This window comes from Paenarthrobacter sp. 10L412 (genome assembly GCF_056395565.1).
The window spans coordinates 344,605-396,378 of record NZ_JBFTJT010000001.1; the positions used below are offsets into that span (position 1 = coordinate 344,605).

The window sequence follows — 51,774 nt, forward strand, 5'->3', positions numbered from 1 at the left end:
CAATACGTCCGGTAGGTATCCTCTTCGATCCGAGCGACGACCCCATCCGTGAGGATCTGGCCCTTGTCATTGCAGAGGACGGCGTGCCGGATCTGGCCTACCTGGAACCCGCGGAATGCGTTGATACACACCGATCGCAAGAACTCGAGCGCATCCGGACCAGAGACGTCATAAATGGGAGACATGCCATTGAGGGCAGTGCCGATGTGCGCAGTCTCCTTCGACGAAAGCACCTCGCTTTCGTAGCCAAGAAACTCCAAGGGCAAATAGCCCATGCCCGGGGCGACGGTGTACGCCCCTTCGCTGATTGCTTGTTGTGCGGTCATGTTCTTCACTCTCTGTTTGATACGGGTGCGTCGTCGCACCACGGTGGTCGAGGGGGGCTAGTTGGATGAGTCGAGCAAGGCGAAGCCGGCACCGGCGACCGCGCCACCGTCTACTGGGAGGACACTTCCTGTCGTGTAGCTCGCGCGTGTGACGAGGTAGAGCATCATGTCGGCGACCTCCTCTGGTTTGCCATAGCGGGGAATTGGGAGGCCGCCGGCGATAGCGGATTCATCACCGCCCGCCATCATCGGAGTATCGGTGTAGCCCGGCTGCAGGGCGTTCACGCGGATGCCATACTTCCCCAGTTCGAGCGCCGCGATCTGGGTCAGTCCCACGATCGCCATCTTTGCTGCAACGTACGGGGCAAGGAGCGTGGGTGGCACTACCGCCGTGATAGAGCTGGTATTCACAATGGATCCGCTGCCCTGCCTTCGCATGGCTGCGACCACCGCCTGGATCCCGTTGAAGTGTCCCGTGAGGTTTACGTTGAGGACACGATCCCAAATTTCGGGGCGCATCTCTTCGAGCGCCGCCGGGACGTTGATGCCTGCGTTGTTGACCAGGATGTCGAGCGTTCCATGGCCGAATTCCAGGGCGGCCTGGACGCAAGCAGCCCATTGGTCCCTATCGGTCACATCGAGCGGTACAAACAGTGCCTGATCGCCGAGGGCGGCGGCAAGCGCTTCGCCGTCCTCGTGCAGGACGTCGGCGACGATCACGCGTGCCCCGTTTTCCACGAGCACTCGACAATGAGCTGCGCCAATCCCGCGGGCGCCTCCGGAGACAATCGCCGTCTTGCCATCGAGCCTAAAGGTATTCATCAGAATCGGACCCCTCTCGGTTCCAGCCTTGAGCACGACGGGCCGAACGAATTCGCCCCGGCGTGTGAGCGATTCGACAGTGAATCGCCAGATCTAGGCTCCAGCGCCCCCCGGCAAGTTCCTAGCGTAAGTTCACCTGATTCTGCGCCCGTTCCCGCCTGGCGGAAGTGACAGATCATCACTACTCCCCGGCCCTGCTCAGGCGCATGTCGATAACGCCCGTTATGAGATCGCGTTCGACTGCGGCACGCATAGCCGCCCCAGCATCCTCAAGGGGGAACACCCGCGAAATCATGACGTCCACGTCCAGCGTGCCCGATTCGATGGCGTCGGCAATTCGCTGGATGTCCCGGTCGAGGAATCCGCCACCGCTCTGTGATCCTTTGATGACCCGGCCGAAGAGCGACACCGTGTTCGCCGGAAGGGTCGTGGTCGCCGTGTCAAGCGGAGCGACCATGCTGGTAGCGACGACGGTCCCGCCATTGCGAGAGAGGGTAAAGGCCTGCTCGATTCCTCCCGGTTCTCCGGTAGCCTCCAACGCGAGGTCCGCGCCGCGTTCCGCAGTCAAAGCGTCGACCGTCGTACGGGCATCTTCCGGTGCCACCGCTGCGCTGGCGCCCACCTTCAATGCAAAATCACGACGGTCAGGGAGAGGATCGACTGCGATGATCGGACCCGCGCCGGCCGCTTTCGCGGCCTGGATCATCCACAGGCCCAGATGTCCGCAACCGACCACTACAACACTCTCACCCGGTTGTACACGGCCGACTTCCCATACGGCGCCGACGCCGGAAATGCCTCCGCAGCCTAGGACGGCCAGTTGAACCGCATCGAGCGAGCTGTCTACGACGGCGTAACAGTGCTCGCGATACTTCATGTACTCAGCGAATGTTCCTGCCCCGCCAAACCCCGCCACCACATGTCCAGCGGCAGTGCGGCCGACGGCCGGTGGTGTCGCGACTTCTACCCACAGCCGCTCGCATTGCGAGGGGCTGCCGTGGAGGCACGGATAACATTTGCCGCACTCCATGGTGCCGGCCACGACAATCCGGTCGCCCACTTTCGTCTTCATCACTCCGGGACCGACCTCAATGACCGTGCCACAGGCGCTGTGGCCGGGCACGAAGCGCCGGTCGGAGCTGACAGGGTTGTCTATGAAGAGCTGATCGGTACGGCAGACGGCACTGGCCTCTATTCGGACGGTCACTTCCCCCCATCCCGGCGGGTCCAGGGTGATCTCCTCGATCTCGATCGGTGCGCCTTCTCCGCGGGCGAGAGCAGCTCTCATGTTAGACCTCTTCGTCTTCGTGCAATGGGTGGCTTGTTGAGTGTGGGTTATTCCTCCTCCATCATCGAGATCCGTCCCGGGTTTTGCGACAGAAAATGCGTATTTGCGTAAGTGATCGCGTAAGTGCACGCTATGAGTGGTGAGCGTCACATGGCTATATGGCAAGTGGAGGAAAAGGCGCTTCGGCGGCGGCCTCGTCGCGTTCGTGTCCACGGTCTCCTCCCACCCCTGAGACCCCGTATCGGCAAATTGAGCTGAGTAAGGTATCAACAATGACAACGTCAAGTCGCGGGCTTCCTGTCCGGCACCTCACCGAGTTCGTGGGGAGAGACCGGGTTCTCAGTGAATTGAGCAGTCTCGTCGCCTCGCGTCGACTTGTCACCATCACCGGGCAAGCTGGCGTGGGAAAGTCCCGGACCGCAGCGCGCCTCGCGGAGATGTTAAGGCGTTCCTTTGGCGGCTCCATCGCCGTCGTCGAGATGGGCGGCCAAGCTTCGGACGGCGCCGGTGAGACCATCGCTGCCGCGGTCGGATCTCCTGGCGCATCACTGGAAGAGATCGCGCGGATACTGGGCGAAAAACCGCACCTGATCGTCCTCGACAACCTGGATCGTGCGGATCTCGCGGCGCCAGCCCTCGAACAGCTGCTTCGGCACGCAACCGAGACCCGCCTCGTAGTTACCTCCCGTCAGCGAACGGGTATCCGCGGGGAGACACTCTACGTCTTGTCCCCGCTTGAAAGCATTCTGCAGGGGCCTCCGGAAGCAGCACTCGAGTCGCCCGCGGGAAACCTGCTGCTGCGGCTTATCCGTGAAGAGGACCCTACGTTTCGAGCAACAGCAGCGGCGGCGGAAGAACTGCTTGCCGTGTGCAAGGCCACAGATGGCGTCCCGCGGTTCATCGAAGCAGCGGCACGCGCCGTCTGCGTGCTGGGCCCTCGTGCCACAGCGATCGCAGTCACGGAGGACGCGGCCGTCCTGGACTCGTTCCTCCCTACCGCCTTTCACGCCATGACCTCGAAGGCAGTCCTGGAGGGGGCGCTGGCAAGAGTATCCGAACCGGCGCGCAGGCTCCTGCAACGGCTCTCGTTGTTCGAGTCCGGATGCGACCTGCGCTTCGCTGCGGATCTCTTCTCCGATGGGAGTGTGGCGAAGATCGCCGGGCCCACCTCAGAACTCGTCGATCAGTCGCTGGTGCGATCCGAAACAGTGGGTGGAGAGCGCAGATTGCGAGTTCCTCTTCACTACCGCGGACACACTCTCGGATCCTGGGATGAGGAGAGCCGTTTGAGGGAACAGCAACGCGTGCGAAGCGCTCTAATCGACAGGATGCGTCATTGCGCCGGGTCATGGTTCTCCGATGACCAACTGCAGAGCATCCAGTTCCTCAACCGCCATGCCGGTGACATCACAGCAGTTCTCAGCGCCATGTCAGCCGACCCCAACGATGCACACGAAGCTCTCGATATCATCAGCGCCCTGCGCTATTACTGGCAGCTTCATCCTGTCGACCCTTGGCCCAGAGTGAGGGACTGGCTCGGCACGGCACTAACTATCGACCCGACTCACGACTCGATCACCGTCCGCGCCATGCAGACCGATGCCTACATCGCGTTCCACGAGGGAGACCTTGAGGGCGCAAGAGCACAGCTCATGGCCAGCAGGTCAGGGTCCGATCCATCGCTCATCGGTGACAATGAGGCCCTTTTCGGCATCTTCGTCGAAGCGTTGATCGATCTTGGCGAAGGCAATCCTGCCGCTGCAGAGCCCAAGCTGGGCCGAGTGCTGCGGGAGTCTCTGCAGGCAGACGTGGAACACCTTGGCGAAAAATACTGGTTCCTGGCGACATGTCAGATTGCCATGGGCCACGAGGAAACCGCGATGGCGTCTCTGGCTGAGGGCCTGGCGTTTTGCGAACAGGTCGGTGATATCTGGGGTCGAGCCTACATGTGGTGGCTGGTGGCTTTGATCGCGGGCCGACAGGGCCGCACCAACGAGGCCACCGCGCGCTTACGTGAGTCGGTAGATGTGATGTCCGACTACGGCGATCGCGCGGGTCTTGCCCTCTGTGTGCGACTCCTTGTGTCCATCTCCGGTAACAACGGAGAGGACGAGAGTGTCGCCCGCCTGGCCGCACTTTTTCCGCGACAGATGCATACGAGCCCTCCGGTCCCGCTGCCCGAGCTCGTCCCTGCGCCTCCAAGCACCTTTGGTCCGTCCACGCCATTGCAAGACAATCGATCGCTCGGTGAGATGCTTGCACGGATCATCGACGGGGACGCACCAGAGAACCCGACCCAGCGCGACGGGACGCTCGATGCGCTCAGCGGCCGCGAATGGGAAATTGCCACCCTCGTCGCGGAAGGACTAGGCAACCCCGCTATTGCGGCGAGACTCGTGCTGTCGCGGCGCACGGTGGAGGGACACGTCCAGCGGATCCTGGCGAAGCTCGGCTTTCGCTCCCGCAGCCAGATCGCAGTGTGGGTGGCACAATCAAGAACCGAAGTGGGGCGGCGCCGATAAGCGCCTCGGGCTGGAATTCCGGGCCGATGCGCAGGAGACACTCACGAGTGCCCCCATGCGAGTGGGCTTACCTGGCGGGCCGACGACGCTACCCGAAGACAATGGTGTGATTGCCGTGGCGGATGACTCGGTCTTCCGCATGCCATTGCACGGCTCGAGAGAGGACCGCGCGCTCGACATAGGCGCCGTGGGCTTGGAGATCGGCGGCCGTCATGGAATGGTCGACGCGGGCGACATCCTGTTCAATAATCGGGCCCTCGTCGAGGTCCTTCGTCACATAGTGTGAGGTGGCGCCGATGAGTTTCACGCCACGCTCCTGCGCTTTGCGGTAGGGAGCGGCGCCGATGAAGGCGGGCAGGAACGAGTGGTGGATGTTGATGACCGGTACGCCGATCTTGTCAAGGAAGTCTCCGGAGATGATCTGCATGTAGCGTGCCAGCACGACGAAGTCGACGTTGCCGCGCAAGAGTCCAAGGATCTTCGCCTCGGCCTCGCTCTTGTCGGGGCCCTGCGAATGTACGTGCATGAACGGGATACCGAACGAGCGCACGTCCTCTGCGGTGTTGGTGTGGTTGGAGATCACCATCGGGATCGAGACAGGCAGCTCGCCGCGGCGATGCCGCCACAATAACTCCAACAGGCAGTGATCCGATGTGGAGGCCAAGATCGCCATTCGCTTTGGCACGGACTGGTCGGTGAGCCGCCACTCCATGCCGTACGGCTTCAGGGTCTTGGCGAGGTCGGCCTGGATGTCGGGGATCGCCGCAGCGAGCCCCGGGCGGTGGAACACCACCCGCTGGAAAAATGCGCCGCCTTCGGGGTCGGACGAGTACTGGTCCAGCGTAACGATATTGCCCTTATTGCGAGTCACCAGCGCCGTGACGGCGGCAACGAGGCCGGGCTGGTCGGCACCATGCACGGTCAAGCAGGCGTGGTCGCGCAATGGGATGTTGAGTGGCATGTAGTTTGCTCCTGGGTTCGGGACGGCCGTGACAGTGGTCAGACGGCTCGCTGTGGTTCAGCTATGGGCGCAAGGGTGATGTCGAACTGTGCCGAGGTCCATTTCTCAGTCAGATTTCGACCGCGTGGGCCTGCTCCTGGTTCATGTTCGACAAACGGCACGACGAGTGACGGCTTGACACCGAATACGGCGTCCTTCTCCAGCCACTTGTCGCCCTCTACGAAGATGTGGGTGATGAGGGTCTCGTACCCGGGATGGCTCACCATGAAATGGATGTGCGCCGGGCGCATGGGAGACCTGCGAGCAGCGTCTAATAGATCACCGACCGGGCCGTCATGCGGGATCGGGTAGGCGGCGGGCTGGACTGTCCAATAGTCGAAGGTCCCGTCTTCGTTTGTGAAGAAGTGAGCGCGGCCCGACAGTTGCCGCGATTCGTGCTGAACGTCGTAGAAGCCGTCATCGTCGGCCGCCCAAACCTCCACGCGCACGCCTGCCAGCGCGTCTCCTGTGACTGACCGAACGGAGCCGTGGACGTAGCAGGGGTGCCCGGACATTCCGTCGCCAATGTCGTCGCCGTTCTCGATGAACGGGGCGTTCTCGACGAAGAAGGGGCCGAAGACCGTCGACTCGGTCGCTGTCGACCGTGCGGGCGCGTTGACAGCCACCGTCATCATCGAGGCACCCAGCACGTCCGAAAGCAGGATGAACTCCTGTCGGTGCTCGTCGGTGATATGCCCCGCGCGTGTGAGGAAGCCGATCGCCGCGTCCCACTCCGCCTGCGTCAGACGCACGTCCCGGATGAACCCGTGAAGATGACGCACCAGCGAGGACATTACTTCCCGGAAACGAGGGTCTGCGATGCCTCCAAAGCTTGCGACTACGTCGTCGGTCAGTGTGGATTCCCGGGTGACCTGTATGAGCGCTTCGGCCCTTGTGATGGTCATGAGTGGATCGTCCCTTCATCGAAGGCCGCCTGGAGCAGCCATTGAATATCCCCGCGAGTGACTTCTCGAGGGTTGGGGATTGGAAGCCTCTCGGCCACGACATCGACGGCGACGGGCACATCGTCGTCCTGCATGCCCAGTTCACGAAGATTCCTCGGTGCGCCTGTGGCAATTAAGAGTTCGCGAAGTCCCGCGACGGCATCGTCGACGCCCAGTGCCGCGCAGATCGACCTACTCGCGGCAGGGACGGCGTCGGCATTGAAACGAAGCACTTGCGGAAGGATCACGGTGTGTGTACCGGCGTGCGAGAGGTCGAACGCGCCCCCGAGAGCGTGGCATATCTTGTGGTGCAGTCCCGACCCAGCCTCCGCGAAAGCGGAACCAGCGAGGAAGCTGCCGTACACCAGGCTGTCCATTGCACCTGCCTGGGCGTTCTGCAGCGCGCGCAATCCCTGAGTGAGCTGACGAATGCCTTCGCCGGCCTTCAGCGATGTGAGCGGGTTTGCCCCGGGTCCCCAGAATGCCTCCACACAGTGTGCCAGCGCATTGAACGCAGAGGACACGGCGACGGCATGAGGGAGAGAGGTTAGCAGCGCCGGGTCGTATACGACGGCTCGCGGCTGCACCAAGGGGTTTTTCCCGGTCTGTTTGCGGCCGTCCACAGTAATGCCCCAGACATCCGTCATTTCCGAGCCAGCCAGAGTGGTGGGGACGGCGAGGATTGGAAGGCCTGTCCTTAATGCAATGGCCTTCGCAGTTCCAGTGGTAGACCCCCCTCCAATCGAGAGAATCAGGTCGGCATCGGAGTTCTCAGCTGCCTGCTGGGCAAGGGCTGCTGTCTCGGCTGGAACATGCTCTACGACGTCGCTGAAAAGGCCGACGACGCGGGCGTGGATCGCGGAGGTGATGAGTTCCGCGGCCACGGACTGGGAGGGAGACGTCACCAACAGAATACGTCGCGCGTGGTGCCGTTCGACCCAGTCCCGCACGTTGGCAGCGGCATTCCCGTGACCGAATCGGACCTCGGCCGTTTGCGAGCGATATGTGAATGCTTCCATACTCATGCCAGGAGTGAGTGGTCGTCGAGCCGGTGCCAGCGGCGATTGTGATAGACCAGCGGCGAGGAGTCCGGTCCAGGCTCAACGGCAGATGCCTCGATTGCCTGGGCAGCCACGATCACCGACCCGCCTACCTCCATCCGGTCGATGATTCTGCAGCGCAACCACGACTTGACTCCATGGAAGAGCGGTTCCCCTGTGGTCAGGGGTGACCACAGGGAATCGTCGGAGAAACGGTCAACTCCTGAGGTCGCGAACAGCCGAGCCATGGACACGTCCTGGTCCGTCATAAGGTGGACAACGATGGTCTCCGCGGCCGTTATACCCGGCGTTGCAGAGGAGAGTGCGGACAGTGAGAAGATCAAGATCGGTGGTTCGACGCTCACGGAGACAACGGACGTTGCGGTCAGTCCTACTGGCCCGGAGCCTGGATCGGCGGTGATTACAGCAACTCCGGCGGGGTGGTTTCGGAATGCCAGCTTGAACCCGTCAGAGGTGACTCCGGGGTGTAACAGGGGCAGCTCCGGGGCGGGAGCAGTCCGGTGCTGGGTGTGTTCACGTTCATCAAGTGCACTGGAATGTGCCATTGTTCAAATCCTTTCTTTGGGCGTTTCGGGCAGCTGAGAGGAGGGTGACCGTTCGTCGTCGAGCATGGTTCCGGACCTCCGTCCATGGTCGTTGACTGCTGGTCGCCAAGGGGCGTCGCGCACGAAAGCGGGCTTGCGTCGTTCGGTGCGCAAAGCAGCGAGGACGCCCTGCAGATTGCGATCCTCAAGAGCAGCGATGACTTCTTCGAACCCTGCGGTTGCCGGGATGTTGGCGAAAATTGTTCTCGTGATGGTTCGCTTGTCGATTCCGGGCAACCCGAGTGCTCGGTACGCGTGTAGAAGCGGTTCGGACCCCGCCAACGAGACGAAGTACTCGCAGAAATCGTTCAAGGCGACAACATAATCGTCAAGGCTTTCGGCAACGCCGCCGGTTGCAGCTTCCTGCATCCTTTCCATGCGGTTGCGCAGCGCCCGCAGCTGAGGCTCTGCTACTCGATCGATCATCTGCACGGCGACGCCAATCTCAATCGCGAGTTTTGCTTCGTAGGTCTTGTCGACGAGCTCGTCGGGGACGGGAGCGACGTAGTAGCCGCCGTCCTGGCGTTCTACGAGGGCCTCCGACCTGAGGGTGGACAGAGCGCGCAGGATAGAACCCGGCGACGATGCGAACGTCCGCGCAAGAACATCGGCATCCAGTGCCCGTGACTGATCGGTACGAAGTGACAGAACGTGTTCGCGGACCGCGTCCAGCAACGACCTGTCCGCCTCGGTATGAAGCTGAGCGAACGCTCCCCGGTAGTAGGCCAGTGGGCTGCCTCCATGGACCTCAACGCCGACGACGTGCGCGCGGAACTCCCTATGTGAGCCAGCTTCCAAAGCGTCTAAGACCCGGCAGCTCAGCCCCGCGACCCGACCGGGAAGGACGGGGTTACCCAGGTCGTCTTCGAGGACCTCGATACCCGCGAACTTGTTGGGTATGCGGGCGGCGAACCGGCCTGCCATGCTCGCCGAATCCCCGTCCAGGACGTTGATAGCGAATTTCCCGGACCGCAGGATCGCTTCCGCCGTCGACGAGGCCGTGGACATCGACACCATCACCGTGGGCGGTTCCGATGCTATCGGCGCGATGGCAGCGACCGTCGCCCCTACCGGTCGGCCCTCATCACGGGAGGTCACGATCGCCACTCCTGACGTGAAGTGGTTCATCGCCACCACAAACTCGTCCGGCGCGACCGGCATACCTGTCATCTTCATGATCGATCCTCCGAGGGAAGTGCAGACGTCACCGACGGGATTCAAGCTCTCCAAAATGAGCCTGTGTGTACATGGCCGCTACAGGGTCGGCGAGTTGAGTGTTGAGGTGCCCCCACCACTGACTGAGGTCACGCCAGATCCTTTCGGCCCGGCTCCCACTGACTACAGCACTCGACCCGATGGTCTTGAAGAGGAAGTCACTGACCGCGCTCCACAGCAGCTGCGCGGACTGCCCGGCAGCCAAGGCGACACGCATATCTGCAGCCCGCGAGTATGGAGCCGACACCGAATCAGCAAGACACTGGTCGAACATCGCTCCCGCATAATCCATCGTCGCGACCGCCGCGTCGAGTTTCGCCCTCGCGGTACCGTACCGCCACTGGAAGAACGTGTCCTCCGAACGGAGGGCGAAGGGCGGGTTAACGGTCTTGCGAACCGTCATTTGGGCGTCGTACTCCTCAAAGAGGCCGAGTGCCGCGCCAAGCGCCAAGGAGTTCAGCTCGAGAGAGAAGAACCCGATTCCAGGCGCACCATACATCGGATTCCCGTGCAGTGCTCTGCCGGGAGCCTGCGTTGCCGGGTCGATAGACAGCTGGCTGACGCCTTCCAGCACGAATTCCTCCGGAATGAAGGCGTCATCGAACTTCACCGAGTTGGAGCCGCTCCCCCGCAATCCAAGCGTGGTGCCCCAATCGTCAAGGACTTCGAACTTCTCTCTGGGCGCGATGAAATTCGAGATGACCCCGGTGCGATCATCGTGAAATGCGTGACCACAGAAGTGAGTTGCATAGGGGACGCCCGATGCGTACCGGTGCACGCCATTAACGAGGAAACCTCCGTTGACACGAGTGAGAGTCCCCGAAGGCGCGCTCGTCATTGGCGCTGCGAAGTATTCTCCGGCGAACAACTGCTGTTGTGCACGCTCTCCCCAGTACGAAGCAACCTGGAGGTTATGTCCTGATGCGAGGGTCAGACACCAGGCCGTTGCCATGTCCGCACGGGCAATTTCGCGCATAACTTTAAGGAAGTCCGGAAGGCTGAACTCATAGCCACCCCAGGTCTTGGGCCTCAGCAGGTGATAGAACCCTGCCTCGAAGAAGGCGTGATGCAGGTCAACGGAATGGCGTGCATTCCGTTCGGTCTCCGCCGCTTCCGCCAGTACTTGCTCGCTGATTCGCCGCGCACTTGCCAGCGCTTCATCAAGAGTCAGGGCCGCCGGCGGCTGGGCGCGCAGCGTAACAGATGTTTCCATATCCGTCCTTTGGTCGTCGTTGACAACTTTCCCTAACAGAATCGCTAACTACCCGAGCTCGTTCTAGCGTGAGGTCACCCGATTCATACGCAACCGTCACACCTGCACGTCGAATCGAGACAGTGTTGCGATGCCGGGATTAACTGCTGCACGCGCCAGGAGACACAGCCGTCATGGCGCCCGAGAACCTGGCGCCCGTTGAGGCTCGGCGAAAACCCTGGCCCTAGGAGAGGTCCTCCACCGACCGACCAAAGCGATCAACGACGTTATCGAAACCACCTGCGGCATTGCCCGGAAATGCTGCACCGTGGCCAAGAGCTCAGACCAACTGGGTACACCCCAGCCAAGCGTCAAGCAGGTGGCCAAGGGCCGTCAGAATAGGGTCCAAGTCCTCTTTCACGGCAGTTGCTCAAGGAACTCTTAGAACGCGACCTGACACGCCCGGCTCGCCCCTGACGCAGCGCGACATTTGGGCCCATATCGGCAAACTGTTCGGCTTCGACGTGCACGCCCCGACAAGCGTGTGAACTCCAAATGCTCGGCGACCTTGGAAGGGACCGCAATCCGCGCCGGACACTCCCCCATTTAGTCGTAGTTACGCGTCGACGACACCGACGAGACCTCCCCAAAGCACCCGGTCGTCAGTAGCGGCTGAACTCTCACGTCGCGGCGGGCCTGCAGATGGCGCGCTTGCGAACGGGCGTCATGCCGCTCGGGCCCTTACACGCGATGAGTAGATGTAGGCCGAACAAGTGGAAGGAAATGGCTGTGATCAGGCTCAATAAAGAAGATTTAAGTGTGGACAATGTCCACACCCCCTTTGGCCTGACAAAGCTCTCCTGAGTCAAGGTTCTTAACTCCAGCAACGAGCCAAAACCAAGAACTTTGACGCAGGATCTCGAAGTCATGTTGCGCTCAGTCCTCCTATCCATGAAGAGGTGTATGCCAACCACGACCTACCGGACGGACCAAGAGAGGAACATATAACCCCAGCTCACAGCAAGCGGAGGGCCCGCCAGCCATGACCCTGAACCCGCTCCCCCACAACCAAACAGGCGAGCCGCGGCGCCAGGCACACCCCGCGGCCAGTGTCAGAGGGACCGGACCACCTAATTTGTACACACGTTAAAGCAAAAACCCCCTCTGACGAGGGGGTATGCCGTGCCCGAGGTGGGACTCGAACGGGATTCCAGGCCTTGGGAACACTGGGAACTCTTGAAAACATGCGGAATCCGGGGCAGTCCGTCGGCTGTACGGGCCAATCCGGAGCGGAAAGTGTGGACATTGTTCACACTTCTTTTTTGCTCCATCGCCACCGAAGAAAAGGACCCGACGCTGCTATGCGCATTCGGACCGGCACCAGCAAAATGGGAGCCGGCACACACTAGAGACCGCCTGCTAAGTCTCAGCATTTTCGCCCGCTTGGAGCCTCCTGCCGGGATGAGGCGGCGGCCTGCAGGGCACGACTCACACCGATGTGTCGAACAAACCAAAATCCGGCAACACTCCGCCCGGCAGAACGATGAAACATCCAGCACGATGGCAGCACCTCCTTCATTGTTAACATGGTGGAGAAGACCACGAGCATCATGACAAAGCCGATCCACTGCCCTCTCAACACAGCGAGGGCGTGAACAGGGCCGCCAGCTCCGCCCCGCGGAGCCAGGGCACCCATCGCCCGCAGAGATCAGCGAAACCTCACTGAACAGATTCACCAAGGCAAAGGCCGCGTACGCCTGACACTGGTGGGACCCCTCGTGGTCGAGGCCGAAGCCGACGTCGACCGCGGGTAGGTCATTTCGGCATCCTTTGGGTAAAGGCGTGTACGTCCGAATTGCGTCCCCAAGACGCGATATCGCCCTTTGAAGGACACGAAATCCGCTAACTCGTGGATGTCCGTGAGTCGATCCGAAGTTCGTTGAGCTGTACGGTTTAGCAAGATATTCAGCTCAAACGCCACGAACAGCTGTAGCGGGCAGAATTCTCAGTCTTCGAAGTGCAGCGGGGCGTCAATACTCCGGTGACGTTGGCGATGATCTCGGCGGCGACCGCGTTGAGTTTCTGATTCCGGTGGCTGGACGCCTGGGTCAGCATTTTGAATGCTTCGTCTTGGGTGCAGCGGTTCTGGGCCATGATCACTCCGCAAGCAAGATCGATGACGGTCCTGTTGGCCATGGCGGCCTTCAGGTCAGCGTTAAGGCGTTCGGTGCTTTCGATCCGGATGGCCAGGCGCAGCGTGCTGCCAGCCACATCCGCTAACGCGGTGGCTTCGCTGATGAACTTCTGGGTGAAGAGCCCGGCGGTGGGTGCGAAGAAGTTCAGCACCGCCTCGGAAGTTTGTCCAAGGTCCATGGGGACGCCCAAGCCACTGTGGCAATCCGCAATGGCCAGCGCTTCGCTGTATTTGGGCCACTTGGTGTCTGTTTCCACATCGGCCAGCAGGACCGCGTGGCCCACATCAAGTGCTTCAAGGCACGGCCTTTGGCGCAGGTTCTGTTCTATTCGGTCCAGGAGTACTGCCTTCTCGCTGCTGCCCGCAACGGTAGCGGTCCGTTTGCGGCGCCGAAGCGTCAGGGCACAATCGAAGGGCTCACCGGCCACGAGGCTCATTGCGTTCGCGGCAAAGAGGGTCACTCCGTCAAGGATCCCCTTGATATCAGCAGTGCCGGCAACCAAATCGTGCAGCCCGCGGATGTGCTCGGGGTTTCCTGTAGAGTCCATGAGCCCAATGCTAGGAACGTTCATCGTTCGCGTCATCACGTGCGCCACAGACAGGAACACCTGCGGGCAGGCTGCGCGGAACATGGCGGGCGGGTTAAATGGGCGGCGAAGCCTTCGAAGTACATTTCAACAGGTGTACGTCCGGAACTGGATCCCCAGCGACCCTTGCTTCGGGCCCCTAGTAAGGGCGAGATCAACCGTGATTCACGGACATTGGCGCTGTCGTGGCATTTTCCTCATGCCCGAAAAGACACCCAGCCAGCACGGTTCCTCACCGTGGAGCAAACAGACCAGTACTTGAACGTGGGCCAGCCGCTCATCCGTGCGCTTCTATAGAACGCTGAACTGCGGGCCATTCAAGAGGTGCACGTGGTTATCTTGAACAACTCGTTGGCTTGAGGCGCGTAACGCCACACCACTCACTGGGACGAGCTCCCCCTCGTCAAAGCCGCCTGACCGGCAGCTCACCATCAGAAAGGAAAACCACCATGACTATTGCGCCTGAAACACCCACGACCGGCCACGAAGTCGCTGTCCGGTTCAGCCCCGACGGAACACCACTGGCGATCAGGTACGACGGCCGGATCTGGATGGTCGATCCGGACATCCACACAGCACACTGGTTCACCAGGGACGCTTGGTGGGAACACCGTACGCGGGTGGCCGTTGGAACCGGGGACGTCGTCAGCGTCGAGTACTGGCACGTGCAAGCACGACCATCTGGAGCCAATGCAGAGCTACATACGTTCATGCTTCGCCGTGAGCCCTTGGCTGAACACTGGCAACTCGAGTCCATCAGCTAGTACGAGGTGACATTTACCGCCAGCCCGTCCCGGAGCAGCTCTTACTTCACAGCGGCTCCCGCCGATCCCCTCCTGGCGCCGGTAAGGATGATCCCCTTCATCAAAGTTCGGCCGCCCGTACAGCTGCAGGCTGGCCTTTCGGAGCCCCGGTCTAGAGGGCCTGTTTGACTGCGAGGGAGGCGGACATCCATTCGACGACGATTTCCCGGGATATGGCGACGTCAAGCACGAACACGCCTCTGTCGTGTCCGGCGAGCCAATTCTGGAGGATCTTCAGGTCTGCGAGGGTCATCGCCTTGTGGCCGTCTGCGCCGAGAGCGCGGCCGATGGCGGAGAAGTCGACTTCATCGATTAGCATCGCGGTCGGGTCGAGGCCTTTGGAAGCGTACTGGTGGAGTTCGGCTCCGTAAGCGGCGTCGTTGAGGGCGATGACCACGCCTCTGCGGGTGGTCCGGATGAAGGTTTCGAAGTCTGCCAGTCCCATGAGACCTCCGCCGTCGCCGGTAATGAAGACGGTGGTCCGTTCGGGGTGGGCTATTGAGACTCCGGGCGCGGAGGAGAAGCCGAGGCCGATAGATTGGAAGGCGGTTCCCACCAGGACCATTGCTTGGGGGTCGGGGACGGAGAGGTACATGGGGGCCCATCCCATGAAGTGCCCGCCGTCCATGACGATTGACCTCTCGGCGGGGAGGATGCCCTCCAGGGCAGCGACCACGGTGCGGGGGTTGAGGCGTCCGTCGGGGCCGAACTCTTCCGGGTCCTCGTAGGGCCCGATCGAGCGGAACTCGTCCTCCGCGACCTCGGTCGCGGCATGTCGCCACGTCTGGTGCTCGTTGACCGTTGGTATGCGGCCCCTTAGTGCTTCGAGAAAGGGTGCAAGGTCGGCGCGGATGTACTTGTCGACGTGTGGGTGATCGCTGGAGGGCTCGTTGTCGATGCGGACGACGCGCGTGTCGGGTCCGAAGAGGGTCCCGTAGCGGTGCTGGAAGGAGTTCATTGAGGCTCCGGCGACGAGCACGACGTCGGCCTGTCGGGCGAGGTCGAGGCGGTGCTCGCGGGCGAAGCCTCCGGCGATGCCGAGGTTCCATGGGCTGTCGACGATGTTGACGGCCATTACGGAGGTCATGAACATGGCCCCCAGCCGGTCCCCAAGCTCTTGGAACGGGCCGACCGCGTCTCCGAGCAGCACCCCTCGGCCGGCCAGCAGGAGCGGACGCTTAGCGTTGCGCAGGATGGCGGCGACCCGGTCGAGCTCCTTCCCGGACGCATTCCAGACGGGCTTGGCTGGCAAAGGTTCGAGGTGGGTCTGCTCCTCCAAGGGTTCGGTGGCCAGGTCGTAGGGGATGGCGAGGACCACGGGTTGGACGGTGCGCAGCGCGAGGTCGAAAGCGCGGTGAGCAACTAGTACCGCGTTTTCGGGGTGCGCCACGAGCGTGACAACTCCTACCGCTTCTGCCGCTGTGACTTGGTCGATGTCGAACGACCGCGGCCCGGTGCTTGGCGCGTCCCCGACGATGAGCACCATTGGTACTCGGGCGAGCCTAGCCTCGGCCAGTGCCGTGTAGGCGTTGGTGAACCCGGCCCCGTAGGTCGTGGTCGCCGCCCCAATCTGGCCTCCGGCGCGGTAGTACGCGTCGGCCATCGCGACGGTGGCAGCCTCGTGGCGTCCAGAGGTGAAGGGGAATCCCCGGCTGGTGAGGTGGCTGATGAGGTGGGCGTTCCCGTTGCCCATTAGGCCGAACAGATGGCCGGCGCGCTCGGCCACGACGTCCGCGATTGCTGTGGACACCGTCGGGCTGGCGGTGGGTGGGGTGGGCGTTGTCATGCGATTTCCTATCGTGGGCCTTCGCCCGGTGTGAGAGGGATATGCGGTGGCTGCGCTGCGGATGCCGCAATGACCGCCTAAGGTGACTGGGGTTTTGGCCGTCCGCCGTGGTGTTGACGTGGAAATGGTGCCCCGACCAGATGATGCAGGGGTGTCCGTCCGGGGGTGAGTGCGTCGCCGCGCATCCCTGGCGCTTGCCTTTGAACGTGGGATGCCTTCCCTGTGGCCTTCCGGCGGAACCGTGTTCCCAAGAATAGGGCGGCGGCCGGGGCCAGAGAAGCGAAAAGCGCACCGCTCCTCACGGCGTGGCAGCTTCTACATGCCGTGCGGAGAGGAACGGCGCCGAACCTTATTCCGGGTAGACCACCCAGGGAGAATCCATGTCGGATCCTGCAGCGTCGAACTCATGGGTTTCCAAAGTGTAGAAACGGATAGCCAGCCCGTCGGGATCATGACAGACGAGCAGCCAGCCGAGGATGCCGCGGAGGACAGACGAATTTGCTACTCCATGTTGGTTCAGGTGCTGTTCCCACAGTTCAAGGTCCTTGAGGGTCCCAACGCTGAGGACTGTCGGGTCAAACCCTTTCATGCGCTCCGCGATTTTGGGGGCCAAGCGAAGTTCAAAGTATGTATCGATGCCCGGGATCGTAACGATGTAGGCAAAGAGATTCCCTTCCCGGTCGAAGTGATCAAATTCTGCGCGTCGTTTAGCTCCGAGGATCTCCTCGTACCATTTCAAGCTCGTCTGGAGATTGGTAACCGGAATCTTCAGGTGGTGGATGCCAGCGAGAGCTACTTCGGATGCTTTTATATCGTTTGTCATCACTTACCTGGTTCCTGAATTTGTCGCGGCGACGGGGCGATCACCTGGGGGTATTGGCACCATTGGCTGGAAGATCTGGCCGGGGTCGTAATGTGCTTTGACCTCGCGGAGCCGGGCATATTTCGCTGCCCCAAATATGCTTGACAGATCTACAACTTCATCAGCACCGAGGAAGTTGATGTAGGCGCCTTCGGCTGCCAAACGGTTGAGGGATTGGTGTGTCGAACGGCACCATCCGATATGTTCCTGGTCGAGTAGGTCACTTTCCCACCCGGCTGTGACGTTGTAGGCGAAGCGTGCTGACCGCTTGGGGTAGGCCGTTTCGCTTTCGGGTACATCGTCAATTGCCCCTCCGAGCAGGAGAACCTCAATTTGAGCGTCTTCACTCGGCATTGATTCGGCTGCTTTGAGCATGGCGTCCGCAACCTCGGCTGTCAGCGCGTTGAAGTGACCGGGTTTGAGGAAGTATCTGAAGCCATGGGGGTACCTGTGGTCTTGGTGGCTTTGAACTTCCGCGAACCGTTGGCGGGCCACCTGGGCTGACCCGAAGTGTTGCACTCCGAGCGTTTCCTGCGCTGAGAAAGCGTCAACTGGGTCCCCGGACCACATCCATTCAAACGTGACCACGGGTTCACCTCGCCGGTGATTTGGACCCGACTGGCTCAGCGCTTTTTGTACTTTGACCATGACTTGAAGTTCTCGGGGGAGCGTTTCGGCGCGGCTCCCAAATTCGATTAGCGCGGCTCTCGCCTGCTGCAGACCCACCGTCCGCGTTCCAAACGTCACCCACCCAATCGGCGCGGCTTCGTAGGTGAATTCTGTGACAACACCAAAGTTCCCACCGCCTCCCCGCATGGCCCAAAAGAGGTCGGGATTCTCGGTGCTGCTGGCCAACCTCTCCCGGCCCGTACCGTCAATGACGCGAGCAGAGAGGAGCCGGTCACAGGTGAGTCCCCTACTTCGCGAGAGCCATCCAATGCCCCCGCCCAGGGTCAGTCCCCCCACTCCCGTGTGGGAGACAACGCCTGCCGGGACGGCGAGACCGTACCTGGATGCAGCACGGTCGAGGTCGCCCAGCAGTGCACCTCCACCCACTGACACGTTGGAACATTGTCTGTCTACATTCACCGAACGCATGGCGCTAAGGTCAAGGACAACGCCATCCTCTACAACGGCGCCGCCGGCAATCTGATGTCCTCCGGCGAGAATTGAAATGGGCACTCCGGCTGCCACGGACTCGGTCAGCGCTATTGACACGTCTCGTCCGTCGGCACATTTGACCAGCCCAAGCGGTCGTTTATCGACCATGCCGTTCCACACTTTTCGCGCGGAGTCGTAGCGCCGGTCCTCTGGTGTAAGGAACCGTTCACCGAAATACTTCGAAAGGCTTGCTGCCAGGGTTCGTGTGGTCATGAATGTATTCCTTCTGCTTCGTGTTCCTGGGCTCGGTTGCCTTCTTCCTGGAGCCACCCCGCTACCAGCGGGTTGGTAAGTTCACCAATTTGTTCGACCGCGACTGTGACAGTGTCTCCGGGGGACATAAACTCAGGCGGGTTACGGAAGGCACCTGCTCCGCCAGGTGTTCCTGTTGTAACGACATCGCCGGGTTGAAGAGTGACCGTCCGGGACAGGAATTCCAGCAGCTCCGGGATTCTCGTGAGCATGGTGCCGGTTGTCGAGTCCTGTTTTAGGACGCCGTTGACCGTAGAGGTGATCCGAAGCCCATAAACGTCGGCGATCTCGTCGCGACTTACTATTTCCGGGCCCACCGGGCAAAAGGTATCGGGACTCTTGCAGAGCATGATTTGCATGGCCTCGCGCTGCATGACGTCTCGCGCGCTCACGTCATTTACGAGAGTGTAGCCGTACACGTAGTCCCATGCTTCGGAAGCTTTGACCTTACTGGCGGTCTTCGAGATCACAAACGCGAGTTCAACCTCGTAATCAACGGTGCTATCCGGTTCTGGGATGGCGATGGGATCGCCTGGGCCTATTACGGAGGACCATAGACCGGGGAAGAAGACCGGTTCTTTGGGCGTTACAAGGTGGGCGACTTCCGCAAGATGGCTTGCGTAGTTTCCCCCGGTGTAAATGATCTGGCAGCGTTCCGCCACTGGTGCGAGGAGTTTTTCCGGACGGACAGGGCCGCCATGACCTGAGGCCTCAGTTAGGATTTCGGACCTGCGCGCGGCAGGGGCCTCCAGAAATTGTCTGAGGTCGGCGAAGCCGCTATCAGCAACGAGTCCATCATCGACTCTGACGCCCAGACGTATTTTGTTGTTATGCAGGTATTTAACCAACCTCATTGGGAATTCACACTCTTTCATTAAACATTCGGCTCAAATTAGCTATGCGTGCCCCGGGATACACTTTCGACGTGTGCAGCATCTAGCCTCCGATGAGCCTGTGTACATGGGCCCTGAGTTCAGCGAACTCGGGGCGGGCCTTGGTTTGGAGCTGGGTGCGGGAGGAGCCAAGTGGAATCGAAAGATTGGCGCGAACATTGGCAGGCCGGCCCCCCAAGACGATCACCCGATCAGCGAGGTAGATTGCTTCGTCGATGTCATGCGTTATCAGGACAACTGCCTGCCCCTGGTCTTCCCTGATCCGAAGTACCAGGTCTTCGAGAGTTTCTCGTGTTTGTGCGTCAACCGAGGCAAAGGGCTCATCCATGAGCATTACTCTCGGTTCGAATACGAGGGCACGGGCGATCGCTACTCGCTGTTGCATCCCCCCCGAAAGCTGCCAGGGGTAGCGATTGGAGGCCTCCCGAAGCCCCACTTCCCGCAGGGCTTTTTCCGCCCTTGCCCGCCGTTCACCCTTGGAGACCCTGCCCTTCAGCGGAAGCGTCACGTTGTCGATGACACTCAGCCAGGGCAGCAGGGAGCGACTGTAGTCCTGGAAGACGAGACTGATTGCTGTCGATGGACCAGCGAGTGGGATGCCGTCAACCGCAACGTGGCCGGCCGTCGGTTGCTGCAGACCCGACAGGCAACGCAAAAGAGTTGTTTTGCCCACGCCCGATGGACCGACGATGCAAACAAATTCCCCTGGCAGCACTGAAAATTCAACAGAGCCAAGGATTTCGGCGCTTCCCACGGAAGTATTGTAGGAATGCCCAAGGTTCACAGCTTCGATGACGGCGTTGACGCTATCCCTACTCTCAGTTTTCGCCGCTTTGACAATAGCGGCCTCATTGGTGCTGTTCGATGTACTCACGGCTTCAATTCCGATCGGTCTGGTAGCTTTTGTCTGATTCACAAGGTGACAGCTCCTGTCGTGGCCTGCTGGCTAAGTGCAGTCTTTGGCGACACAACCTTTCCCCGCGACTGGTTTTGCGTTCGATAGCTGGGGTGCCAGTGCAACAGGCGGCCTTCAAGAATTCTGAAGGCAAGATTCAGCAAGTAGCCGAGGATCCCGAGGACCAGCATCCCGGTCCACATGTCCGTGATGGCGTAGTTCCTTTGGGCCGCCAAAATGAAGTATCCGACGCCGCGGTGGGCCCCTGTCATTTCGCTGACGACTATCAGAACCACTGCTATCGAGAGCGCTGTTCGCGCACCAGCGAAGATTTGCGGAGCAGCAGACGGAAGGCGCACGACGAACAGTCTCGTTGCAGCTGAAAGCGAGAACGCTGTGCTCATATCTTTCACTACGGGATCGAGCGCGCGGATGCCCGCGATGGTATTGAGCAGGACTGGCCACACCGCCCCGAAGGCGATGACAGCAATTCTCATGTCGTCCCCGAGACCCATAGATATGATCGCGATCGGCAGTATTGCAACGGCAGGAACCGCGCGCAGAAATTCCAGCTCGGGTTCTATCGCCTCAAGAACCATGGGCATCAGCCCTAAAGCTGTGCCGATCAGGACTCCTGTAAGGACAGCGATCCCATAGCCCATCAGGAGATTCAGGAGGCTGGGGACCAGGTCACTTGTGAGGCGTGAATCTGTGATCCACACTTTTACTGCCTTCGTTAGGATCGTCTGCAAAGGCGGAAAGAAGGGCGACTTGCTGGATGCACTAATCGCCAGCCAGAGAGCCACCGCGATCACAGGTAGCCAAAGCTCGAGCAATAGGCCCTTCATTGCCCTAAGAAAACCTCGCTCCGTCCTATTTGTCATGATGGTTCTCTCACCTTCCACGTACAGACGGATGCCAAAAGAGAGCCTTGCGCTGACCGAGGCCCGTCCCAAGGTTGACCGCGACACCGAGAAGCGCGGCGATCACGACGTAGGCGTAAGCCGTAGGTACTTGCGCGCCCATTTGTGCCAAGGTGATCTCACGCCCGATTCCAGGTGCATTCCCGATGAGTTCAGCGGCGACCGCCAGCAGCAGCGCGATCGTGCTGGCAATTCGAAACCCTGTCAACAGAAACGGCGCCGAACTGGGCAGCAGAACATTCAGCCACAGGAACCGTGTCCGTAAGCGGAAAGCACGCGCGAAATCACGAAGAACAGGGTCCACTTCGCGTATGGCGTACGTAGCTTGCACAAAGAGCGGCCATATGCAGCCAAAAACAATGAGGACAATCTTCATCCAAGTGCTTGGGCCATATAGGAGAACGATCAGGGGAATGAGTGTGACTGGTGGGATTGTCCGGAGAAAATCTACGGAAAGGCGTGTGCTGGCCCCCAAGAAGGGACTCGCGCCTACCAACATCCCGAGAGGAACTGCCAGAACTGCAGCAATAGCTAGTCCAATAATGGAGCCACTGATTGTCGCCCACACGGCGGCCCAGAAATCCTGCTCGGGCAGGAGCCGGACCAGAGCCGTACCGACCTCCGCCGGTGAAGGAACAATCCCGGGCCCGAACCTCAGGGCTTGCACCTCCCAAAGACCCATAAAGAGGGCGAATGCAAGAGCTCTCAGGACGGGCCTTCTCCTCTCGACGCCCTGACCGCGCCCTATGGACAAGGACGTCCTTGTTCTACTCGAATTCTTCAGAACCATGCCTGGCCTCCAGCCCTATTTCCCGCCGAGCAGGAGAGTGTTGAGGTCTGGCTGATTGTCCAGAAGCTTGTACTTATTCATGAGCCCTGCCAGTGTCCGCATTCCCGAAGTGTCGGCTGCATCTTCGGCATAGATGGGCAGCGTGATGACATTCAGGACTTCCGGGGCAATTTTGGTGTAAGTGGCCGTGATCCGGCGTGTGTCAGCTGCGTCAGCATTCGCTCGAGTCGATGCCTTGCTCATGGCAGCCTGAAATTTCTTAACAACTTCGGGGTTGGTCGAGGCAAACTGCGACGACGAGACGAAGATGGTCGACGGCAGGTCGGCGACTGCGTATGCTTGCGGCGCTATGACTACGTGGAGACCTTTGGCCTTAGCTCCGGACAAGAAGGGCTCAACCAAGAGCGCAGCGCTGACCTTGCCTGTAGCTACGGCCTCGGTCATCTGCGGAAAAGGCAATTCTACGAATTGGACAGCTGCCGAGTTTCCACCTTGGTTGTCTATGGCAGCACGAGCCGTGAGTTCGGAAATGCCTTTCAACTGGTTTACCGCAACCGTTTTCCCCTCAAGGGCCTTTACGTTGGTGATCGCAGGGTCGTCAGCGACGATGCCTGAATAGTCCTTGCCAGGATCTGAGGGCGAAGTCGTGGCAACACCGGAAGCCACTATGCCTACTCCGTTTGCTGCTGCTGTCATGGTGCCGGCGGCGTCACCCAGGGCGAAGGCCAACTCTCCATTCAGCAGACGGGGAATCGCCTCAGCCCCAGACTGGATAGTGGCCGTCTTGACGTCGAGGCCCTGCTCCTTGAATTCCTGCTCAGCGGCAAGATATACGGCTGCCGAAGCTGTGGATGGGCTCACCCCTACGGTTATGGAGGTTGGACCTCCCGCCTGGGTCGCGGTCGGCGCCGGATCTGCCCCGCAAGCCGAGACTGCAAAAAGGGCCAACGCGGCCAGGGACGTCGAAAGAACCATTTTTTTCATCGAATGCACACTCCATCGTGTTTTTCAAGTTGGCCTCAAGTATCCTCATGGACAATCAAGGTGTCAAGGTCACTGGGTGACTTTGACACCTACCGTACTTGATCATGTTGCTTAAGTCACTGGGTGACTGGGTGCGCTATTCTTGCACCATGCCTACCTCGAGAGCGGCCTCGCGTCCACCAGCTGTCAACCTGTCAGGTGCCAGCACCCTAAGAAGCACCAACACCGCGGAACGAATTGTCGAAGAACTGCGCGGGCTTATCGCAACTGGGAAGATCAGTAAGGGAGCGCGCTTGCCGACTGAGCGGGACCTGGCCGGCACCTATGGCGTAAGCCCGTCCACTATTCGGGAGGCCATCCGCGCGCTGGCAGTAATGGGCCTCGTGGAGGTTCGCCATGGAAGCGGCACCTATGTGGTCGAAGACACCGGCGCCCTTGTTAGGTCGTCGCTGATCACCGCCATGCAAATGGAGGGTGTGCAAATCAGTGAAGTGCTTCGGCTTCTATCGCTCATCAACGAGCAAGCCGCCTCCAGGGCTGCGGAACGAGCAACTCCCGAGAACCTCCATGCGCTCAGCGAAGCAAACAATGCAGTGGCCCGCGGTTCCACTTCCCGTGAGATATTGGACGGAGTCGTGTCCTTCCTCACTGCACTGCTGGAATGCGCCCACGAGCCACTCCTGAGAGTCTTCGGAGGGTTTCTCATCCAGCTTCTCGATCGCATAGAGAGCGACCTGTTTCCGGACGACGCGCAGTTCTGGCGGACCCTAACCGGAAACGCCTACGAAGACAGAAAGGCCATAATACAGGCCATTTCCCAGAAGAATCACGATGCTGTCGTTCAAGCTGTACGCAAGTACCACGCGGGCGCCATTGATCTCTTGGAGACAAGTTCCCTCGAAACAGGGTCTGGATCAAAGCTTTCGGATGAAAGGTTTGCTTCCCTTATTTCCTCCCTCATCACAAAAAGGTAGGACCACTCAAAGGGGCCTCCTCTCGAGTGGCCCTATCCGGAGCGGTGTAATCCGAAGGGCAGCCGGTGGCCACTGAACTCGCCAAACTTGGATGCATCCTTGATGGCACGTCGCCGCGTTTCTTTCCATATCCTGCGACGAATCTTTGGCCCAGGACGTCGCCGACAAATTGTTCACCTTGCAACGCAACGATGTCCTTCATTACGAGACTGGCCGAACTGCCCCATAGGGCTGCTCTTCGGGCTGCGCGTCTGACGGTAGCTCTACCAAGCCATTCGACGCTACTGGCAGCGCAGCCGCCTGTTCAACGCCCATCTTCTATAGCTCCGCGACCGATGACTACACTTTTCTGTCACTTCAGGAAATAGCCGTTCTGCAAGCATCCCAACACCATTGGATTGGGTGCTCATAGGCTCTGACCATTTCCACCATCGCTTGCCTACGCCCGGGACAGGTTCTGGGAATGTAAGGGGTGGCTCTAGACAAGGGGGTTCATGACGTTCCAGCCCTGCCCTACTTGGACGCGTGGCATCCAGCCGTAGTCACCGGCTTCCGGATAGAGCCACAGCAAGCCGTCGTTATCTCTTGCGAGCACATCCGGCCTACCGTCGCCTGTGAAGTCACCGGGGACCGTGATGGCGCTCATGGAGTTCCACCCCTGCCCTGACTGGAATCGTGGAAGCCAACCGCCGGCACCGTCGCCCGGGTATACCCACAGCAAGCCCTCCGCGTCACGGGCCAGGACATCAGGTTCCTCGTCCGCGTTCAGGTCACCGGCGCCAAGGACCGTCGTCATGCCGTTCCACCCCTGACCGACCTTGATCCTGGGGAACCAGCCGCCGGTCCCGTCGCCTGGATATAGCCACAGCACACCGCCGGGGTCCCGGGCCAGGACGTCGGGGAAGCCGTCGCCGTCGAAGTCCCCTGCACCGAAAAGGGCCGTCATCGACTGCCAGCCTTGCCCGACCTGGATGCGCGGAAGCCAGCCGCCATCCCCGTCCCCCGGATACAACCACAACAACCCAGCCGTGTCGCGGGCCAGCAGGTCCGCGCGGCCGTCGGTGTTGAAGTCACCACCGGCGATGATGGCTGTCATGGCGTTCCAGCCCTGGCCCACGCGTTCAGGGGCAAGCCAGCCGCTTGAACCGTTGGTGGGGTACAGCCAAAGGGCCCCGTCACCATCACGGGCCACCACGTCCGTTCGACCGTCCGAGGTGAAGTCCCGGTTTGAAGGGTCCCGGATGACGGCCACTGCTCCGACTGGCGAGGGGACATAGACAGAGTGTGATACCGGATCCACGACAGGTCGACCGGGTTTGTGGAACGAAACAGTAGAGGACACCGCGCTGCCATGAACTACGGACACCAGGTGGGGACCCGGGCTTGTCACGTACGCGGTGTGGGTTGAAGAATCCACCGCAACATCCCGGGGATACAACGGAACATCAATCGTGCGCACCACCGCGCCGTCGTTGATCACCACGACTTTCCTGAGGAACTCACTCGGCACATAGACGTCATGGGTTACCGAATCGACAGCAATTGACCAACCGCTGGCCGCCGGGATGGTTTTCGTGACGATGCCATCGACAATGACCGAAACCGCGCCCTTGGAATAGTTCCCTGCGTACACTGCGTGCGTGGAGGTGTCCACGGCGATCGACCACACGTATCCTTCATCCTTCAAGGCGATCGTGCCAGTGACTTTATCCGCTTCGATGACTGTCACACCCGCCATTCCGTTGGCGATGTAGACCTTTCCGGTACCGGGGTCCAGTGCCAGGTCCTGAGACCCCTCAGGAACCCCAATGGTGGCCGTCACGGTTGTTCCGTTGATGACCGTGACAGTGTGGCTTGTTGAGTCGAGGGCGTACAGCGTGTGCGTCAGAGGGTTTGCCGACATAGTCTTTGCAGCCACGGCGATCTTGCCCACCGTGACGCCGTCCTTCATAACGGAGATGGCTCCGTCGGCTCCCACAAAGAGAGTCCGTGTCGTCGGGTCGTAGGCAACCGCGGACGCGGAGTTGCCAACCTCGAGCCAGTCGCTCACCTCCGGAGCGGCCACGGCGACGTTACTGCCCCAGACAGCAGCGGCAGAGAAAGAGAGGGTGATAACCAGAGCAATGCTGATACGAGCCAGACGCCTAGCCAACATCATGCGACATCATTCCCCCAAGGATTTCGCACCGATTCATCCTGCTCAGACAATATGTCCAGCACCGCTTTCCGGCAAGTCGTCTGGACATTCATCGGGGAAATATCGGCGTCTTCGCTGCCCGTTTTATATCGGGCTCTGTCCGCATTCCGATGCCTGTCATGACCAGCGAAGTATTCTCTCAGTCGTGGGCCACTTCCTGGAACTTTGACGATTCTCCGGCCACCCTCAACGGCTGAGCAGGCCGCGATCCACGCACCCGGCATCTCCTACTGACCGCTGTGGCTAATCGAGCCACCGATCGCACTGAGCAGCATCATGCCCACATAGATCATCGTCCACGCGCTGGAGGTCGAGCTCATCAACTAAGCCGAAAACGCCCCTCGAGCTCTTACCCGGGAACGGGATCATGAGAACCCTGTAGGGATACATGAACTCTGTTTCGAGGTACTGGCAGAGGGCCGTAACTCGGGCGTCGACGCGTTACCCTGTTCCTCATGACCGTCTGGATCGTCGCCTCGAAGCACGCCACCTATAGGAGCGAGGATGCGTTCCGAGAACTCGAGGAGGTGAACTGGAGTGAGACGCAGTCGGCGCACATCGCCCTCGGCGACGTCGTATACCTGTACATCACGAGGCCGATTTCGGCGATCGGCATCAAGTGCTCCGTGACGGCGGTCGGCCTTCCACAGCCGGACATCGACGACCGGGACTATTGGGTAAACGAGAAGGAGATGATCGAGCGCAGGCAGCGCCGCAGCTGGATGCGACTCAAGCGAATGACGGTGTTCAGCGACGAACAGCGTGCTCAGCTGAAGGGCACCGTGCTTGAACGGTACGGATTGCGTGGCCGGCGCGTGCAAGGCCGACAGCGCGCAACAGATGAGATCCTCGCCTATATCGAGTCGATCGAGCAGGGAGGAACGATCACAGGCGATGACGCAATCGCCGAGGCGGGCGAGTTCGAGCCAAACGAGGTCGCACGCTTTGCCGACCAGATCGCGCGAGGCGATTATGCTGTGTACGACCAGATCGTCCCCGCCAAGACTCGCGGCAGTGCGCAAAGAGCATTCGCCGAAGCGGTCAAGGGCAATTACAACGGGCACTGCGCTATCACAGGCATCTCGACGCGAGAGTTCCTGGTCGCATCGCACATCGTGCCGTGGAGTAAGGCACCAGGGATCAGGCTCGACCCGAGTAACGGAATCTGCCTGTCAACCTTCGTGGACCGTGCGTTCGACGCGGGATTTCTCCACATCGGAACGGATTACGTTGTTCGGATCGACTGGGTGAAGGTTGGCGATGACCAAGCGCTAAAGAATGCACTGGAGCCCTTCGATGGCCGGCGTCTGGCGATGCCAACGCGCGACGAGCCACAGGCAGACTACCTTCTGCGACGCCTTGCGAGCGAGGTCACCACTGCCCGATAGCCGGTCCCTCATCTGAACACCCAAAGCTAAGTGCGCACCGACTACGGAAGCGAGTCGAACGAGGCTCACTCGTTCGACGAAAGATCCGCCCGCAAAACTGCCCGGTGGGGTGCCCTGGATGTGCAAGGTTTCCAGCGCCGACTTCCTTGAAGTGGAATACCCAAATTGACGTAGTCCGGGTGGCCTCCCTGCGGAATTGCGGCTTGCCCGGTCAGCACCCGGGTGAAAAGCGCCCAAGATAGGACATCTTGACTGAGAAGCCGCTCGGAAAAGTAATCACTTGCCCAAAGGGTGCTGTCAAAGATGTGGGATTGGTCGGCGCATTGGCGGATGGGGAGTCAGCGGTCCTCGCGGTTTCCGTAGCCGATGGCGGCGCCGGCGTGGCGCTCGGTGTTGCAACTGCAGCTGCAGTTGCAGAGGGTGAAACCGTGGGAGTGGCGGTTGCAGTCGCCGAAGGAGAAACGGCAGCGCTGTCAGTGGTCGGTGCCGCTGCTGAAGTTGACGCTGGCTGCGGCGTAAACGCCTGCCTGTTCGGTATCGTGGCGCCGAACGCCGCCCACGACGCCACCCAGGCGATCGTTCCTGCTGCGAGCAGTATTCCGCCTCCTCCGCGACCGGGCAGGTGAATCCAAGACCGCCTACCGGTGACGAGCGTATACAAACCGGACAGCATCAGAATGAAGAAGATGATACCCAGCCACAAGAGGAACGAGTTGGAAACGACACCAATGACGATGAGAAGAGCCATTGCTCCCGCTCCGATGAGCGTTGACGGACCGAGTTCCTTGATTGGAATACGCTGCATGCTTCTGCGATTCTCACGAGCGGCCTTGGGCCTGGCCAATGGCGGTCTCAAATCTGGAGAAGGGCCATTTCCAAACACCCATCGATATATAGTCAACTTTATCCGTGGGGTGCGCCGCGCGTCAGGAGAAACTTCTCAATACCTGGAATCTACGCACGCTGGGTCTGTCTGAGGACCGGTGAAGTCGGGTGCCATGACTCCTCTAACGCGGCTTCACCTCTGGAGGGGCTCTTCACAGCTTTTGCATGGTCGGCGACCGCCAACATTGGATTCTGCTATGACAAGGAGCCCAGCGGGTTTGCTATCCCAAGCAGTGCCAACCGCCAGGCACCATGCCGGATGGAAGACTTCTCCCGTGCGGGTCACATACACCTGGCCCGGTCCGATCTGTGGTGAACCGTCAGTGCGGAGGGACGCTGGATCCACAGGGACCAGGGGGCCGAGGCCTTTGGCGTTTTCGTAAGCTTTGGCTGCTGAGCGCCAAGTGCGCTTCTTTGATGCTGGGGACATGAGGAGATGATACTGGCACGTTGCAGGTGGTTCGAATGCTGCGCCTGTCGCCCTCTTAGGGGTCCTCCGAGGCCTGCGGTATTTTCGTGCTGGAACGCCGGCCTCATGTCTGACCTGAACCGGGAAAACGGTCAATGGGCCAAAGAGGTCCTCATACCAGTGCAGGACGTCCACCAATTCCTCGTGATGACCGCAGATCTCGATCCAAAACTTGGCTTGTGTCTGCAAAGCGAGCCATCTTGCCACGGGTATGCCTCGGTTCTCGTCCAGCCAGCCCTTCTCAAGCTCTTCGAGGAACCATCCAATCACTCGGGCACGCAGTTCTTCAGCCCAATGCACTTGCTTAGGACTGCCTTGCAGTTCCGGCCAGCTTGTAGGCCACTTTTCTTCAAGTCCGTCTGGAGTTTGCTGAAGCTGATTCAAGAGCTGAGCCCGGGCGTTCCGCTGACGCGTTGCCTCCTGCAGTCGTGCCGCGGCTTCCTTTTCAGCCTTGATAGCGGCCCGCCGCGCCGCCGCGGAGGCCGCCTGATTAATCTTCTGGCGCAATGCTTCCCGCCCGCCTGTCACGGTTGCTCGTGCTGTGCGCAAGTGTTCAGAGTCCAAGCCCCGCGACGTTATTTCCCAATCCGCAAGCGGACCACAGATTTCTTTGTACTCAAGTTCGGGGTCGATGTTGCTCTCGTAGCGGACGCCAATGCGGCATTCACGCTTCGCCCAGCCGTACCAGATCCGAAGACTCCATCCACGGTTGGCCAGTTCAGCTTTGTGGGCGTCAATGTCTCTGTCTGCATAAAGCCAGTCCACGGCATCGGCCCCCTGGGCGTAGACAAGAGTGCGTTCCGTTGCCCTACGCTCATGCAACCGGGAACGTTGGACTTCCAGTGCCACAGCAAATGAGGGCCCCGTTGCCAGGACATCCGTGCGCCCACTTTCGATGGTCGCCTCCAAGCGACAGGTGAAGCCCGGCATGCTTTCAATCCGAGACCTTAACGCCTCCTGCATCGCCAAATGCTCGTACCTGTCAGCAACTGATTGCGACGCTGTCAATGAGCAGACGCTACCCCTTTGATGCCGGAAATGGGGAACGTTGACATCTCCGATGGCGAAAATCAGCTCTCCGCCACAGCCACCCAACAGCGTGGAACAGCAAAAAGTGTTCACTGCCCTCATGCGTAGAGCCTGGACAGGGTCAGCCGGAGCACGAACCGGCACACGGGATTCCGGCGAGCCGAGGACTGCATACATGTCCCGGTCTTCCGGGGCCGATGGGCTACTCATGCGCGGAACAATAACGCAGAGCACCGACAATGAAAACGAAATGAGCTGCTGCTGCGAAGTATTCACTCTCGTGGAGCTGCAAATTGGCCCATCCGTTTTCCCAGGACCGGATGAATTTTGATGGCCGCATGGGGTTACATCAAGATTTGCTCAGGGTGTGCCAAGGATTGCATCAGGAGCCGTAAATCCTAGGGTATTTCGGGGACCATCGTCCTATTATCGCGTTCAAGTGGGACGGCACGTCTGCATAGCTGGCGAAAAATATCCACGATGAGAAATGGGGAAATCATGAACCGGATCGCAACCGGAGTGCTCTTGGCGGGCGTGGCCGTAATGATGGGCGGCTGCGCAGCAGCGGAGCCAGCTCCCCCCGTAACCAACACTGTCACGGCCACCGCGACGGTTACAGCTAGTCCTCCGCCGACTAAGTTCGTGGGGGTGACACCGTCGGCCTGCATCGACGCGCTTGACAAGTATGAGCAGCTGGTCACGCTGTTGAAGAACGAGCAGATTCCCCTGATTAAGGAGAGCATCCAGGGCGCATTCGACCGGGATGCAGTTGCCCTGCAGGCTACCGGGGAAAAGATCGAAGCCCTTTCGACGAAGATTAACGCTTTCGCTATTCCAATAGGTGCCGACTCGAAGACGTGCCGCTCCGCAGCGAAGAAACAATAACGAGCCGGCTGACTTGAGCCAGCAATGTTGATTGAGCTGCGCCGCCCCCTTCGCGGCGCAGGTGTTCGCCGTGGCTCCGCCGACCATAATCATGTAGGGACGTTAGCCCATCTTTAGACCACCGGACTTAGGGTCGCGAACGAGGGCGGCGTCCTTGTTCAGGGCTAGCGGGTTCACCGGCCGGCGTTGCACGTGACGATCGAGTATTGGCCGGTTGATGTTTGCTTTGAGATCTCTCTACCATCGTGCATGATCCGACAGGTGATTATGCTGGTACCTGCTCCGGCTTGGGCACTGACGCCGAGAGACCAGAATCCGTAGCTTGACTCAAAGTTTGAGGCATCAAACTCGTAGGACTTTTCCACGGGCCCCAAGACTTCGTCCGAGGCTTGTTCCTGCCCCATCTTGTTCCCGACGAAATTGGTATAGGTGATAAGGCCAATCGGACCGTCGGATTCGACGATGTAGGTCACCAGGGACTGCTTCGGCTTCTTCGGCGTAGGCGCAGCTGCAGGCGTAGTAGGCGCAGGAACTGCAATTGTCGTTTGCGTCGGCAGCGGTGCCGGCGATGGTATGGGAGACGGTTTGGGTTTTGGAGGGTTGTCGGGGTTCGGGATCAAATTCAACATGATGTGATCACTTTTGGAGACCTCACTACCGGCCGAAGGATACGAGGATGTCACCAGAAAGCTAGCCAGATCGTCGTTCGAACTCACAGCATGCGGATCAAATTTGCCGTCCACCCAGTAGGTGTAATTGGAGTAACCCGCGCTACTCAAGGCGAAGGACGCCTCGGCCAAAGTCTTGCCAGCGACGTCCGGGAAGCCCGTCTGCCGGGTGGAAGTGCTGGACACCGCCGACGCAGCCGAATCGGGTGAAGCCGAGCCGCATCCCACAAGTCCGAGCATCATGACCACGACCAAACCCACGCGTGGTTTCACCGCATACCCCCAATGTTGAGTTCTCTATACAAGTTTCACCGAGCCTAGATTGACTAGGTTGCCCAAGTCCACGCTTCCCCTCAGGATGAGCAGCTATTTGGAGTAATTCTTGCTGCGTCATAATTCTCACCACCCTGACAACTGGAATTGCTGAAGACCGTTAAGCCCCTTACATTCGGGCTAATAGGAACTGATCCGAGCGAATGAAGGCTACGCCTCTGTCGTGCTTAAGCCGAAACAAACCCCGCATGCCATCTATGCTCATACAGTGTCGATCCTGAGAGGGCAGTCTGTGTTGCCGGCAATCCATAGTGGCTGTCTCGTATTTGCAGCTCTGGCTACAGCTACTCTGTTGTCTGGCTGCAGCGGGCCGGCTATCAACACTGACCCGTCATCTGCGACGTCAACGAGCACAGCCAGTGCCGCGTCAAATGGCCTCATCAAGGCGATCCACACCGAATGCGACGTCGGTGACCAGATCCTCAAATACTTGGCCACAGGAGACAACCAGAGCAATCCGCAGCTGGACACCTCCTCTCTGATTACGTGGGCGTTTCTCTGCCCAAGGCGCGAAGCATTGCCGATGAGCAAATTCGGGATTGCGATGCAAAGCACTCGAAGAGAGAACAAGCGCAGGCTTCGATCACCGCCCAGAACCAGGCACAGACAGCCTCTGCCTCCGCAGCGGCTGCAACTTCAGCACAGGCCGCCCAGGACAGAAGTGCGCTTCTTGTGACGGAAGCGGCTGCCTGCTCATCGGCTCTGGGTGGGAAGGTACTTCAAGGCGGCGGCGGGGGCCGTGATTTGTGCAGTTCCACGAACGTCGGCACCGCCACCGATGGCAGCAATACCAGCTGTGCCTTCGGACTGATCGCATTCCAGCCAGACGGTACACTGCTGGATGCGGACGTCACCGCCGTCCAGCGCGCATATCCCGGCTGTTTCTAAAGGACCACTGCCAACGGGCAGGCACGGGCCCGTTGAAGCGCCAGCGGGATGGATCTGTATTCCGCATCAAAGGACCATCATCTTTGAGCGTGGTCCCGAAAAATTACCCCGGAGCATTCGATGCCCCAGGGTAATCAGCGTTGATGGCTCAGCTTCGAGCGCTACTTGTCAGTGAGATCCACGACAGCGGATTGTGCATTCGCCTTGACCGAGTCGATGCCCTTTTGGGCGGCGGCTTTGCTTGTATACGACTCGCTGGTGGCGATGACCTCGCCATTGCCAGCCTTCAGTCGAAAACGAAAGCCCTGAGACTTGTCTGAATAGATTTCGTACTTGCCTGCCATGCGTGATCCTCCTGCAACAATGCCACCCCAAAGGTGAACGTACCGGCGAAATGCTTGAACACCGTCATCCTAACTGCTTGGAATTGCGTTTGGGCTGCAACATGAGCCGGGCTTTTGGCATCGCTACTTCGTCAGCAGCGAATGTCTAGCCCTCGCACTCAACGCAGTACACGTGGCCGTCCTTTTCGCGGGCGATCTGGGACCTGCGCCGGACCAGGAAACACGAGTAGCACGTGAACTCGTCAGCTGCCGGCGGAATCACTTGGACGATCAGTTCTTCGGCGATGATCTCGCCGCCGGGGCCTTCCTGGTCAAGGCCATCAGCCTGGTGTTCTGGTCGCAGTGACTGTTGTCGATCCGATGATGGGCCTGGTTGCTTTCGGCAGGGCGGACGGTTCCATGCCCCACAGCGTGGCGACCAGCCGACGGAAAGCCAATACGGCGGCCTCCTCCCGGAGACCCAGCGGATGGATGCAGGGAGACTTCGCACTTACACTTCCAATGGGAACTGACAACCTCCTCAAAAACATCCGCGGGGGATTCCCCTTGGTCCTGGACGGAAAGCACTTGGGAGGTCTTGGCATTGCCGGAGGAACGCCCGACCAAGACGCCGAAATCGGACTGGAAGTTCTAGCTTCCTTGGGCAACACATAGCCAAAACCTGACCTCATCGAGAGCTGCCAGCAGCCTGGAGGAACAAGTAAGGGGAACTACTATGCCGTTGGGTGAAAATACAGACACCTAAAAGACAGGCCTCTGGAGACCAGGCCTTGGACTTTGCGCACCCCGCCTGGGAGCATACCGGCGGGCGACCCACAAGGTTGCCTTGGGACGATGCCTCGTAGATGGTGCCTGTCGTTGGGCCCGCCTAACCCCAGCCTGACGAAAGGGCCCATATCGGCAAAGAGTACGGCTTGCGCATGCTCAGCCGACAATCGCGTGGGCAGTGTTCCGAAGGCCGAGCTACGGCCTGTAAATATGTGAGGAGACCACTCGCCTTGTCATTCGTATAGTCGCGTCGACGGCGCGCACGAAACCAACCCGAAGCACTCGGTCGGCCGTAGCTAATAACTCTCGCCCCGAAATAGCCCTGGCCATAGAGAGCTTGCGCGTCACTGTCATGTCGCAATGGCCACTCCCATGCAATGAAGGGGCAGATGCAGGCCAAGGTGGGACAAGCCAATGATTGACAATAGCCGCAATAAAGCAGACTTAAGTGTGCACACTGTACACACCCCTTCAGGCCTGACAAAGCAGCGCCTAACCCGGCTTCCTCACGTCAAGAACGCGCCGACGTCCGGTGGTTTCGGCGCCATGCTCCGAAGTCATGTTGCGCCCAGCCCTCCTATCCATGAAGAGGTGTAGGCCAACCACGACCTACCGGACGAACGGCGCAAGGAACGCATGAACCCAAGTCAGAGCAAGCGGCGGGCCCACCGGCCACAACCCTGAACCCGCTCCCCCATAACTGAACAGGCCAACCGGCGGCCAGGCACCAGCTGGCACACATCAGAGACTCGTGTCAACCATTGTCAACACGTTAAAGCAAAAACCCCCTCTGACGAGGGGGTATGCCGTGCCCGAGGTGGGACTCGAACGGGATTCCAGGCCTTGCGAACACTGGGAAGTGGCGGAAACATGCGGAATCCGGGCCAGTCCGGCAGCTGTACGGGCCAGTCCGGGGTGAAAAGTGTGGACGTTGTCCACGCTCCTTGTTTGGCTTATACCGACGATTCTCCGAGGCGATTGGCGAACAACACGACCGCCTTCGGGACGCCCGACAAGCAACAGTCGAATCGCCCCGCCGAAACCACTCCGTGCAGTGCAAGACTCTGTCATCAGTTTCCCTCCTTTCAGACATCCATGGCAGAGCTACGCGCAAACAACATGACCCATCCAGTCCGCCGAGGGAGGCAGCCACTGCCACCAGTAACAGGAAGCGTGGCGTGGCAAACCGAACGTCAGCGTGGCCCGCGCGAAGATAATCAAAAGACTGTTGGGAGGTTCGTGATGGGCTTGAATATCTTGCATCTAGCGAGCTCACGAGCAGCTCCGGCAGGCTGTGGAGATACTTCTCCGGTTGCGCGATCCTTAAGACCTTAGTTTGGCGAGGTGCTACGCGCAGCGGCGATCAGGGAGGCATCTAGAGTGCCAGCGTTCCCAACCAACCAACGTCGGCTGTTTCGGACAATAACGGTATTGATGTGCATTTCGTAAGGGAGCTCGTCACCAATGACGAGTATCAGCGTCGGGGAGAGAGGGAACGTTACGGTGCCAATCTCACTATCTTCGTCGGTTTTCCAAAGGAGCACGGCACCGTCTCCCGTCAGAAGGTTTTCACCGTCGCGCCACTCGTAAACCCTCCAAGGCCATTCTTCCAAGCCCAGTGCGCCCAAACGTACGGGCCCGTCCATGGACCTCGACAACAGAAGCCTATCTGCCAACCCGAGTTTTCGTTCTTGGGGCTCGCCATCCGTCATCATGATCAATGCAGAAGTTTGGACTTTTGACTGGTCCGCAAATCGACCTCTTTCAAGATGCATGTCTAGAAAGTCAATGACGCAGAGCTGGCCGGCCCTCGATAGCGCTTCCTTCTGACGTAGTGTCAGCAGTGAAGGTGCAGCGGCGGATTCAATGTCGCCGAAATCTCTCTCTAAATCATTCGACAGCACATTAGGGTCATATGCAAAGCTAACAACTGTGGCACTCCCAGTGGCTGTCTTGAAACCCCGCATACCTTCCAGGTCGAAGACATCGACGCAGCCGCTATCGTCGCTCCAAGCATGCAGATAGAACTTAGAGACCATGTGCGCTCGCCTCACAACCATAGCCTGATCCTAGCAAGATGAACCGGACGGCTCCCTAGGTCCTGATGGGGCAAACTTTGTCCTTCCGATTGAAGCAGCAACCCATCTCGTCTTCCTAAGAGTGGCCTCTCCGAATCGCGCCCATAACGCCGACATCAGGTGAGCCGCACTAAGCTGCAGTGTTGATTATCGGTGCAAGCATGGAATGTCCTTTTGGTCGTCAGGTTCCCTGCCTCATTTCACCATGGCGGCCGGGAGCGCGCATTAGTCGACACCCACTCGACTTTTTCGATTCGTCCAGATCGGCCCAGCAGGGTGGTTTCTCCGCGCTACTGACGCAGTCACCCGTTTGGTCGGGGCCGGTGCGAAACACCGACAAGTCGGGTTGGTCTGACGGGGTATGGGACCAGCAAGTAGTCGCCTCTCCGGGTTGACGAAAGGGTTCTTATTGGCAAACTGGTCCGGTTTCGATATGCCCAGCCGACCAGCGCGTAAACTCCCAATGCTCCGGCGGCCCTGGCAGGGACCGCAACCTGCTCGAGGATACTCCCCCGTTCATTCTTAGTCACGCGTCGACGTTGCCGACGAGACCTCCCCCAAAGCACTGGGTCGGCTGTGGCAGCTGAACTCTCTCGTCGCCATGGCTCGCAGATAGTGTCGCCTGCGAATGTGCGTCATGTCGCCCGTCCCACTTCCATGCGACAAGTAAATGTAGGCCGAACGAGGGGCAGTGAAGGCTTCTGGGTATCTGTCAACGATCTCAATAGAAGCGATGCCGTCCGCTTTCATTGCAGATGCGACCAACCCGGAGGTCTTGACAAACACGTCGAGTACAACGCTTTAGGACTTCGGTATGAAAGACCTAAACGCGGTATCTTCGAGATAAGGTCAGAACAACGAGAACTCTGCGAGTCAGCGCCTAGAGCTGCGAAATTCCACGTCAGAGACTTCTCGGCTTCCCGGAGCGTTCATGATGCTACCTATGACCGGACTTTAGCTTCGGCCTTGGCTTGGCTCGCATGCCTCAGCGGCGGTCGTGTATCGTAAGTTCCGGCAGCACACGTGGCTTCCCACGACGTTCTTCGCCCCGTCAAACTGTGATTGGTATTACCCGCGGGGCCTGTTCGGCTCCTGGCCCATGCCTCAGATCTCGCCTCCAGTCCACCAATCGCACTCCTGGCATCGCGCTTCTATGTATTCATCATCACGGCTGTAGTCGGTTTGGGTTCTAATGACTATAGATTCCAACCCAGCACCGCATCCACCACAACCGGCAAGCGGACCGATCCCGGGGTAGGCATCAATGCGGATTTCCCACGACTCAAGGGTGTTCTGAATCGCCTTAAGCAGGCGAGCCGGACCTGTCAGTCCTAAGATCTCCGGAGCTACCGCACCAACGTCGCCGCGAGCGTCAATCCACTTTTTCGAAGCTAGCAGCACGGGGAGCTCAGTGTCATCCAGCCGAACGACTATAAACTTATGCGGCTCACTGATGAACTTCCAGTGCGCGGCCGTCCACTCAGCTTTGACCCATGGCGCATTGGCGGCAGCAGCAGACCAGAAGAGCGTGAAGAGCGTGGTCGCGTCTAGAGCCCTGTCTATCCACTCATTTATGATGTCGCCGTTGAGCACACCGAGCTCATCGAAATGAGTTTCCGCTCCTAAAAGTGCTAGCTCAGCATTAACTTGGCGGACGATTGGTTTGTCTACACCGGTATGTGAGAGAAATATGGTTTCCACGGCAATAACCCTTCAAAGCTTTAGATTTCGTCGCACAGCAATCCGCTACCGCGATCTGTAATGCGTCCAGAGGTAAACACAGCATCCGCAGCACCGGATGATGCTCAGCGGATACTTTATAGGACAGTCTCAACTAGATGAGGCAAGACCACGGCTGCAATACTCACCATTACCTCTAGTTGGCCCTCGACACCGCCTAGACATGCTCACCAAGGGGGAGGGCCAGGTTCCGCCGGGACGCGGTTCCGCTGCAAGACGCCCGCATGGTCTCTTCGGAGCGCAGCTGCACCCTGTTAGCCAGCATGGGCCACCTCGGCTCGGTGGTTGAGCAGTTCGCGCATGCCGATATCGAGGCTATGCAGAAGCTTCAAACATCGTAGGTCGAACCAAGCAACACATCTGCCGACGCTTGTAATCTACAAGCGCTGAAAGGGCCCCAAAAGGTTTGTGCTCCTTCCCGTCGTCCGGTTTCCGGGAGAGCCTGATCTCCAATACTTACGCATAGTGGCGCCCTGCATGACTCGCTGTGAACAATCAAGGAGAGCCATGTCCCTGGCCGCGGCCGGTGCTCTCGGCCAAGCCCTGTGCGGGCACTACGCTTTGCGCTGACCGATACAGGGTCAGAGTCTCCAATTCAGGAGTGCTGACTGAGTTCTTCCGAATTGGGTTGATTTGTGAATTCGAATAGTTCCCGTGGTGTTCTTTGAGTGCTCCGCGGACGTCGTGCCTATGACACGGGAGACCTCACGGCGAAGGCTGACCTTGTTGACTCGTTGCTCGGGAAAGGTCCTGCGAAGCATTGCTTCGTCGTGACTGCGTCGTATGAGTAGCAGAGGGCAGGACGTCGAAGCGAAACGGCACGGGTATGTGCGCGAGATGCCGAGTTGCTGTGACCGGATTTCCCTATTCCCGGAGCCTAACAACGTATTTCTTCCCGGAACTCGAACAGGCAGTCGCATGCGACTAGGCGGGGCCTATCGCACCGTCTGCTATTAGCTGATGGGCAATCCCTGGCCGAATGCTGACCAGCAGTGACCAACTCTCCATCACTGTGCCCGACGCTACCCACGATCGCGTGAGTGAGTCCAAGGCACCGATCACTTCGCCCTTGCTAATCAAGGCCTCCGCAATTAGCGCCAATGCCCTGGCCCGACCCTGATAGTGGGTAATGCCGCTGGCTACCTCATACGCTTCAGCGATGCTACCGGTTGTTGCTAGGGCATAGGCGACCTGCTGATGGACCGACGACCGGCGATTACTCCTCTTAATTGCGGCTGCCTCCCGCCGAGCTGCTGCCGCTGCTGCCCTCGACTCTTCCCGAAGGCCCACTGCAATCAGTGTCAAAGCGACTCGTGCATAGGCTTTGGCCCGGCCGAACCGACTAGGAAGATCTTTCGTCATCTCGAAGACTTCACGGGCGGTAGTGCGAGCAAGCTCAGCAGATCCTGCGGCAAGCAAAGCATCCGCTACTACCACCAGCGCCAATGCTCTTCCTGTCGTCTTTGGCGTCGAGACTAACCCCGAACGAGCGTCCGCCGCCATTTGCTGCGCTTGGCCCGTCAAGCCCATCGCGGACAGCGCAAGCGATGTGGAGGCGACCGCATGAGCCCTGGCGTCCGGGTGAACAATTGTAGATGCGTACTTACTTGCCTCCGTGATGGCACCATGTGCGGCTTCCGATAGGCCAATCGCGATCAAGGCTTCAGCCGCCAAAATTGCGCCTCTTGTCCTCGTTCCCGGGTCTTGGATGCACTCCAACGAGGTCTTCGTTTCCTCGAATGACCCCGCCGCTCCATAAGCCCCGGCTACCGTAGCAAGGGCATGGTCTCGATTTCTACTTGATGAGATGTACTTCGCTTGATTACTGGCTTCGGTGGCTGCTTGAAAGGCAACGCGCGGATGCTGATTTTCGGCGAGTATCTTCGCGAGCTGGCCGAGGATATTCACCCGATCTTCGACACTTTTCACTGTTCTTGCGTGTTTCAATGCGTCGGAAGGATCGCTGCCATGGCTAGCGATATCAAAAGCTTGGGCGGCCAAGGTTTGTGCCCGTGCCCGCGATGTGGCATTCGCCGATTCCACCGCGGCCGCCTCAGCTTCCCTCGTGGCCGCGAGGGCCTCGTCAGGTCTTCCTATTCCATGAAGGGCGAGAGCCGCCTTTACACATACCCGCGAGCGGGCATCCGGTTTTTGGATGGTAGCGGCGTCCTTGCGGGCCAGCTGAGCGACGTCAAAAGCCCGTTTGGCTCGTCCGCTGGCCGCGAGGGCATGTGCCACAACCGCTAAGGCCCAGGCACGTCCTGCTCTGTCAGAAATACTGCTAGCAATATGAATTGCTTGCTCCACTAGGCCTATCTCAACGAAGCTCTGAGCCACTGCCGCACGTAGACGACCCCGAGTGTTAGTGTTCCCAACACGAGACACCGTTTCCAATGCTTGTTGGGCTACTTCCTCGGCCTTCAGTTGGTGCCCCGCTTTGGCATAGGCGACGGCCGTGACCCTAAGTACGTGTGCTCGGGGTGCCGCCTTGGTTAGGAGCTCGGCCCGAGTTAGTGCATTCAGCGCCATAGCAGCTGCTTCCTCGCCCATTCCCGCTTCGGCAAGGGCCAAAGCGGTTGAAGCGATGCTGTCCAGAGATTGGAATGGCGACAGTTGCTCGACGACAAGCTTTGATCTCATCGCCGTGTTCTGACCTTCGTCCATCTTTCCCACGGCTGTTAGAGCGCGAGCCATTTCCGCGAAAATAAGCCCTCGAGTGGCTGGGGACTGCACAGACTCCACCATGGATAGCGCCTCAGCGATATAACCCATTTGTGCCATAGCGACGGCAACCTGGTGCCGTCCCCGGCTCTGTTCTCTGGGGTCTACAATGACTTGAAGGATGGTCTTGGCCAGTTCGAGCGCTTCGAGCGCCTTGTCGGACTGATCACTTTTCAAAAGGGCAGGCACTAGCTCGGTGAAGGCCTCAAGCCTATCCGAAGCTTTAGGAATGCTCAGCGCTATACTGCTAGCGATCGTGTACTTTCCCAGGCAGCCAAACGCTGCAGGAAGCTGCGCTGGAACCTTTCCTTTGTGTGTGGCCAAATTACTCTGGAAAGCAACCAGCTTGGCGATTAAGTGTAGATCAGGATCGGAGAGCCCGCCGGGGGCCCCTTCGATGATTCTCGTCGTTGCTCTGCGTATCTGCGAAATGGTTGTGTAGTGCGTTTCTTCATGACTGTCGTAAAGCGATCTCATCCGCGAGTCACTGGCTAGAGTGCTGTACAAATCCGAATGAAACTCCCTGTCGTCTGCGAGCAGGGCGACGTATGCATCATCTAGAAGGTATTGCGGGGTATCGTCCGGCCAGAAACGAGAGGCATACTTTTTGCCCCAGGTATTAATGCGAGTTCGCCACGGCCGTAACACACGTGCGTTTATTTCATTCCACGCTGCGTTGTCATTCGGATCAGGCGCCCCCGAATCGAGCAACTTAGGCTCCAAAATGGACAGAACCATCTGAGTGATCAGTGCGTGACCTAGGCTGTAGCTCACGGCCCTCCCGGACCGATCTGGTAGGAGCAACCTGCCAGGGCTGGTCGTGATGACCCTGTCCACTGCTGACACGTCTGAACCACTTAGCTCGGCCAGGTCCGACATAGTCAGCTGGCCGCCGCTAGCCGCAAGAAAGGCTGCAATATCCTTACCTGGCTGCAGGAGCATGAACTCGTGTACGTCACCCATGGAAAAGGCAGCCCGCGCGTGGGGAGAAGGGTCGAGTGAACGCCACATCTTTCGATCTTCCAGTGGATGACGAGCTCCGCCGCGGATGGTCCCTGCGATGTCACTAGGAAGCGGTGGGTTTGGTCGCGCCGTCAACACAATCCGGACACCTGGGGGCAACTCTGCCGGAAGCACCGCAGCGATGGAGGGCTTCATCTTTGATCGATCAATGATGTAGGCATCCTCGTCAAGGGCGTCTATGAGGAGAACCAACGTGATGCCCCTGTCAAGGCATCTCCTCGCGGCACTTTCCAGATACTTCCGGAAGCTGTCCTCGGCCCGGGCAGCATTCGCGTCGACTGTTACGCTGTCCAGTCCTGACAAATGCGCAAGATGCGGAAGTACCCGCGCTAGGAATGAATCTCTGTCGTTAGCAGTCGCTTGGCTACCGCGTACGAAAAAGGGGACGATTGCGACGTTTGGCGGTGGCGTAACACAGAATGTACTGACTAGTGCTGTCTTGCCTGTCTGCGCCGCCCCTTCAATGCCGAACCACTGGCCGGGTCCGAACAGTGCGAACTTTTCCAAATCTGCCAGTTCCCTTGTCCGCCCAAGCAGTACGGAAGGCGCCAAGCCCGAAACAACCTGCGCATACCGCTCGATCTCGTCATTAGCGAGCGGATTCAAACGCGACCTAGCCGTGAGCAACTCCACGGACCGGTTAACCTTGAGGACTTCCTCTTTTGTCTTTGAGGTAGACGTGGCGATGCCGTCGGTTTGCTGGAGGAGCCGAACTGTGGCCGCCCTGTTGAAAACCTCGGATTTGGGAGCGTGCTTAGCAATCCAATCAACAGTCCAGTCTAGGAGGATGACGAATATCCCCCCCGCCTCGCCACCGAGGCTTTCCTTACGAACAGCCGCACCACTCTGGTCAAGATACTTCCGCAGGCGCAGCGGGTCTATAACGGCATCGATGAGATGCCGGTCGTCCCGCAGAGCTGATTCAAGCAAATCAGTGGCCTCACGGATAGCCGCCGCTCTGTCGTTTTCCTCGGCCTGCCTAAACTCGGCGCTAATGAACCCATCAAGTTGATCAGCGATTTTCCTTGTCACTGCATCGATCCCGGCTGGTCGACGCAGGAGCGTCAGCAAGCTAGTCGCCGCTTCTTTCCCATCGCCGAGAGAGGTCGCTAGATCCCCTGCTCCTCCCGCACGAAGCACTATTTTCGTTAGAGCAACACCTAGGGCCAGTGACACGCTCACGGGCGACCACTAGTGCGAGCGGTGGTATTAGCCTTCGTACCGAATCTGAGCATAGGAGTAATACAACCATACGGATTTCGGCGTCGAGACGGGATCGTCCAATCTCCAAGGCACTTGCACCGTCCACGCGGCCTGGGAACGGCTGCGTCGCCACAAGAGCATGCTAGTGCTGGGGGACTACGGTGAGAACTATGCGGAAGCTGTCATCATCGTCGGACTAGCCGAGCAGCACATCTGCCGACCCTCGTTATGCACACGCAGAAGGGGCACCAAAACGTTTTGGTGCGCCTTTTCTAAATGGTGTTCCCCGGCCGCGCTCGACTTCTAAATACTGGCACGTAAGTGAGTGTGCAGCATGAGTTGTTTTGAGCAATCGAGGATGCATTTGGCTCTGCTCGAGACTCCGTTGGCCTCGAGGAGGCATTGCGGCGGGCACTAGGCTTCGCGCGGAACGCTACACAGGCAAGGTTCACCTTAGGGGTGCTGAGACGGAACTCCTCGACCGAGTGTTGTTCCGGTGAATTCGTAGAGTTCGACGGGGTGTTCGTTGAGCACTTCAAAAGCATCCGCCCTCCACCAATCACAACGCGGACCCGTGCAGTGGCTGGCCGTATCCGGTCTTCCGGTTCGATAAGCTAGTCGGTATGACGGGAATGACAAGCCCCGCCGATTCGCCGGCCGGGCAGGCCGCGGCGGCGGCCAGGGAACTGTACAAGCAGGAGGACTTCCTCCGGGCTCTGCAGGATCTTAGCCACGATGAGCTCCGGGAACGGATGCGGGCAACCGTAGCCTTGGAGACGGCGGCCATGCAGGAGTGGCTGGTCGCTGGCGACTGCTACATTATCTCCCTTGCGGGCAAGGTACATCTGCCCATGTGCCTGAGCATGCACCGGTTCGTAGACCGGGCAGAGGCGTGGGGTTTGAACTTGCGCTACCCGCAACGGCTCCGTGAGGACTCGCGTGGTGATGACCCCATCCCTGTCTGGCCGAACCTGCGGACACGGGCACAGATCGAAGGCCTGTCCTCCTACACTCCCTGCCCGCTCTGCACCCCGTTGCCGGTCCCTCCCGAAAAGCGGTTCGGCACCAACAACTGGACTTACCTGCGCGCACGCAACCTGAAGTCCAAGCACTTCGGCACCGATTTCCGCCTGGCCGACGGCTCGGTCGTCGGTGCACTTACCAAGATCACCACTGTCGAAACCATCGACGGGCTAGACTTCACGGCCGAATTTGGACCTGCAAAAGCTCCCATCACCGATCCGGACACCGAACTGATGTACCGGACCGGGATGAGAGCCTTGGCAGAGCAACGGCCTTAGACCCCGACGGGTGCTTTGATCTCGTCGTGCGGCTCATACCCGACGATATCGAAGTCCTAACACGGTGATCGAAGATAGAGTCCGGCTTCCAGGCAATTTTTAGCTGCGGGTATGGCCGCGGCTTGCGGGGGAGCTGCAGCTTCACCTAGTCGATGTGGTTGGAGTAGATGTCCACGTCGCCGAAGGTGTGGTTCAACTCGCCGACCTCAAGTCCCATCTGCTGGGCGAGCATGTAAGTGAGGTTCGCGTAAGAGGCGATGTTGAAAGGCCCGCCCATGATCAGGTCGCCCTCGCGCTGGTAGAGCTGCAGTTCAGCTTCCAGAGCTTGCCGTCGGCGTCGGGGGTGAAGTGGAACTGGAACATGGTGTGGCTTGGGGGGGCAGGGCCACGTCGGGGACCTTGGCGACCCTCCAGGTGGAGACCATGTGCCGGCGGCTGAACGCGTCGGTCCTAACGCCTTCGACGAGGGCGTCAATCTGGTCAACGTAGCCTCCCCCGACCTCGGCGGGGATGTCCCTGTGCCGGGCGTGTGTCTTTTGTGGACCTATGTGCGCCCGAGAAACCAAAAGCATGTCAGGTGCACATCGAGTCGGAGCTGGGAGAGGATTTCCTCGCCCTGCCCGGATCCAGGAAATCCATCACCCCACAGCTTGGACATTTTTGGTTGGCAACGCCCACGGTAGCCTTCGCCTCACGCTCGGTCTCAATGATCGCGTAAGCCAAGTCATCCATGCCCGAGAGATTAGCCACCTCGGCGCTTGATGCCACTGGCTATCAACTCACACAAAAGGCTTTGCGCGCTACGAGGTCTCCCGCGCAAACAAAATCCCCTTCGGCGAGCCAAACCACAACGGCTTCGCTGGTGGGGCTTTTTGCATTTCGCGCGGAGATCCTAGCGCTCGATCATAACCATCCGTAGCGTGTCCGGATCTTCCTTGCTGAGCATCCGCAAGGAACCGAACTCTTTACGTTGCCACCGCTGCCCCGCCCCGTCGATGAACTGCACTTCGCCCTCGCGCATTTTCAAGGTGTCGTATACCTGCGTCACTTTGGTGCGCTCGCCGCGAGCTTCGATACTGGGCCATGTGTGGCTCACCTCCACGCCGGGTTTTTCCAGGCTCGCGTTGACCGGTTGCGGACGCCGGACGACGGACACCATCGAGACAGGTTCGTCCCCGCCATTGTGGACAGTCCACCTGATAAAACTCTCTGCCCCGTCGTGAAACGGCTTGACCACCAGTGTGACCTTCGCCGCAAGGCGCCTCTTGCGCTCCTCGGCTTCCGCTGCCTGTTGTTCCCGGAATAGGGCCCGTTCCTTAGCGGCCTCAAGGCGGTCTCCCTTGGCCTCCTTGCGCTCCTCCGCCAAACGCTCCGCATCCCGGTGAGCCAAGCTGAGCGCCACGACCACCGCGGAAATCGTGCCTATTGCCGCCAGCCAGTCCGGAATAGTGCCCCAGTCCGGCGACGTGAAAAGGTTGCCAATGTCCATGCCGACAACTCTAGTTGTCGAACTTCCGGGGCAACCAACAGCTTCTCAATAATCCTCATTGCCGCACCCTACGTAGCCCTCAATCCTCGTCCGCAGCATCGAACACTTCGGGATAGGAACCAAATCGACCATTGCTATCCGCATAAACGTCCATGCCGACGATCTGCTGCTTGAACTGGTTAAACTTCCAGTCGTCTCCGAATGCCTTTATTAGCTTCATGTTCGGTTCCATCAGCCTCAGCGCTAGCAGCCGCACAACAAGAAGCGCGATCTTTCCAGCAACATATGTGTGCTCCGCGGGAGGCATCGGGCCACGTTCGGGGTGCTTGACGTCGTTGTAGTTGTTGGCAATTGCCCTTGCCAGCGCCAAACGAGAAGCAGCTACCTCGGACCAGTCAAGTTCGACGGCGGCGAGGGCGCGGAAGACGTAAGTTGCAGTGGTCGGATTGGGACGCTTGGCTTTCGACCACGATTCCCGCTCCCCCTCAACCTCTCCAATAATGTGCCCGGCGGCCTCCAGACTTACGGAAGCATTGACGATGTGATCCTCTACGTAGGACTCCGGTCGTCTCAGTGTTCCGGCGCTGGGCTGGATAACGCGCTCCCAATTTTCGAAGCTTTCCATCCAGCGTTGCAGGCCCTCGACTCCAACCTCGGACGCAGTTGCCAGCGGGTGCTTCATCTCACCCGGAAGGGCACGCCAGTAGTCAGAGACAGTATTCTCGGAAACCATTTCAAAAAAGGGCACGTCGTATACCTTGCCGGTCAAAACCTTCGCGTTGAAACGGTCGTCTCGTATGTCATGGTGGCGAAATACGGCTGCTTGTCCGTACATGAGGGTGAGTAGTGCCACTACCTTGCGCTGCTCGGCGAAATGGTCAGCACACGGTCTCGACGTTTCAAACTTCGTGGTTAGACACACCCACTCACGCACACGAAAGCCTGGCCTCTCCTCATCCACTATCCAGTTAGTGCTCAGTTCGAACGTCACGTCTGCGTGCTCCCAGACCAACGGAGGCGGTGACTCTACCTCGACATTGATCTTCCTCACCCGGTTTTTTTCGTCCCCCACGAAGGAGTAATACGTTGCTCCCATATCCGTCCACTCCGTCAGACCGTCAATCCGCGACCGGAGTTCGGTGACCTCAAGGGCGTCGTCAAAGTCGCCGTCCCGGTCCTTGTAGACGACCTCTTGCGGCGTGATCTTCACAGTTGAAAACCCGTTCCCGCCGAAATTGAGAGTTGATCCGGAGGTCCGGCAGCCATAGAGAGTGAATCGGCCACGATCGGTAAGTAGCTGGAGGTTGGATGGCGGGCGACCGTCACGCGCCCATCCCTTGACGGCAGAAAACTGAGCGATGTTGTTGGCGAACGGGACCAGTAGGGTGATGCCCTTCAACTCCTCAAAAGACAGCACCCCGGTCACGTAGGGCGTTTCCTCGACGTTGTCGATCACAAGGCCGGGAACCGTGTCGCCCATAGTAAACCGCTTCAAAGCCGTTTCCCCCAATCAGTGCCGGTACAGGGATTCTAGCGGGCCAATAGTCGGGACGAAGCAACGCGTATGTTTGCTCTTTCCACTACAAAGTGCGTTACCGGGTCGGGGCGGAGCCGGGTGGGAGCTCTGAGAGCGTTAGGCCGTTGCCGCGGATCGCAGCCGCGAGGTCAGCGTTTCCGGATGCTAGTCCCGTCCAAGCATCAGGCCAGTACCGCAAGCCCTGAGATCACGCAGATTTCACGTCAGGCCAACCCGTATGCCATATCCCCTGTAACGGAGGCGCCGTAGCTGGTGGAGTCCCGGGAACCGGTCATGGCCACGTATCGGGAAGGTGCCAGGATGCCGCTGTCGATGCAGAACACCAAAGCTAGCCGCCATCGATTTTCTTAACGAGATGGCTGACGGCTACAGGTTCCTCAACAATCAGTCCCGGTGAACTCAGCGACGCGGCGTCCCTGCCTCGAAACATCCGCCGCTTCAAGCCGTGATCACGATTTCGACAAGATTTCCACCAAAAGAAGCGCGTCGTGCCGCGTCACCCGCTGGCAGACCCAATTTGAAGGGATCGTGCCGCACAGAGCGCGATCCCCGACTTGTCGCGCCTCAGTACCGATTCCTCCCGATGGTCGCAAACGCTGACGGGATCCTGTTGCCCAGACACCGGCTGCCCGCGACCATCTCGCCGCTCGATCAAAGGCATTCGCGCCTCCGGTGTTCGCCCAAAAAGAGGACTAGTCAGCGGCCTGCGCAATGACTGAGAACTTCCCCGACACGCAAACTGGCATGCGCGGGTATTCATGGGCCGGGAGTACCGTGCGGTGAGAGACTTTCCTCCATGGAGCAGCCGATACTCGTGATCTCTATTCGACGACCGTGGCAGTGGGGGATCGCTGTAATCACGGGTCCTGGTCAAGTGGAGGACTTCCCGGAGATCGAACCAGATCGGCCTGTCTGTTCGACCTCGGGAGCGCTGGTCATGATGGTGCGGCATGCTCAGGATGTTGAAGACATTGACAGTGGCCTCGCGGAGGCGACGGTGTCGATAGCCCTGCACCAGAACGAGGTAGGGCCGGAGGCCGGCAATCATGCAGTGGGTGGGGGAATCCTCTCGACTCCTGAGGGGACCCTATCGGTGGGAGATGCCAACATGGAGGTTGTTGTTCCGGCCCACAAAGGAATGACTCAATACCTGGTCAGCATCACCGATCCGGGCGATTTGTCGCCCGAGCATGTAAGGGTCGACCTCTGGCCCAGCGGGACGTAATAGGGCTATCTGACGACACGCCCGAGGCGGGTCTCCTACGAAGGGCCTCCGGAAGCCAGCCTGTTTGCGTCGCAGCCGTGAGGTTCTCGCGGCAGCGACGTATTAGGCGTACGCGTAGGCGTCGGCTGAGTCTGTGGCGTGACATTAGATGGTGCTGCGGGAGTAGCCGAGGGTTTCGGCGATGATAGCCACGGGCGCGAGCTCGGTGAGTTCGAGGAGGTTTCACCACTCACAACGACCCCTAAACCGTGGAAACATGCATTAGATGCAGGAAACCTACGGCCACAAGCAATCCAAGGCCAAACCCGGCCGACGGAGCGAGCAACACAAAACGCCATTAAAGCCCGGCTGACGTGCGAAAACGTACGGTTCGCCATGGGACGGGAGTTCTCGCAGTTACTTCGACTCCCGTCGTTTGAATGCCGATAACGGCGCATATGTCGGCAAGCAAACAGACCGCCCCACCTGCGTTGCGACACCGTGACTCGGCCACGAGCGGCAACGATTTGCGGGCAGGCCGCAGTCGCTTCGCAGAAGAAAACGAAATCTATGTCATTTCACCCAATAACCTCGCCTCACGTGAGAAGCTTTGCAACGAGATCTTCATAGTGTTTTGTGAATCACAAGGCAGGTCCGTGAGGACTGATCTGGGGGTATGGGGTGCGTTCTCGACGTGCGATCGGGAAGGGCGTAATTGCCCTCGTGTGTCTATTACTACTGTCGAGTGGGCTGGTAACGCCATTTGCCCCGGCTGCGGCGAAGTCAGCTCCCCTTCCGTTTGATCCGCCGCCGGTCGAGAAGTGCGCCGATCTGCTGGTGATCACAGCTCGCGGTTCGGGTGAGACGCTGGGTAATTCAAAGGTGAATGCCATGGAGTCGCAGTTCAAGAGTGCCGTCGGGGCGCAACGCACAGTTGAGAGTGTGCAGCTTTGGTACCCTGCTGAGGCCATGTCGACGCTGGCGGCAGACGTGGCGGATGCCTTTTCGACCTCTGGCTCGGATTGGAACTACTTCGAAAGTGTGAACAGTGGCTGGCTGGACTTGGCGGACAGGCTGGGTACGTCCGCGATCTCCTGTCCAAACCAGAAATGGGCCTTGTTCGGCTATTCCCAAGGTGCCCTGGTTATTTCTCAGGCCGTTGCAAACTATGCCGACCCAAAAAAGTACGCGGGAGTTGTCCTGCTTGCCAACCCTGCCCGGATTCCGGCCGACACTCAAGTGAATCTAGGATCGGCGACTGCCGGGAAGGGTTTGATCTCCTCCTTCGGGCTTCCGTACACTGCCTATCCGGCTGGCCTGGGTCCGGTGACTACGGACTTTTGCGATTCAACAGACCTTGTCTGCGATACGGCGCAGCTCCTCGGTTCCTGGTTCGGGACCGTTTTTGACTCAGGGCCGACTCCCACCCTGACGGCAGCGATTGATCAAGGGGCGGCCATCCACACTGCGTACACTGCCGATCGGATCTCTGCAGCGGTGACCAGAGTTACCGGCAGGGCCTTGGCCATGACCGTCCCTGTCCAGGCCACGGTTACTAAGACTGTTTGCTCGATTGGGGGATATTTCCAAGGAACCCTGTGGGTGAAACCATTGAATGCGGCGGGAGCCAAGGCTGAGCGTTGGCGGCTGCGGAAGCCTTACGCTCCAACAGGTGCCACCGTGTACGACTCGGGGTTCACGTACCCGGATGGTAGGGAATTCGGCATTGCTGACGACGGAACTTATGCGGGAAGACTTACTCCTGGATCGTATGAAATTCCGTTGCGCGTGTATTCCCTAGCCGGCACGGAACGCCCTGTGACGCTCCGCATCTTCGTCGTCTCCGGCACGGCGTGTGGAGGGATCGAAGGGACAATCACCGGCCTGGGCCTTCGCCCTGACCTCGGTCGACTAAAGGAGATTAAGGTCAGCCTCTATAGCTTGACCACGGACAGCTACGGATCCCGAACCCAAAAACTCCAGCGCACTCAAAGCACGGATAGCAACGGTTACTACGGCTTCGGTGGACTTGCCAGCGGCCAGTACGTGCTCTATTTCGATGACGGCTCCAAAGCCGGCACCGGGGCAGACGCCGTCGACTACTTCGATCAGTACTACACGTCCCAGCCGGCCCGCAATGACTCTGACCGGCTCGACTACGCCAAAGTGCTGACCATAGAGGGTTCGGGCCAGATGACGAAGATTGACCAGGAGCTCCAACGCGCTTCCAAACTGTCCCTCTATTTTTACGACAAAGTCACCGGACGACCAATTGAAGGCGTGTCCGTTAGCGACAATGACACCTGGACTGTCGATAGCGGAGCCGATGGCTGGGCAACCAGTCCTCCCCGAGTCAACTTCGACAGGGAATGCATGTCCATGTACGACGTTCAGGACCGCTATGTTGAACGAGCGGATTTCTACGGTTGGTGGTTCGGTAGCGGCGTTGCCATGTATCCGGCCAGCTCCATATCCGGCACGGTCACGGACACTGCCGGTAAGCCAATTGCCGGCGCCATGGTGTACATGTCCCGCTACGACCCAGCCGGCAAGGACTGGGGTGGCGGTTTCGGTTGCATGGAGAACCTCGGACAACGGGAGTCGGGCTGGAGGCTTACGTCATCCACGGGCACTTACAGTTTCCCAGGCTTGTTTGGCGGCGACGGATACACACTCTCGGCCTCGGCTGAAGGATACGAGGCGTCGACCCTTCCGGCTTTCACTGTGAAAGGCGTAAACAACCAAGGCGCTTATTCCACCAAGTCCTTCACCCTGACGCCAGACACGCCACAACACACTAGCGTCACAGCGGCAGCAGTGACGTTCCTCGATCAGGACGGCACGGCGCAGGACACCTACACGATCCCGAAGGTTGAAGGGGTCGACTATTTCGTTGGCTCTGCGCTCACCACACCGGGCACATATCCAGGAGTCGGGACCGTCACGGCCGTCGCCAAAGCCCGAACCGGGTTCGTCCTTGCCCCCGGCAGTACCAGCCAATGGAGCACCACCTTCAAGACCGGCCCCATTGAAGTGATTCCCAACCCCGTGGTCTTCGCCGACCGGGACGGCACGTCCCAAGACACCTACACCATCCCCTCCACGGCAGGAGTGGATTATCTGATCGGTTCATCGGTCAAGGCTGCCGGGATCTATCCCGGCTCTGGCACCATTACCATCACCGCAAAAGCACGGTCTAACTACCGTCTCGATTCCAACGCCCCCGCTCAGTGGAGCACCACCTTCACGAACCAATCCAGGAAGTCCATCGATTTCAGCGGTGACGGCAAAGCCGATGTCATTGCCCGCGACAATTCCGGAGCCCTATGGCTCTACCCCGGCAACGGCACCGGCGGATGGCTGACACCCCGCCAAATCGGAACCGGATGGAACGGCATGACCACAATCCTGGGACCGGGCGATTTCAACGGCGACGGCAAAGCCGATGTCATTGCCCGCGACAATTCCGGAGCCCTATGGCTCTACCCCGGCAACGGCACCGGCGGATGGCTGACACCCCGCCAAATCGGAACCGGATGGAACGGCATGACCACAATCCTGGGACC

Annotated in this window: 39 protein-coding genes and 2 pseudogenes (1 of these 41 only partly in view); 11 read left to right on the forward strand and 30 right to left on the reverse strand. The window is 59.4% G+C overall.

Features of this window, described 5'->3' with window-relative positions; translation table 11 throughout:
- From AC1DD7_RS01570 to AC1DD7_RS01580, 3 genes are all read right to left on the reverse strand, one after another.
- Positions 1–326: the 5' end (the start) of a hypothetical protein gene (locus AC1DD7_RS01570; protein WP_477513513.1), read on the reverse strand. 1,033 nt of this gene lie to the left of the window's left edge; only the first 326 of its 1,359 coding nucleotides appear in the window; it begins with the start codon at positions 324–326; the stop codon falls past the left edge of the window.
- Positions 327–383: 57 nt separating this feature from the next.
- A complete protein-coding gene (locus AC1DD7_RS01575) occupies positions 384–1,148 on the reverse strand; it encodes an SDR family NAD(P)-dependent oxidoreductase (protein WP_477513514.1) in 765 nt (254 codons plus the stop codon).
- 181 nt (positions 1,149–1,329) lie between these two features.
- On the reverse strand, positions 1,330–2,436 hold the full coding sequence (locus AC1DD7_RS01580; protein WP_477513515.1) for a zinc-binding dehydrogenase: 1,107 nt from the start codon (positions 2,434–2,436) through the stop codon (positions 1,330–1,332).
- Between the two features lie 272 nt (positions 2,437–2,708).
- On the opposite strand from AC1DD7_RS01580, the gene AC1DD7_RS01585 reads away from it, so the two are divergent.
- Positions 2,709–4,958, forward strand: coding sequence for a LuxR C-terminal-related transcriptional regulator (locus tag AC1DD7_RS01585; RefSeq protein ID WP_477513516.1), 2,250 nt, complete (start codon positions 2,709–2,711; stop codon positions 4,956–4,958).
- Between the two features lie 88 nt (positions 4,959–5,046).
- Here the strand turns inward: AC1DD7_RS01585 and purU are convergent, their stop codons facing one another.
- From purU to AC1DD7_RS01620, 7 genes are all read right to left on the reverse strand, one after another.
- On the reverse strand, positions 5,047–5,919 hold the full coding sequence (gene purU / locus AC1DD7_RS01590; RefSeq protein WP_477513517.1) for a formyltetrahydrofolate deformylase: 873 nt from the start codon (positions 5,917–5,919) through the stop codon (positions 5,047–5,049).
- 38 nt (positions 5,920–5,957) lie between these two features.
- On the reverse strand, positions 5,958–6,863 hold the full coding sequence (locus AC1DD7_RS01595) for a dioxygenase family protein (protein WP_477513518.1): 906 nt from the start codon (positions 6,861–6,863) through the stop codon (positions 5,958–5,960).
- The gene (locus AC1DD7_RS01600) at positions 6,860–7,927 is read right to left on the reverse strand and encodes a maleylacetate reductase (RefSeq protein WP_477513519.1); all 1,068 of its coding nucleotides are present in this window, start codon (positions 7,925–7,927) and stop codon (positions 6,860–6,862) included. Before AC1DD7_RS01600 ends, AC1DD7_RS01595 begins: the two co-directional genes overlap by 4 nt.
- A complete protein-coding gene (locus AC1DD7_RS01605) occupies positions 7,924–8,508 on the reverse strand; it encodes a flavin reductase family protein (protein WP_441431049.1) in 585 nt (194 codons plus the stop codon). The genes AC1DD7_RS01600 and AC1DD7_RS01605 overlap by 4 nt, the downstream gene beginning before the upstream one ends.
- Before the next feature lie 3 nt (positions 8,509–8,511).
- Entirely contained in the window at positions 8,512–9,723 is a 1,212-nt protein-coding gene (locus tag AC1DD7_RS01610; RefSeq protein WP_477513520.1) for a flavin reductase, read from the reverse strand.
- A gap of 28 nt (positions 9,724–9,751) precedes the next feature.
- Positions 9,752–10,975, reverse strand: a complete 1,224-nt coding sequence (locus AC1DD7_RS01615) for an acyl-CoA dehydrogenase family protein (RefSeq protein WP_477513521.1) — start codon at positions 10,973–10,975, stop codon at positions 9,752–9,754.
- Positions 10,976–12,919: 1,944 nt separating this feature from the next.
- Complete coding sequence (locus AC1DD7_RS01620) at positions 12,920–13,696, reverse strand: GAF and ANTAR domain-containing protein (RefSeq protein ID WP_477513522.1); 777 nt, start codon at positions 13,694–13,696, stop codon at positions 12,920–12,922.
- 488 nt (positions 13,697–14,184) lie between these two features.
- Here AC1DD7_RS01620 and AC1DD7_RS01625 point away from each other — a divergent pair, with 488 nt between their 5' ends.
- A complete protein-coding gene (locus AC1DD7_RS01625) occupies positions 14,185–14,499 on the forward strand; it encodes a hypothetical protein (protein ID WP_477513523.1) in 315 nt (104 codons plus the stop codon).
- A 151-nt stretch (positions 14,500–14,650) separates the two neighbouring features.
- Here AC1DD7_RS01625 and AC1DD7_RS01630 read toward each other — a convergent pair whose 3' ends face one another.
- The 8 genes from AC1DD7_RS01630 to AC1DD7_RS01665 form a co-directional block, all read right to left on the reverse strand.
- Entirely contained in the window at positions 14,651–16,324 is a 1,674-nt protein-coding gene (locus tag AC1DD7_RS01630; RefSeq protein ID WP_477513524.1) for a thiamine pyrophosphate-binding protein, read from the reverse strand.
- Between the two features lie 349 nt (positions 16,325–16,673).
- Positions 16,674–17,147 (reverse strand): VOC family protein, encoded by a 474-nt coding sequence (locus AC1DD7_RS01635; protein ID WP_442003149.1) that lies wholly within the window; start codon positions 17,145–17,147, stop codon positions 16,674–16,676.
- A 3-nt stretch (positions 17,148–17,150) separates the two neighbouring features.
- The gene (locus AC1DD7_RS01640; protein WP_477513525.1) at positions 17,151–18,560 is read right to left on the reverse strand and encodes an FAD-binding oxidoreductase; all 1,410 of its coding nucleotides are present in this window, start codon (positions 18,558–18,560) and stop codon (positions 17,151–17,153) included.
- Complete coding sequence (locus AC1DD7_RS01645; protein WP_442003147.1) at positions 18,557–19,261, reverse strand: fumarylacetoacetate hydrolase family protein; 705 nt, start codon at positions 19,259–19,261, stop codon at positions 18,557–18,559. The genes AC1DD7_RS01640 and AC1DD7_RS01645 overlap by 4 nt, the downstream gene beginning before the upstream one ends.
- A gap of 274 nt (positions 19,262–19,535) precedes the next feature.
- A complete protein-coding gene (locus AC1DD7_RS01650; RefSeq protein ID WP_477513526.1) occupies positions 19,536–20,246 on the reverse strand; it encodes an ABC transporter ATP-binding protein in 711 nt (236 codons plus the stop codon).
- Positions 20,247–20,404: 158 nt separating this feature from the next.
- Entirely contained in the window at positions 20,405–21,109 is a 705-nt protein-coding gene (locus AC1DD7_RS01655) for an ABC transporter permease (RefSeq protein WP_477513527.1), read from the reverse strand.
- A 172-nt stretch (positions 21,110–21,281) separates the two neighbouring features.
- A complete protein-coding gene (locus tag AC1DD7_RS01660; RefSeq protein WP_477513528.1) occupies positions 21,282–22,100 on the reverse strand; it encodes an ABC transporter permease in 819 nt (272 codons plus the stop codon).
- Positions 22,101–22,115: 15 nt separating this feature from the next.
- Positions 22,116–23,084 carry an ABC transporter substrate-binding protein gene (locus AC1DD7_RS01665; protein WP_442003144.1) on the reverse strand — a complete coding sequence of 323 codons (969 nt, stop codon included), beginning with the start codon at positions 23,082–23,084 and terminating at the stop codon, positions 22,116–22,118.
- Positions 23,085–23,233: 149 nt separating this feature from the next.
- Here AC1DD7_RS01665 and AC1DD7_RS01670 point away from each other — a divergent pair, with 149 nt between their 5' ends.
- Positions 23,234–24,058, forward strand: a complete 825-nt coding sequence (locus AC1DD7_RS01670; RefSeq protein WP_442003143.1) for a FadR/GntR family transcriptional regulator — start codon at positions 23,234–23,236, stop codon at positions 24,056–24,058.
- A 478-nt stretch (positions 24,059–24,536) separates the two neighbouring features.
- On the opposite strand, the gene AC1DD7_RS01675 is transcribed toward AC1DD7_RS01670, so the two are convergent.
- Positions 24,537–26,216 carry an FG-GAP-like repeat-containing protein gene (locus AC1DD7_RS01675; RefSeq protein WP_477513529.1) on the reverse strand — a complete coding sequence of 560 codons (1,680 nt, stop codon included), beginning with the start codon at positions 26,214–26,216 and terminating at the stop codon, positions 24,537–24,539.
- Between the two features lie 494 nt (positions 26,217–26,710).
- Here AC1DD7_RS01675 and AC1DD7_RS01680 point away from each other — a divergent pair, with 494 nt between their 5' ends.
- The 4 genes from AC1DD7_RS01680 (at position 26,711) to AC1DD7_RS01695 (ending at position 30,911) form a co-directional block, all read left to right on the forward strand.
- Positions 26,711–27,643, forward strand: coding sequence for an HNH endonuclease (locus AC1DD7_RS01680; RefSeq protein WP_477513530.1), 933 nt, complete (start codon positions 26,711–26,713; stop codon positions 27,641–27,643).
- Between the two features lie 311 nt (positions 27,644–27,954).
- Positions 27,955–28,269 carry a hypothetical protein gene (locus AC1DD7_RS01685; protein WP_442003140.1) on the forward strand — a complete coding sequence of 105 codons (315 nt, stop codon included), beginning with the start codon at positions 27,955–27,957 and terminating at the stop codon, positions 28,267–28,269.
- Positions 28,270–29,063: 794 nt separating this feature from the next.
- A complete protein-coding gene (locus AC1DD7_RS01690; protein ID WP_477513531.1) occupies positions 29,064–29,855 on the forward strand; it encodes a hypothetical protein in 792 nt (263 codons plus the stop codon).
- Between the two features lie 669 nt (positions 29,856–30,524).
- Entirely contained in the window at positions 30,525–30,911 is a 387-nt protein-coding gene (locus tag AC1DD7_RS01695) for a hypothetical protein (protein ID WP_477513532.1), read from the forward strand.
- A 173-nt stretch (positions 30,912–31,084) separates the two neighbouring features.
- On the opposite strand, the gene AC1DD7_RS01700 is transcribed toward AC1DD7_RS01695, so the two are convergent.
- From AC1DD7_RS01700 to AC1DD7_RS01710, 3 genes and pseudogenes are all read right to left on the reverse strand, one after another.
- Positions 31,085–31,852, reverse strand: coding sequence for a hypothetical protein (locus tag AC1DD7_RS01700; protein ID WP_442003138.1), 768 nt, complete (start codon positions 31,850–31,852; stop codon positions 31,085–31,087).
- Between the two features lie 1,109 nt (positions 31,853–32,961).
- Entirely contained in the window at positions 32,962–33,144 is a 183-nt protein-coding gene (locus AC1DD7_RS01705) for a YegP family protein (protein WP_442003137.1), read from the reverse strand.
- 145 nt (positions 33,145–33,289) lie between these two features.
- Positions 33,290–33,472: pseudogene (locus AC1DD7_RS01710) on the reverse strand (DUF4193 family protein); the annotation flags it as partial.
- Between the two features lie 35 nt (positions 33,473–33,507).
- On the opposite strand from AC1DD7_RS01710, the gene AC1DD7_RS01715 reads away from it, so the two are divergent.
- Positions 33,508–33,798 carry a GlcG/HbpS family heme-binding protein gene (locus AC1DD7_RS01715; RefSeq protein WP_477513533.1) on the forward strand — a complete coding sequence of 97 codons (291 nt, stop codon included), beginning with the start codon at positions 33,508–33,510 and terminating at the stop codon, positions 33,796–33,798.
- Between the two features lie 1,445 nt (positions 33,799–35,243).
- Here AC1DD7_RS01715 and AC1DD7_RS01720 read toward each other — a convergent pair.
- The 3 genes from AC1DD7_RS01720 to AC1DD7_RS01730 all read right to left on the reverse strand — a co-directional run bounded on the left by AC1DD7_RS01720 (position 35,244) and on the right by AC1DD7_RS01730 (position 42,545).
- The gene (locus AC1DD7_RS01720) at positions 35,244–35,951 is read right to left on the reverse strand and encodes a DUF4238 domain-containing protein (protein WP_477513534.1); all 708 of its coding nucleotides are present in this window, start codon (positions 35,949–35,951) and stop codon (positions 35,244–35,246) included.
- A 1,143-nt stretch (positions 35,952–37,094) separates the two neighbouring features.
- Complete coding sequence (locus AC1DD7_RS01725) at positions 37,095–37,691, reverse strand: toll/interleukin-1 receptor domain-containing protein (protein ID WP_477513535.1); 597 nt, start codon at positions 37,689–37,691, stop codon at positions 37,095–37,097.
- 963 nt (positions 37,692–38,654) lie between these two features.
- Positions 38,655–42,545: an NACHT N-terminal Helical domain 1-containing protein gene (locus tag AC1DD7_RS01730; RefSeq protein WP_477513536.1), complete on the reverse strand. Its 3,891-nt coding sequence runs from the start codon at positions 42,543–42,545 to the stop codon at positions 38,655–38,657.
- Positions 42,546–43,300: 755 nt separating this feature from the next.
- Here AC1DD7_RS01730 and AC1DD7_RS01735 point away from each other — a divergent pair.
- Entirely contained in the window at positions 43,301–43,978 is a 678-nt protein-coding gene (locus tag AC1DD7_RS01735; RefSeq protein ID WP_477513537.1) for a hypothetical protein, read from the forward strand.
- 145 nt (positions 43,979–44,123) lie between these two features.
- On the opposite strand, the gene AC1DD7_RS01740 is transcribed toward AC1DD7_RS01735, so the two are convergent.
- The 5 genes and pseudogenes from AC1DD7_RS01740 to AC1DD7_RS01760 form a co-directional block, all read right to left on the reverse strand.
- Complete coding sequence (locus AC1DD7_RS01740) at positions 44,124–44,255, reverse strand: thymidylate synthase (RefSeq protein WP_477513538.1); 132 nt, start codon at positions 44,253–44,255, stop codon at positions 44,124–44,126.
- A 34-nt stretch (positions 44,256–44,289) separates the two neighbouring features.
- The gene (locus AC1DD7_RS01745) at positions 44,290–44,550 is read right to left on the reverse strand and encodes a thymidylate synthase (RefSeq protein ID WP_477513539.1); all 261 of its coding nucleotides are present in this window, start codon (positions 44,548–44,550) and stop codon (positions 44,290–44,292) included.
- A gap of 320 nt (positions 44,551–44,870) precedes the next feature.
- Complete coding sequence (locus AC1DD7_RS01750; RefSeq protein ID WP_477513540.1) at positions 44,871–45,467, reverse strand: hypothetical protein; 597 nt, start codon at positions 45,465–45,467, stop codon at positions 44,871–44,873.
- Between the two features lie 79 nt (positions 45,468–45,546).
- Positions 45,547–46,947, reverse strand: a complete 1,401-nt coding sequence (locus tag AC1DD7_RS01755) for an ApeA N-terminal domain 1-containing protein (protein ID WP_477513541.1) — start codon at positions 46,945–46,947, stop codon at positions 45,547–45,549.
- 115 nt (positions 46,948–47,062) lie between these two features.
- Positions 47,063–47,318, reverse strand: a pseudogene (locus tag AC1DD7_RS01760) (DNA-processing protein DprA); the annotation flags it as partial.
- A 482-nt stretch (positions 47,319–47,800) separates the two neighbouring features.
- On the opposite strand from AC1DD7_RS01760, the gene AC1DD7_RS01765 reads away from it, so the two are divergent.
- Both AC1DD7_RS01765 and AC1DD7_RS01770 read left to right on the forward strand, forming a co-directional pair.
- Positions 47,801–48,229, forward strand: a complete 429-nt coding sequence (locus tag AC1DD7_RS01765; protein WP_477513542.1) for a hypothetical protein — start codon at positions 47,801–47,803, stop codon at positions 48,227–48,229.
- Positions 48,230–49,090: 861 nt separating this feature from the next.
- Positions 49,091–51,774, forward strand: a 2,684-nt coding sequence (locus AC1DD7_RS01770) for an FG-GAP-like repeat-containing protein (protein WP_477513552.1), incomplete at its 3' end; no start/stop codon positions are given.

Bases quoted from the DNA above. Each gene is read 5' to 3' on its own strand.
- AC1DD7_RS01575 (WP_477513514.1), bottom strand. From the start codon at position 1,148: ATGAATACCTTTAGGCTCGATGGCAAGACGGCGATTGTCTCCGGAGGC.
- AC1DD7_RS01580 (WP_477513515.1), bottom strand. From the start codon at position 2,436: ATGAGAGCTGCTCTCGCCCGCGGAGAAGGCGCACCGATCGAGATCGAG.
- AC1DD7_RS01585 (WP_477513516.1), top strand. From the start codon at position 2,709: ATGACAACGTCAAGTCGCGGGCTTCCTGTCCGGCACCTCACCGAGTTC.
- purU (WP_477513517.1), bottom strand. From the start codon at position 5,919: ATGCCACTCAACATCCCATTGCGCGACCACGCCTGCTTGACCGTGCAT.
- AC1DD7_RS01595 (WP_477513518.1), bottom strand. From the start codon at position 6,863: ATGACCATCACAAGGGCCGAAGCGCTCATACAGGTCACCCGGGAATCC.
- AC1DD7_RS01600 (WP_477513519.1), bottom strand. From the start codon at position 7,927: ATGAGTATGGAAGCATTCACATATCGCTCGCAAACGGCCGAGGTCCGA.
- AC1DD7_RS01605 (WP_441431049.1), bottom strand. From the start codon at position 8,508: ATGGCACATTCCAGTGCACTTGATGAACGTGAACACACCCAGCACCGG.
- AC1DD7_RS01610 (WP_477513520.1), bottom strand. From the start codon at position 9,723: ATGAAGATGACAGGTATGCCGGTCGCGCCGGACGAGTTTGTGGTGGCG.
- AC1DD7_RS01615 (WP_477513521.1), bottom strand. From the start codon at position 10,975: ATGGAAACATCTGTTACGCTGCGCGCCCAGCCGCCGGCGGCCCTGACT.
- AC1DD7_RS01620 (WP_477513522.1), bottom strand. From the start codon at position 13,696: ATGGACTCTACAGGAAACCCCGAGCACATCCGCGGGCTGCACGATTTG.
- AC1DD7_RS01625 (WP_477513523.1), top strand. From the start codon at position 14,185: ATGACTATTGCGCCTGAAACACCCACGACCGGCCACGAAGTCGCTGTC.
- AC1DD7_RS01630 (WP_477513524.1), bottom strand. From the start codon at position 16,324: ATGACAACGCCCACCCCACCCACCGCCAGCCCGACGGTGTCCACAGCA.
- AC1DD7_RS01635 (WP_442003149.1), bottom strand. From the start codon at position 17,147: ATGACAAACGATATAAAAGCATCCGAAGTAGCTCTCGCTGGCATCCAC.
- AC1DD7_RS01640 (WP_477513525.1), bottom strand. From the start codon at position 18,560: ATGACCACACGAACCCTGGCAGCAAGCCTTTCGAAGTATTTCGGTGAA.
- AC1DD7_RS01660 (WP_477513528.1), bottom strand. From the start codon at position 22,100: ATGGTTCTGAAGAATTCGAGTAGAACAAGGACGTCCTTGTCCATAGGG.
- AC1DD7_RS01665 (WP_442003144.1), bottom strand. From the start codon at position 23,084: ATGAAAAAAATGGTTCTTTCGACGTCCCTGGCCGCGTTGGCCCTTTTT.
- AC1DD7_RS01670 (WP_442003143.1), top strand. From the start codon at position 23,234: ATGCCTACCTCGAGAGCGGCCTCGCGTCCACCAGCTGTCAACCTGTCA.
- AC1DD7_RS01675 (WP_477513529.1), bottom strand. From the start codon at position 26,216: ATGATGTTGGCTAGGCGTCTGGCTCGTATCAGCATTGCTCTGGTTATC.
- AC1DD7_RS01680 (WP_477513530.1), top strand. From the start codon at position 26,711: ATGACCGTCTGGATCGTCGCCTCGAAGCACGCCACCTATAGGAGCGAG.
- AC1DD7_RS01690 (WP_477513531.1), top strand. From the start codon at position 29,064: ATGTCTGACCTGAACCGGGAAAACGGTCAATGGGCCAAAGAGGTCCTC.
- AC1DD7_RS01695 (WP_477513532.1), top strand. From the start codon at position 30,525: ATGAACCGGATCGCAACCGGAGTGCTCTTGGCGGGCGTGGCCGTAATG.
- AC1DD7_RS01705 (WP_442003137.1), bottom strand. From the start codon at position 33,144: ATGGCAGGCAAGTACGAAATCTATTCAGACAAGTCTCAGGGCTTTCGT.
- AC1DD7_RS01715 (WP_477513533.1), top strand. From the start codon at position 33,508: ATGGGCCTGGTTGCTTTCGGCAGGGCGGACGGTTCCATGCCCCACAGC.
- AC1DD7_RS01720 (WP_477513534.1), bottom strand. From the start codon at position 35,951: ATGGTCTCTAAGTTCTATCTGCATGCTTGGAGCGACGATAGCGGCTGC.
- AC1DD7_RS01735 (WP_477513537.1), top strand. From the start codon at position 43,301: ATGACGGGAATGACAAGCCCCGCCGATTCGCCGGCCGGGCAGGCCGCG.
- AC1DD7_RS01740 (WP_477513538.1), bottom strand. From the start codon at position 44,255: ATGGGCGGGCCTTTCAACATCGCCTCTTACGCGAACCTCACTTACATG.
- AC1DD7_RS01745 (WP_477513539.1), bottom strand. From the start codon at position 44,550: ATGCTTTTGGTTTCTCGGGCGCACATAGGTCCACAAAAGACACACGCC.
- AC1DD7_RS01750 (WP_477513540.1), bottom strand. From the start codon at position 45,467: ATGGACATTGGCAACCTTTTCACGTCGCCGGACTGGGGCACTATTCCG.
- AC1DD7_RS01755 (WP_477513541.1), bottom strand. From the start codon at position 46,947: ATGGGCGACACGGTTCCCGGCCTTGTGATCGACAACGTCGAGGAAACG.
- AC1DD7_RS01765 (WP_477513542.1), top strand. From the start codon at position 47,801: ATGGAGCAGCCGATACTCGTGATCTCTATTCGACGACCGTGGCAGTGG.